The following is a 57,671-nucleotide window of genomic DNA, read 5'->3' on the forward strand; positions in this document are numbered from 1 at the left end:
CGGCCATTTTAACGATTTGATTGAGAGTGTCAAACACTTTCTACAATCTTTTTTCGTTACCCTTTTTGAGAAGGTTGTGACCTCTGACTCGTTGCGGCCGTTAGGCTGTGTGCTCCGTGTCAGTGAGGTCGCATTATAGAGATCAAGTTCACATTGGCAAGTACTTTTTCATAAAAAACTTAAAAACAAGTGTTAGGTGGCTAATTTGCATCCAAAGCTTCATTTATACCTATTTACACTCAACTTCCTCACAACTTATCCACAATAAAATTCAAAATAGATTAATTTCTCTCTATAAAAATAACTTTAAGCATTAGGGATTCGTTTCTTTAAGCTCTCAATTGCTCGATATACATTCTCTATTAGTGATTCTTCTTTGATTTTACTTATTCCGTCTTTTATAACTCGATGGCCATTAACCCAAACATGCTTAATGCTCACCGGCTCTCCGCACATAACCGGTGACATTAGCGTAGAGTGACTCCCAGAAAATCTAGCGGTATTCAAGTCATAACAAACTAAATCGGCCGCATACCCAACTTCAATTTTACCAACCAGGTCCAACCCGAGGAGTTTCGCGCCATCTTCGCTTCCCCATTTAAGTATCATTTCCAATTTGGTCGCATCAGCACCGTGCTGGCTACGATGCAGCAACCAAGTAAGATTTAATTCTTGTATCATAGAACCTGATTCGGATGATGCTGAGCCATCGACGCCAATACTTATCGGCATTCCTGCTTTATACATATCAATAACCGGTGCGATACCACTCCCCAACCGGCAATTTGATGTTGGACAATGCGCTATACCTGTTTTGGTACTGGCTAATTTTTTAATATCTTGTTGGTTTGCTTTAACAAGATGAGCAAACCACACGTCATCACCAAGCCAATGACAACTTTCTGCATACTCAACTGCGCTCATTGTATATTTCTGCTGTGCCTGTTGTTCATCAAATGAAACCTCTAATAAATGAGAGTGCATTTTTAATTGATGACTACGCGCATACTCAGCTAAAAGCTTAAGATCATTTTTAGTAGAGGAATGAATTAGTGATGTAGGTGCCACTACCAATTTTTGCATCGCGTTCCCCCCCGGTTGATGATACAGAGTCAAGGAGTTATCTAAACGATTAAAGGTTTGCTCTAATGTTTCCGTTTTTATTCCACTATTAAGCAAGCCTTTATGTGTCCCTTGAACGGTCGCCCCTCCTCGACACAATATCAACCGAATCCCCATATCTTTTGCCGCTTGCCAAACTGCTGCTTCTAATTCAGGTGACGTATTTGAATGATAAAGGTAATGGTGATCAGCGCATGTCGTGCAACCTGAACGTAATAATTCATAAAAGCCAAGACAAGCAGAGTGATACATGATTTCAGGAGTAATGTACGGCCAAAATCGATAAGGAACACTCGCAAGCCAATCTCCAAGTGATTGATTTAAACCTTCAGGGATACCTTTCAAGATAGATTGAGCGATATGATGGTGTGTATTCACCAGCCCCGGATAGATCACACAACCGGAAACATCAATCACCTCTTCAGATTCAGCAAGTAAGCCATAACCAATTTCTGTAATGATCCCGGCACTCACACGTATATCTTGTGGCGTAGCAGTTGAATCAACTTCCACACTTGATTGAAATATTGCCGCTGCATTTTTAATTAAATAATTCATTTCTACTCCTTATCGATGCAATGCATCACAACCGTTTACACCAAACGGTTTCCTGATAATGAGCAATGTTCTGGGATCTCCCTCACCGCTTCTACTCACCTTTTAACCATCAAGCAAATTACGCGCCAACACTAATTCCGTGCAATATTTCGCTTTCTAAGACCAATAAACGGCATTACCCCTTCATGGCGCACCATAAAAAGACACCACATAAAACCACGCACCATAACAATGCAACCTTACATGAATACAAAGAATACCGAGCTCAGGCCTAAACAATATTTATCAGACTTCCACCTATGTTAAGTAGATGTAAATTCTAATTAATTTAACTTTTTCACTTCAATGAAAAAATTTGGCACACCCTTTGCGTAGTATCTTACGAGTAAAAATCTCATACATGAGTAGAAGCGGTTAGATGTCAAAGCATCGGGACATTGCTCATCGATTGAATTTGAAGTGATTAAGTAATGGAGTACTAAATGAAACTTTCAATGAAACAATGGATGAAGCTAGCAATAACTGGTGCGCTATTCACCACTAGCACTCATAGTTTTGCCGCAGATAAAGTAACCTTTCAGCTCGACTGGTTACCTGGTGGTGATAAAGCCCCTATCTATGTTGGTATACAACAAGGCTATTTTAAAGATGCCGATATCGATGTCACTATAAGTTCTGGCCGTGGTTCAAATGATGCTCTAACCAAAATAGCGACGGGTAATGCGTATATTGGTGCGGCAGATATCGTGGCGTTACTCGCAGCAAAAGCCAATAGCGATGTTCCTATTAAAGCGGTCTATTCTGTTTTTAGCAAAGCGCCGTATGCCTTTTATGTACAAGAAGGCTCCGGCATTAATAGTGTGAAAGATATAACAGGAAAAACAGTCGTCACCTCCCCATTTACTTCCGAAAACATTTTCCTACCACTTCTGTTTAAGAAAAATAGCGTAGAAGAAAAAAGTGTCAAAGTATTAAAAGCCGATCCAGGCGCGTTAAATCCGATGCTAATTACAGGTAAAGCGGATGTCATGATCAGCTGGGTGACCGATCAAGCAGATAATGAAAGCCAAGCTGAATCGGTAGGTAAAAAATTGAAAGTCTTACCTTGGTATGATGCTGGGCTAGAGTTCTATTCTTCTTCTTTAGTAGCTAGTGACAAGTTTCTTGAGAATCGTCCAGATGTAGCAAAACGATTTGTTGCAGCTTATGCCAAATCAATTACTTACACATGGCAGCATCCAAAACAAAGTGCACAAGACATTCACAAAATGGTACCAGAAGTTGAAGTCAAAGATGCTGAAAACACAATAGAGGCGATTAAAGGATTGGTGTACAACGAAGTCAGCGACAAAAATGGCATCGGTACCTTTGAAGCGGCACGTTTAAAAACGACTTGGGTAGCGACGGCAGAAGCATTAAAAATTGACCCTAACAGCTTTGATCCTGAATCCGCCGTTAGCCATGACTTTATGCCAGGAGATAAATAATGCAGCCATTCGTTTCCTTTAAAAAAGTAGGCCACACTTATATAACCGACAAATCCTCCGTTAAGGTATTAGATAATGTTAGCTTTGATATAGATAAGCATGAATTTGTCTCAATTGTCGGCCCTTCAGGTTGTGGTAAATCAACATTGTTACGCCTGTTATCTGGTTTATTAAATTCCACCGAGGGTCAAGTAGAGATCTTTGGCCGCAAAGTACAAGAACCAAGAGAAGACATTGGGATCGTATTTCAAAAGCCCACATTATTGCCATGGAAAAATGTATTAGATAACGTTTTATTCCCGCTTAAACACAAATTTGGTCATATATCTGACAAGGAAAAAGGATTTGCCCAATCATTAATAGCCAAAGTTGGTCTATCTTATTTTGAACAAAGTCTTCCGGATGAATTATCAGGTGGAATGCAACAACGAGTTGGAATTGCCCGAGCGTTATTACTCGACCCAGATATTTTGATCATGGACGAACCATTTTCAGCACTCGATGCATTAACTCGTGAAGAAATGGGATTTGAGTTATTACGTTTATGGAACGATAGACCTAAAACCGTCCTCTTTATTACCCATTCCATTTCTGAAGCCGTCTTGTTGTCAGACAAAGTGCTCGTGATGGGTCCAAGACCAAGTACGGTTGTAGAAGAAATTAATATCGAATTACCACGACCTCGTACACTCGAAACCATTAAACATCCATTATTTGGTTTATATACGGGAAAAATTCGTGAGCACTTTTACAGCAAAGTTGATTCAACAGAAAATAAATCATCAAGTTCTAGCCCCGAAGACAAGGGTGACATTAGTACTAACAAATCGAATATCTCGCAGATCAGAACTGTTGCCTAGCTTAACTTTGTCAGATTAAGGATAAGGAAGTCCTATGAAAACCATGAAATCTTTTTTAAAAAGCAGCTTACCTATATTAACTATGCTGGCAATATTACCAATTTGGGAAATAGCTTGCCGTGTGTTTGCTATCCCATCATTTATTTTGCCATCTCCTTCGGCTATTTCGACTGCCTTTATGCATGTTTCGGCTGAGCGTTGGCTTGATAATTTATGGGCAACCTTACGTGTCGCATTATTTGGATTTGCCATTTCTTTAACGATCAGTATCCCACTAGCAATTATCATGGTGAGTTCTAAGTTTATGACCAAAGCTATTTTCCCTTTGCTGGTCATTATCCAATCAACACCCGTGGTTGCCATTGCACCATTATTAATTGTTATTTTGGGAACAGGAGATGCCCCAAGATTAGCGATTACTTGTTTGATCACCTTTTTCCCACTGGTGGTTTCTGCCACTACAGGAATGCTAACAACACCGCCTGAATTAATTGAACTATCAAAATCACTCAACGTATCCACTAGTCGAACCATTTGGCAAATTCGCCTACCGTATGCTATTCCACATATTTTCAGTGGTATTAAAGTGGCGATTACGTTATCGGTGATTGGGGCAGTGATTTCTGAATTTGTGGCGGCAGAAAAAGGTTTAGGTTATTTCGTTCAGTTTTCAACATCTTATTTTAAGATCCCACAAGCTTTTGCAGCTCTAGTTTTTTTATCCGCCGTTAGCATGTTGTTATTTAAGTCGGTTCAATGGATTCAAAAAGGCTTTTTTTCTTGGAGCCTGCCAAAAGACGAAGGATATTAATCATGAAAGATAACCTTATTAGTCAAGGATCAGATAAGCATTTTACTGAGTTACGTTACAGCTTTAAAATTGCAGAACATGCCAAGCTTCAAGGTATTCATCCATTTTCAGCTGTGCTTGTTAGCCCAGAAGGTGAAATCATAATGGAAGAAATTAACGGTTACTTACCTGATTTTGATATGACTGGTCATGCAGAGCGCTTGATCATGACCCGAGCCAGTAAAGCCTACCGCCCTAACTACTTAAACCAATGCACACTTTATGTCTCTGCAGAGCCTTGTGCAATGTGCTCAGGGGCAATTTACTGGGCAGGAGTGGGTACGGTAGTTTATGGACTCAGCGAGGCCAAGTTAAAAAAATTAACGGGTAATCATCCCGAAAATCCAACGCTCAATTTACCTTGCCGTAGCGTATTTCAAGCAGGGCAAAGAGAAACGATAGTCATTGGCCCTTTGCTTGAAGAAGAAGCTCAAGCAATTCACGAAGGTGTATGGCAATAAGCAATTGGACTAAAGATATCCCTATAAACAAGACATATTTTAGGAGTAGAAGCGGTCTGTATTAATTGGGTCATATCCCATTAATGCTGGGCATTGCTCCAATAACAAAACCTACGTTGATGACAGCAAGGTTTAACCATTGGAGAAACACAAATGACAAATACAGCTTATCAATTAGATGAATTAAAGTTTGAATCTACTCTTGGAGAGCGAGGAATTGAATCCGACTCGACCACCATTCCAATTATTGATTTTACTGATTTTGAACAACGCAGAGATGAAATCACCGAAGCACTGTGGCAAGCCGCAACGCAAGTGGGTTTCTTTCAAATTAAAAATCATTCGATCAGCTTACAACGAATTCAGCAAGCATTTGGGTTAAGTGAAAAGTTTTTTGCTTTGCCTGCATCGCAAAAAAGTGTATTGCCTTTAAAACAAGGTTTAAACGCAGGTTGGGAATTTAAAGCGCAAGTTCGCCCATCAACAGGAACCGCTGATCAAAAAGAATCTTATCAAGTTACCTTGCCGCACATGCAAGATTTATGGCCAAGCGAGAAGCAAGTTCCCCAGTTTAAGACTCATATATTGGAATTTGAGCATGAAGCCTGGAAATTAGGGATGGATATCCTGTCTTGCTTTGCTGATAAACTCGGCTTTGATCACGATTTTTTTGCTAAAGTACATCAACGCCAATCCGCGCACTACCAAAGCACTCTGCGTATGTTGCATTACTTACCAATGGATATCGTTCCGCAAGATCAGAATCATTGGCGGGCAGGTGCCCATACTGATTTTGATTGTTTAACAATGGTTTTTCAGCAACAAGGGCAAGGTGGTTTGCAAGTTGCGGCAGGCAAAGATTCTCAGCAACAACAAACTTGGAGTAATGTGATCCCACAAACGGAAATCATCACTTGCAACATTGGTGATATGCTAATGCGCTGGAGCGATGATCAGCTAAAATCAACACTACACCGAGTTCGTATGCCATATTCACATGAACCACAAGGTTCTCGTTATAGCATGGCTTTTTTCTGTCAAGCTAATAAAGATGTGATAATCCAAGGAGCACAGAAAAAATATCCACCGATCACCGCCGCGGATTACTTAAAAATGCGTATCAATGCTAACTTCGCTAAATAACGCTCATGCAATTACATAATGAATAAAAAAAAGAGCCTCCATTGATTGGGAGGCTCTTTGTTTTTGATTAAAACCTGATGAGTGAAACCTTATTGCTTGGCCACAATACGATCGTCTTCCACACTTAAGCTTACTGTTTTACCCGGGATTAACTCTCCAGATAAAATCGATTTTGCCAGTGGGTTCTCCACCATTTGTTGGATTGCTCGTTTCAGTGGCCGCGCACCATAAACCGGATCAAAGCCTACTTGTGCAATCAATGCTAAGGCATCTTCGCCCACTTCTAAATGATATTCTTTATCCGCCATACGTTGACTTAAACGTTGCAATTGAATCGATGCGATCGATTTAATCTGCGCTTGGCCTAACGGATGGAACACCACACTTTCATCAACGCGGTTCAAAAACTCAGGGCGGAAATGTTGCATTACCACTTCCATGACATCGGCTTTCATCGATTCATAATCCGATGTAGCAGCTTTCGCTTGAATTCGATCCGAGCCCAAGTTTGAAGTCATGATCACTACCGTATTTTTAAAATCGACTGTTCGCCCTTGGCCATCGGTTAAACGACCATCATCTAATACTTGTAATAAAATATTGAATACATCCGGATGCGCTTTTTCAACTTCATCCAGTAAAATCACAGAGTAAGGTTTGCGGCGTACCGCTTCAGTCAAATAACCACCTTCCTCGTAACCCACATATCCCGGAGGTGCGCCAACTAAACGTGATACGGAATGTTTTTCCATAAACTCAGACATATCAATCCGAACCATGGCATCTTCGGTATCAAACATAAAGTTCGCTAATGTTTTACAAAGCTCGGTTTTCCCAACACCTGTTGGCCCTAAAAATAAGAACGAACCAATCGGTTTATTCGGATCAGACAAGCCAGCACGGCTACGACGAATCGCATTAGAAACCACTTCTACCGCTTCTTTTTGTCCAATCACACGTTCATGTAACACCGTTTCCATCGACAACAATTTAGCTTTTTCCGCTTCCAGCATCTTCGACACAGGAATACCGGTTTGCTTAGAAAGCACTTCTGCAATTTCAGCATCAGTTACACGATTCTTCAGCAATGTCATTTCAATCATTTCGACTTGCGATGCAGCCTCTAATTGCTTTTCTAATTCTGGGATTTTGCCATATTGCAGTTCAGACATACGTTGCAGATCACCAGCACGACGCGCCACATCCATATCTAAACGTGCTTGTTCCAATTCTGTTTTAATATGCTGCGTACCAGAAAGTGCGGCCTTTTCAGTTTTCCACACTTCTTCTAATTCTGAATATTCACGCTCTTTTTCTTCCAACTCTTGATTTAGTATCTCTAAGCGTTTGGTACTAGCGTGGTCATCTTCATTCAGCAATGCTTGCTGTTCTATTTTCAGTTGGATAATACGACGATCTAAGCGATCCATAGATTCAGGCTTTGAATCTATTTGGATACGAATACTTGATGCTGCTTCATCAATTAAATCGATCGCCTTATCTGGCAATTGACGATCCGAAACATAACGATGCGATAGCGTTGCAGCTGCCACAATCGCCGGATCAGTAATTTCGACATGGTGATGTAATTCATAACGTTCTTTCAAACCACGTAAGATCGCAATGGTATCTTCCACACTTGGCTCATCCACCAGCACTTTTTGAAAGCGTCTTTCCAATGCAGGATCTTTTTCAACATATTGTCGATATTCATCCAAGGTTGTCGCGCCAACGCAATGCAACTCACCACGAGCCAAAGCAGGTTTGAGCATGTTGCCCGCATCCATTGAACCTTCGCCTTTCCCAGCGCCGACCATGGTATGTAGTTCATCGATAAACAAAATTACATTGCCATCTTCTTGCGACAATTCATTCAATACCGCTTTTAAGCGCTCTTCAAATTCACCACGATATTTTGCACCTGCAATTAATGCGCCCATATCCAATGATAAAACGCGGCGGCCACGTAAACCTTCTGGCACTTCATTGTTCACAATACGTAATGCAAGGCCTTCAACAATCGCAGTTTTACCCACGCCCGGCTGGCCAATCAAGACTGGATTATTTTTGGTTCGACGCTGTAATACTTGAATGGTGCGACGAATTTCATCATCACGACCAATAACAGGATCAAGCTTGCCTTGCTCTGCACGCTCGGTGAGATCAATCGTATATTTTTCTAATGCTTGACGTTTTTCTTCTGCATTTGGATCATCCACATTTTGACCACCACGAATTTCATCAATCGCTTTGGTGACATTCTCTTTATTTAGGCCAAATTCTTTAAATAATTGACCTAGCGGACCTTTATCTTCCACCGCAGCAAGTAGGAATAGCTCAGCAGAAATATACGTATCTTTGCGCTTTTGCGCATATTGATCACATAAATTCAATAAATTGGCTAATGGCTTAGATAGTTGAACATCACCCGCCGTACCCGTAACTTTAGGTAATTTATCTAACGCCTGACTTAATTTCGAACGCCATTGCGTTGCATCAACCCTCAGCATAGTAAACAGCGGGCGAATCGCGCTGCTGTCTTGATCAAGTAATGCCTGCATCAAATGCACAGGTTCAATCAATTGGTTATCACGACCCAGAGCAAGCGACTGAGCATCAGAAATGGCAAGTTGAAATTTACTGGTGAATTTATCAAAACGCATAATAAGCCTCCGACTCGATAAAAATATCCCAAAAGGAATACATCAAAAAGACGTGTAAAAGAGATACATTAGTTATGGTTTATAAATGGATGCAAAGAGGGGTTATTTCAAGTATTCGGAAAGATTATTGTCTCAAAAGTATTATTCAATCCAAATGAAGGTAGCTTGTCTTCCTGTCACTCCATCACGACGGTAGGAATAAAAAAGCTCAGATTCAGAGAAGGTACAATGATGATTGCTAAAGACCTGCGTAACACCTAAGTGATTTAAGCGTTGAGTTGCCAACAAATTCATATTAGCTAACCATTTATTTTCAACATCTGATTTTATTGAAAATGCTTGGATCGCTTGCGGATCAAATGCAATAAAAGCGTCAAGTACGTCTTGGCCGACTTCAAATGCCGAAGCACCAATCGCAGGACCAAGCCAGGCCATTACGTTTTCAGGCTGATCAAACTTTTGCAGTGCTTGTTCAATAATACCGTCGGCTAAGCCGCGCCAACCTGCATGCACAGCCGCTACTTGCGTGCCTTCAATATTAGTCAGTAATACCGGGAGGCAATCGGCAGTCATCACGCCACAAACAACATTGTTTACATCAGTGACACAACCATCGGCATCAATCACGGTTGAGCTTGCTTCAGTCAGTTTAACAACATGAGTCGAATGAGTCTGATTTAACCACACAGGATTACTTGGCATCTGGCAATTCTGTGTGATCAATTCGCGATTCAAAGTAACAATAGAAGCATCGTCCCCAACATGCGTACCAAGATTCAATCCTTGATATACACCTTTTGATTCACCACCTAAACGCGTAGAGCTAAACGCTTTAACATGTTTAGGAGCAGGCCATTCAGGAACAATTGATTTCATTCCTACAAAGGACCTTCTTCTTTATTGTCTTTTGCATCTTGACGCAATGCTTCTGCCATAATGATCATGTCATCTGGCACTGGGGCATGAAACTTCATCTCTTCACCACTGACAGGGTGAAGAAATTTCAGCATCACCGCATGAAGCGCTTGACGATCAAAGCTTCGGATCATATTCGTCAACTCAGCAGATGCACCACGTGGAATTCGCGCTCGACCACCATAGGCAATGTCACCTAATAATGGATGCTGAATATAAGACATGTGAACACGAATTTGGTGAGTACGACCGGTTTCAAGGCGTAAACGAATACGAGTATGCTCACGAAAATGCTCAGCTACGCGATAATGTGTCACCGCATCTTTGCCCATTTCATTGACAGCCATCAACGTACGTTTATTAGTATGACGACCAATCGGCTTTTCAATTCGACCACCAGCTGTCATCGTTCCAATAATAATCGCTTCATATTCACGAGTTATTTTTCGTTTTTGCAAAGCACGAACCAAACGAGTTTGCGCGGGGAGTGTTTTCGCCACTACCATCAAACCTGTGGTGTCTTTATCTAAACGGTGAACAATCCCCGCTCGAGGCACTTTTGCGATATCCGGATAATGATGCAATAACGCATTCAAGACGGTGCCATCTGGAGTACCTGCACCTGGATGAACAACAAAATCACGAGGTTTATTGATCACCAAAATATCGTCATCTTCATAAACAATATTTAAAGGAATATCTTGCGCCACCCAACGTTCTTCATCTTCAAGTTCAGCTTGAAGAGTCAGCTCCTCACCGCCCATCATTCGAACTCGAGGTTTGGTTACCACTTCCCCATTGACTTGAACTTTGCCGTCAAGCAACCATTCTTTCAATCTAGAGCGTGAGAAATCCGTAAACAATTCAGCCATCGCTTGATCTAAGCGTTGCCCTAGTTGCGAGTCTTTTACTGTATCTGTGCGTATTATCTGCTGGGTCATATCGAACTTTTTAAAAAACCATGGGACTAATACCCATCATTATGGATAAAATAGAGTTATTCATCATTGTATCTGTTAAGTTGTCAGAAGTAACGGACGCAACAATATTTAATTTCAAGATTTAATCTCAAGGAATTCACTTCTCACAATGAAACGCCAATATATTATAGGTCTAATGACCATTATTTTACTTGCAGGATGCGCCGATAATAAAGATGCAGTACCTGATATCCCACCTTCTGATTTGTATTCTCAAGCTCAAAAAGAATTACAATCTGGTAACTGGACTGAATCAATCAAAAAATTAGAGGCTTTAGACTCTCGCTACCCTTTCGGCCCTTATTCTGATCAAGTTCAACTGGATCTTATCTTTGCCTATTACAAGAATGGCGATTATCCACTGACTTCAGCCACCATTGCTAGATTTATCCGTCTGAATCCAGGACATGAACGTTCTGATTGGGTGCTGTATATGAGCGGTCTAACCAATATGGCGCAAGACTCTAATTTCATGCACACACTATTTAATATTGATCGCTCAGACCGAGATCCAGAACCTGTAAAAGCAGCGTTTGTTGATTTTAAGCGCCTACTTGAACGTTATCCTGATAGCCTTTACGCGGCTGATGCGCGTATGCGTTTACTATCGCTGAAAAATCGATTAGCAGAATATGACTTAGCGTCGGCTGATTTCTACTTGCGCAGAGAAGCCTATATTGCCGCGATTAACCGTTGCCAAGAAATTCAAAAAACCTATCCAGATACCGAAGCTGCCCATAAGTCGTTAGAAATCCAGTTGAAAGCGTATAAAGCAATCAACCTTGACGATGGGGTGAAAAAAACTGAAGAATTAATTGCTTTAAATAAAGAAAAATAATACAGATTAGAGCTTTGAATCTTTGAGACCAAAAAAGCAGCTTCGGCTGTTTTTTTCTTTTTGAAGAGTATTGATTCAGAAATAAGAGGGGAATAAATCAAAACATGATCACTGCAAAAAATGGCTATTAAATCAAAGACAAAACCACGCCCTAAAAATATAAATCTCTAGTAACCATTCAGTCAAATCTACCCCTTTATAGATAAAATACAAATCTTTTCATCCTCTTTTCTTAACAAGTTTTGTTCAGGATCACATTTAGCTATTTGCTATAAAAACACTCGAAAAAAGGCGATCGAAATCACATTATTATTTAATCCAAAAGGTAATCTGAACCTAACGAATTAAGTCACAAAAGGAAAAGCCTATGAAAGTAAGTATTATTGGTAAAAATATCGACATCACTTCTTCTATTCGTGAGCACATTGAGGCTAAATTTAAAAAACTAGAAAAATGGCAAGTCGATTTAATTAGCTGCCAAGCTAACATTAGCACCGAACCTGCTAATCAGAAAAAAATCGAAGCAACAGTAACAGTCCCTAAAGGTCAATTGGTCGCCTCAGCAATGGATGAGGATCTTTATAAAGCCATTAACGAAGTAGAACAAAAACTAGAGCGACAACTGAATAAACTCAGCCATAAACCAGAAGCAAAGCGCAATAAAGTGCTTAATGACGAATTAGAACTATTAGAAGAGACAGAAGCGTAATTTTAGCTTAATCGCAGCAAACTATATTTAGCGCCTAATTGGGCGCTATTTTTTTGCTTGACGATTTTGTATCGCTTGCCTTATGGTGTAAGTTCTATATATCAATAAGTACCTTAAATGCATTCACATAATCTGTTCTTTTTTGGCTTCTTTTTTACCTCTTAACTGATGGGCTGATGTCGTTTTGAAAAAAGAAACCAAAAACGGACAGAAAGCCTCCCAACTGGGGGGCTTTTTTATAGGAAAAAATTATGACACAAGCGAAATATTCTTTAGACCAAATTAGACTTCGACTAAATGAACTTGATGATCAACTCCTCAATATTCTTTCAGAACGTCGCTCATTAAGTATTGAAGTCGCCAAAAGTAAAGTAGAAACTTCCAAACCTGTTCGTGATGCTAAACGTGAACAAGAGCTACTTGTTAAGCTCATTAATAACGGCAAAAATAAATATCAGCTTGATGCCAACTACATCACTAAGTTATTCCACACCATCATTGAAGACTCGGTGCTACTGCAACAAACCTATTTGCAAAACCTTGCTAATCCAGAAAATAGTCGTCAACCATCGATTCGAGTCGCATTTCTAGGATCTAAAGGCTCTTACTCTCACCTTGCAAGCCTTGAATATTTTAGCCGAAAGAATAATAAACTCATCGAACACAACTGTAATAACTTCAAAGACGTCGCTACAACGGTTGAAAGTGGACACGCTAGCTTTGGCGTATTGCCAATTGAAAATACCAGTTCAGGTTCGATTAACGAAGTCTATGACTTATTGCAACACACCACATTATACATTGTGGGTGAATTAACCCTTCCGATTGAGCACTGCTTATTAGCTCAAGAGAATATCCGATTAGAGGATATCAAAACCTTATATTCTCATCCGCAACCACACCAACAATGCAGTGAATTTTTAAGCCACCTTGATGGCGTTACATTAGAATCTTGTGCTAGCACTGCCGATGCAATGAAAAAGGTGAAAGAACTCAATCGTAATGATGTTGCTGCAATCGGTAACGCAAGTAGTGGCAAGCTTTACGGCTTGCAAAACATCCAAGAAAATATCGCCAATCAGACAGAAAATCACACACGCTTTATTGTGGTTGCTCGAAAGCCGGTCGAAGTTTCAACACAAATCCCAGCCAAGACAACCATAATAATGTCAACGTCACATGAAGCGGGTGCTTTGGTTCAAACACTATTGGTTTTACAGCGTTATGGCATTAATATGACGAAGCTTGAATCCCGACCAATTATGGGTAATCCATGGGAAGAAATGTTCTACGTCGACCTAGAAGCACATTTAGACTCAGAGAAAATGCAGCAAGCTTTAGAAGAACTCACTAAAATAACTCGCCATTTAAAAGTACTCGGTTGTTATCCGATCGAGAATGTAAAACCAACGTCCGTAAAATTGAGTTAAATCCATGATAGAAAATGCCAATATGAAAGTGATTATAGCCTCACTTAACCCAGCAAAAATTAAAGCGGTAGAAAGTGCGTTTACAGATAGTTTTCCAAACCAAAGCTTTAGTTTTAAAGGCGTTTCGGTTGAGAGTGGCGTTCCCGATCAACCAATGAATGATAAAGAAACCAAACAAGGTGCATTAAATCGAGTTAAAAATGCCAAGCTTGCGATTGATGATGGTGATTTTTATGTCGGATTGGAGGCTGGAATTGAAGGCAATTTCACTTTTGCTTGGATGATAATTGAGGGTAATCTACCTGAAAATAAGCGTGGAGAATCACGCTCTGCATGCTTAATGTTACCGCCAGAAGTGCTTGCCAAAGTTGAGCAAGGAAAAGAGCTTGGGGATGTGATGGATGAAGTATTTGCTACTGAAAACATCAAACAAAAAGGAGGCGCAATAGGCCTTCTGACTCATCATCAATTAACTCGAAGCTCCGTTTACCATCAAGCATTAGTTTTGGCGCTGATCCCATTTGTAAACCCTAGTCACTTTTAAACTTATCCAGGCTAAGGCGGGGTTTAGCAATAAAACTTATCGCTTATCTTGCGCAGCAGTCTGCAACAATTGTTGTAGCTGCTGTTTTTTTTCAGGACTAGTGTGCTTTAACTCGGTAGAGCCACGTGTAATGGTCGCAATTCCAACCTTTAGCATTTGACTAATTTGACGCTGAGATCGTTCTCCTTTCATTAACTCATGCAAAATATTCATACGCGAAAGTAATGCCTCTCGCTCATCAAACGTCAATAATGCCGACAATAAAAAATCCAATTGATCTTTTTGAGTCGCTAACTCTAAAGCCGTTAATACATCTTGCCAACCTTCAAATTCAGGTTTGTTTTGGCTGTCATTATTTTCAGCATCATTCGATGATTGCATGATTAATATTTTTCCTTAATCTCATTTGACGTTAAAAAAGTGCCGTCTTGACCAAGTAAATTACGATAATAGGTTTCAAACATCAAAATATTCTGCACATAACCACGAGTTTCGTTAAAAGGAATCGCTTCAATAAAGGAATAAGCATCCACTTTTTCGGCCGTACGAGATCGCCACTGTTTCACTCGGCTTGGGCCTGCATTATAAGCTGCGAAAGCAAAAATCCTATTATTATCATAGTCTTTTAATAAATCACCCAGATAGGCACTTCCAATTTCAATATTCTTTTCAACTTTATATAAATCATCAGCATTCTCATAATCTAGCTTATGAACATCAGCCACATGTTGCGCTGTCGTTGGCATTATTTGCATCAAACCACGAGCACCAACGGGCGAATTGGCTTCAATATCAAGAGCGCTTTCTTGTCGTGCTAATGAGATTAACGTAATCATTGGTACTTCATTTTGTTTCGAGAAATGCTCAAACCACCCACGGTGTGTAATCGGAAAACGCAAGCTGGTATAACTCCACATTTGGGCTTCAATAGTCGCAACCACGGTAAAGTTGTACCAATGTTTTTGGGCTGAATATTCCACTAAAGCCAATTTTTGATTTTGAGTGCTATGCCATAATAACCATCGCCATTCTCGCTTAGCCGCATTGATTTTATCAACATCAATCATCTCTTCAATGCGGTCTAATGCGGCTTGTTTATCAGAAATATCAGCCTGTTTACCGGTTAGAATTTGGCTTTCATAACGAATAGGCTCACCTAATAAATTCGCGGCGGCTACACTATAAAAATCACGCTGACCTAGGATTTTCTTCAACCGCTGTTTCGCTTGTTTATCTTTACCTTGCGCAAACTCGACACGCCCTAACCAATACTGCCAACGAGTGCTATTTTGCATGGCTTTAGGTAATCGTTTAATCCACACATCCACGGCTTGCCAATCATTAAACTGTACCGCCAATCTTGCTCGACGCTCCATTAGCGCGACAGAGCCACCTTGTTTAATTTTTGTATCACGCCACTTCGCCAGCTGGTCAGAATCAGTATTGGTCAACCACGAGCTAGCGTAGTTAGCCAAATTAGTTTGTATTGCTTGAGGTACTTTCTGTGCCGACATCACTTGATTAAACACACTTACCGCTTGCTTGGTATCTTTACGAATAAGTTGCTTAAACGCCAATTCCGTTAACGTTTGATTGAATTGATTTACTGGATTTGATTGGCTAAACGCTACAACGCCTTCAGGTTTTTTATACAGACTTTGTAATGTTTCTGATTGAGATCGAGCCAAATCTGTCGCAAGCATATTATCCAAATAACCAAATAATCGGGTATTATTGGCTTTAAACATCAATAGCATACGCTGCAAAATCATATCATCGCTGCGATAACCAGCTTTTGTCCACTCCTGAAATAAATCATCGCAGGTTGAAGATACACTTCCTCCCGTTAACCATAAATTTTCAGCGCCTTTGTAGGCACTGGCTTTATCACCCGTTTCTAATTTAGCCGTATAATAATAACAACGGTATTTTTGATCGTGAGGTTCTTCTGTTTGATACTTTAATAATACCGACCAGTTCTCATTTTTCGCCAAACCATCAAGATAAGCGGCCTTAATGCTGCTAGAGAACGGAAAATCTTTATATTTCAATGTAAAATCATCAACCTGCTTTGGTGTTTGTAAGCCTATATCCACTAAATAAGCACGATAATCTACATAAGGCGTTAAAGGGTAACTGGCAATTTTAGGACGTAGTTTAAGGTAGGACTCAACATCTTTTTGATCTAGAAGATCTTGAGCTTGTTCATAAAGCACTCGCTGTTGCTCTAAAGGGCTTAATACCGTCCCTTTCTTATCGTTAGCTTGATCATTGAGTAAAGGCATCGTTTTTGAAATATTACTCGCCATCCCGGGCATAGCGAATAAAAGTGAGCTAAAAAGTACGCTACTGAACGTACAGAGTAAATTCAAGGTTATCTTGTTTGAATGCGACATGAATGCAGAAATTCCCTTATAAATGTTATTGAATAATCAAAACCAAGCTTAATGATAATCATACCTATGTTTATCATCCTTAGTGTGAATCTTATGTGAGAAAGAGTAAACTAACGCTTTCAAATTATTCTCAATAATAGGATATGCAAGGCTATGGCTGAATACGTCTATACCATGTCTCGTGTGAGCAAAGTTGTGCCGCCGAAACGTCAAATACTAAAAGACATCTCTCTGAGCTTCTTCCCAGGTGCTAAAATCGGTGTACTTGGCCTAAATGGTTCAGGTAAATCAACTTTACTGCGCATTATGGCGGGTATTGATCAAGATATTGATGGTGAAGCACGCGCACAAGTTGGCCTAAAAGTTGGTTACCTACCTCAAGAACCGGTTCTTGATGAATCAAAAACGGTACGTGAAATTGTTGAAGAAGCCGTTTCTGATGTTGCAGACGCTTTAAAACGCATTGACGCTGTTTACGCGGCCTACGCAGAACCCGATGCTGATTTCGATGCGCTAGCGAAAGAGCAAGGCGAATTAGAAGCCTTAATTCAAGCCAAAGATGGTCATAACCTAGAGAATTCTTTGGAACGCGCAGCCGATGCATTGCGTCTGCCAGAATGGGATGCCAAGATTGAATTCTTATCCGGTGGTGAACGCCGTCGTGTCGCAATTTGTCGTCTGTTACTCGAAAAACCTGACATGTTATTACTTGATGAACCAACTAACCACTTAGATGCAGAATCAGTGGCATGGCTTGAGCATTTCCTCGTTGATTACAGCGGTACTGTTGTGGCAATTACCCATGACCGTTATTTCCTAGACAACGCTGCAGGTTGGATCTTAGAGCTTGACCGTGGTGAAGGTATCCCATGGGAAGGTAACTACACTTCGTGGCTAGAGCAAAAAGATGAGCGCCTCGCACAAGAGTCATCAACTGAAAACGCTCGCAAGAAAACCATCGCGAAAGAATTGGAGTGGGTACGTCAAAATCCAAAGGGTCGTCAAGCTAAATCAAAAGCGCGTATGGCTCGATTTGAAGAATTAAATACCTCTGATCATCAAAAACGTAATGAAACCAACGAGCTGTTTATTCCGCCGGGTGAGCGTTTAGGTGACAAAGTACTGGAAGTGAAGAACTTAACCAAATCATTTGGTGATCGTGTTCTTATTGATGATTTATCTTTCAGTATGCCAAAAGGTGCCATCGTCGGTATCGTCGGTGCCAATGGCGCTGGTAAATCAACGCTATTTAAAATGCTAAGCGGCGCAGAGCAACCAGATTCAGGTACCGTCGAATTAGGTACAACCGTCAAACTGGCCTCCGTTGATCAGTTCCGCGACAGCATGAATGATAACAACAGCGTATTCCAAGAGATCTCTGAAGGCGCCGACATCATCAAAATCAATAACTTTGAAATTCCAGCCCGTGCGTATTGCTCTCGCTTTAATTTTAGAGGAAACGATCAACAAAAACGCATTGGCGATTTATCGGGCGGCGAACGTAACCGTGTGCACTTAGCTAAATTGCTTAAAGCTGGCGGTAACGTATTACTACTCGATGAACCAACCAATGACCTAGACGTCGAAACACTGCGTGCACTTGAAGAGGCCCTGCTTGAATTCCCTGGGTGCGCCATGGTTATCTCGCATGACCGCTGGTTCCTCGATCGTATCGCGACTCACATCTTAGATTACCGAGATGAGGGTCAAGTGAACTTCTTTGAAGGAAACTACAGTGAATATACCGATTGGTTAAAACAAACTCTTGGCGCAGCGGCGGCAGAACCGCACCGTATTAAGTACAAACGTATGACCAAATAATCACTGAGCAGTGAACAAAAATACCAAGGCCACATTTTAATTAGATGTGGCTTTTTTAATACCTGAAAATGAATAATGCGAGCAGCGCTGTAAAAACAAATTACCATTATCTCTAACCCTTTAGCTTTTGAATTCGTTAAGGTAAACCTAATAGTATTCATTTGCTTATTTCATCAATGTGAATCACTAATATGCTGTTTTTCTCTTTTAAGCTCCCCATCTCACTCGCTAAAAACAGCGATATTATCACCGTTCCTACTTTTGCTACTGCTGGGTTCATCCTCCTCTCTTTTACTTGCATATTATTTAGTGCGTATCATTTGGCGCATCAAACCCCAAAGCGCACAAACTCTGCGCCTACCATGATCACAATGAATAATTTTAATCATAAGTCTGAGGAGAATAATAAGAATAAAACAGTAAATGAACATATATCAGCCCCTAAGCTGAAGACAGAAATGAATACCTTGCCTTCTACTTTTCTCGTATCCAATATCAATAAGGACACGTCTAATTTAAGCCCTGCAGTTAAAGCGACCTTATTTCGAATGATCCCAAATGATCTTCCCATGGCATATCAAAGAATATCATCACCTTATGGTGTACGAATCCACCCTATAACCGGTCAATCAAAGCGACATTTAGGTATGGATTTAACCTGCCCCAATGGTGGCACTGTCTATGCGACAGCCGATGGCGTAGTCGAACTCACTCGTCCGAGTAATCAAGGCTATGGCAACCTAATTAAAATACGTCATGGATTTGGTTTTATGTCGATGTATGCGCACTTACAACGCTTCTTGGTTAAAACAGGCCAGTTCATTGAAAAAGGCGATCCTATTGCTTTATGTGGAAATACGGGATCATCCACAGGTCCACATTTGCATTACGAGATTCGTTTTTTAGCTCAAACACTTGACCCAAAAGACTTCTTAAATTGGCACCCCGATAATTTTAATCAACTATTTAAGCAACAAAATCATATTCATTGGTCTTCACTGGTTAATAATATTAATGGCTTGATTCAGCTACAAGGGTTACTAGAAAGAACGACTAAACCGTCATCAATAAAAGAAAGTGGTGAAGTACATAGGGATAATTATCATGATGAATTGCAAAGCTTTGGACTTGATGAAGATGGCTGGGAGAATGTAAAAACCAGCGCTGTAGCGAGCAAATGAACATTTAATCACAGGACAATAAAAAGCCAACTTTTGACTACGAATAAATAGTCAGAAAAGTTGGCTGATTTTACTATAAGAGAAAGGCCTTAAATCTATTTAATTACCTGACTTGGCTTATATTTACTTACCACGATGCATCGCATCATTGGCTTGTTTTAATAGGTTTTGGCTTTCATTCATAAAGCGTTGCGAGTAATCACCATACCAATCAGATACCGTTTCAAATTGCTGTACGAATTCAGCTTTATCATGGTTATCTAAAATTTTAATTGCTTCACCAAAACGTTGATGGAACCGTTTAATCATGTCGATGTTGTGTTGTGATGACATAATTATATCGCCATAAAGGTTAGGGTCTTGAGCAAATAGACGCCCAACCATCGCCAGTTCTAAGCGATAAATTGGTGAACTTAACTGCACTAAGGTGTCCAGATTTGGGTTCTCTTGCGATAAATGCAGGCCATAAGCAAACGAAGTAAAGTGACGCAATGCTTGGATTAAGGTCATGCCACTATCATGTTCTTTGGCATCAATAGCGCAAATACTCGCTCCCCAAATTTCAAATTGCTTGAGCAACCATTGGTAGGTTTCAGGTAAGCGGCCATCACTGCAAATAATCACTTGCTTGGCCATGCTTGGAATATCCGGACCAAACATAGGATGCAAACCAACTACGGGTCCAGAATGCACTTCAAGCATTGCCGCTAACGGATCCGCTTTGATTGACGTTAAATCACATAAAATACAATCATCAGGTAATTTAGGCAGTTTCCTAATCACAGAATCCGTTAAGTGGATTGGCACGCTCACCACCACCATACCAGCGTCTTTCAACAGCGTTTCCGCATTATCCCAATCTTGGCTGCCTAATATTTTCACTTGATAACCAGACAGCTCAAACATACGCTTAAACACACCACCTAGTTGGCCGTTACCACCCACTATAACGATCGGACGTAATTGTGGATTTAAACATTTGAAGCCAGAATCTTTTTCGCTAGCGTAAGACTCACGCATAGTGCGACGTAAAATATCTTCGATCAACTGAGGTGGAACGCCACGTTTTTCGGCTTCAGCACGACGAGAAGCTAACATAGCCGCTTCACGATCTGGCGCATAAATAGGCAGACCATGAATACTTTTTACTTCGCCTACTTTTTCAACTAGTGACAAACGCTGAGCCAAAAGCTCCACAATTTGTTTGTCTACCGCATCAATTTGATCTCGTAATTCATTTAATTCAACAGCCATTCACGTCTTCCTAATTCCTTTAGATGGTATTTATTCTACCCTTTTAGGCGATTCTCTAAAAATGGTACCAATTCTTGATACGCATGACGTAATAATGTTTCGGTCGAATCCCAATTAATGCACGCATCTGTGATCGAAACACCATACTGCATTTCAGAAAGTGGAATATCGGATCCTTGATTACCTTCATTTAAGTGGCTTTCAATCATTAAACCAATAATAGACTGGTTGCCCTCACGGATTTGATGAATAACATCTTCCGCCACTAAGGGTTGACGACGATAATCTTTACGAGAGTTCGCATGACTACAATCCACCATTAATGCAGCTTCTAGATTATACTTTGCCAGTTCTTGCTCACATTCATTCACCGATACTGAATCGTAGTTTGTTTGCGCGCCACCACGTAAAATAACATGACCATTGGTATTACCTTGTGTGGTAAGAAGCGCCACTTGACCATCACTATCAATGCCCATAAAACGGTGGCTAGATGAAGCGGCTTGCATCGCATTAATAGCGGTACCTAAACTGCCATCAGTACCATTTTTAAAACCAACCGGGACCGATAAACCACTGGCCATTTCACGGTGAGTTTGAGATTCCGTAGTTCGTGCGCCAATCGCAGCCCAACTGAAAGTATCACCTATGTATTGAGGGCTAATTGGGTCCAGCGCTTCGGTAGCTAAAGGAATCTCCATTTCAGCTAAATCAACCAATAATTGACGCGCAATATGTAAACCACTTTCAATATCAAAAGAGTTATCTAGATGTGGATCATTAATCAAACCTTTCCAACCAACAGTGGTACGAGGTTTTTCAAAATAAACACGCATTACAAGATAAATTTGATCATCCAACTGTGCCGATAATGCTTTAAGTCGCTTGGCATACTCTTTTGCAGCATCAATATCATGAATTGAGCAAGGGCCACAAACAATTAATAAACGATGATCTTTTTTATGAATGATATTTGAGATAGTTTGGCGAGACTCTTGGATAAATTGACGAGCCTTATCACTCAAAGGAATTTTCTGCTTTAATTCATTTGGAGTAATGATAACCTGCTCATCAATAATGTTAATATTGCTTAATTCACTCTTATGCATAACCGTACCTGTAAACTTTTTAATACATCAATATGAAAGCGACACTGCGCCGTATAAAGTTAAGTTATCACGGTATTTTTTATATTCAAACAAATCAAAACAACAAAACAACTGTAAAAATAAAATTACACTTGTAAATATTAATTTACGATTAATTGTCATTTTTCATTTTACTAACTTAAGTATTGGATTTATGGATCTTATTCTCTCGCTGTTACAGCAAATGTGTGTGTATTTAATGCTGGCTTATATGCTTAGTAAAACGCCTATATTCCTGCCTTTATTGAACATCTCATCTCGGCTCTCTCACAAGTTCAGTTGTTATGTTTTATTCTCACTATTTTGTATCATGGGCACCTATTTTGGTCTGCATATTAACGATGCGATCGCTAACACTCGTGCCATTGGCGCAGTAATGGGAGGGTTATTTGGTGGCCCTATCGTTGGTTTTGCCGTTGGACTAACTGGAGGGTTACATCGTTATAGCTTGGGTGGTTTTACCGATGTTGCCTGCGCAATATCAACCACAGCAGAAGGATTGATTGGTGGTCTCTTACACCTTTACCTCGTTAAAAAAGATAAAACCGAGCTATTGTTTAATCCCATTATTGTTCTTGCTGTGACCTTTGTGGCAGAAGCAAGCCAAATGTTGATCATCATTGCCGTCGCCCAACCTTTTGAGCAAGCTTTTGCATTAGTTTCTAATATTGCCGCACCAATGATCATTGCTAACTGCGTTGGCGCTGCGTTGTTTGTCAGTATCCTGCAAGACAGAAAGACCATCTTTGAAAAATACTCAGCAACGTTTTCTCGTAGAGCCTTAACTATTGCAGAATGAACGGTGGGAATATGGAATTCGGGGTTTAATTCCACCAACGCCGAACATGTTGTACGTATTATTTATGAAGAAACCAACGTAGGTGCGGTAGCTATCACCGATAAAGAAAAAATTCTCGCCTTTATTGGCAGCGGAGATAATCACCATAAACCGAATACTCCTATCTCATCCGCTTGCACTCACCAAGCAATGCAAGAAAACCGAGTTATGTTTTTAGATGGTAAAGAAAGCCCTTTTCAATGTTCCATTTCCACGGATTGTAAACTTGGATCAGTCTTGGTGATCCCACTACGGGCAGGCAAAGAAGTGGTTGGTACTATTAAATTATACGAGCCCAAACGTAAACTGCTCTCCAACATCAACCGCTCAATGGGTGAAGGTATTGCGCAGCTCTTGTCTAGCCAAATTTTATACAGTGATTTTCAGCAGCAACAAACCTTATTAGCTCAAGCTGAAATCAAGTTGCTGCATGCTCAGGTCAACCCCCACTTTTTATTTAATGCCTTAAATACGATTAGTGCCGTGATCCGCCGCGATCCCAATAAAGCACGAGAATTAATTCAGCACCTTTCTCATTTTTTTAGAAGTAACCTAAAACAAAATATTGAAACGGTCACGTTTAAAGATGAACTTGCTCACGTCAATGCTTACCTGACGATAGAAAAAGCACGCTTCACCGACAGACTAGAGGTTGATATTGATATCGCAGAAGAGCTGCTTGATAAATCACTACCAAGTTTTACCCTACAACCTTTAGTGGAAAATGCGATTAAACATGGCGTTGGTAATTTATTAGAAGGCGGTCGAGTCCGAATTTATAGTCAACGAAATTCTCTAGGTTATCGTATCGCAGTAGAAGATAATGCTGGCAGTTTTATTACACCAAAAGCTGAGCACCAAGGGCTGGGTATAGAAATTGTGAATAAACGACTTACTAATTATTTTGGTGATGTCGCAGAGTTAAAAACACATTACCAAAAAGGCACATTGACTCGAATGAGCTTTCTTATTCCTAATAATAAAATTGGAAAATGACAAAGGGATAGATAAACCATGTTAACCGCAATCGTAATTGATGATGAGCTGTTTGCTCGTGAAGAAATGACCGAATTACTGCAAGAAACAGGTGTCGTTGAAGTTATAGCGCAAGCCAATAATGCCATTGAAGGATTAAAGCAAATTAACGCATTAAAACCTGAAGTTGTTTTTGTTGATATTCAAATGCCTCAAGTGAATGGCATTGAATTATTGGCAATGATGGATCCAGATACCATGCCGCAGGTTATTTTTGTCACCGCTTTTGATCAATATGCAATTCAAGCCTTTGAAGACAATGCTTTTGATTATTTACTCAAACCTGTCGATCCTAAGCGTTTAAGCAAAACGATTCAACGCTTACTCAAAGCTAGGCAAAATCAAGAAGCGATTCATACCCAAACACAAATTGAAGCACTAACGCCAAAACGATTACAACAAGTCCCCTGCATTGGTCATAACCGTATTATGATCATCCCACTGCAAGATATTGAAACCGCCTTCAGTGACCTTTCTGGTGTGCATATTCAAACCGCGCAGCAAACTGCCAGTAGCCAATTAACACTCAAAACACTAGAAGAAAAAACAGAACTATTACGCTGTCATCGCCAATATTTAATCAATACCAAAGCGATTCGAGAAATCCGGTTACTTGATAATGGACTGGCTGAAGTGATCACTCATAGTGGACATATCACCCCAGTCAGTCGTCGTTATTTAAAACCATTAAAAGAAGTACTTGGCATTTTATGAGTTCTTATCTGTATCCCCATAAGGATATTTAGTATGACCATATCGTATCGCTAAAATAGCTATGGTGATTATCAGTATCGCTCCAGATAAGCCTAACATTCTGTATGTATCTAAGTTTTTCATATCTAAAATCATATAACGAGCCAACGCTACTATAACAATATAAAGCGGCATCCTGACTGGCAAGCGTCCAGATTTTAAATACAGACCAACCATAGCTAATACTTCTAGATATATAAAAAGCAAAAGCAGATCGGACAAACTTACATGCATATTAATGATCACGGACCAAATTTCTATCCCCATCGCAACCACAGTTAATACCGCAATGGTGAATAATCCAAAATCTTCGACTAAAAAAAGCGCCTTGTAACCAGCTCCTCTAACTCGATTCATGTTTACACTCCATTTAAAACCCACGCAACTGAATACGACGTAAGAATTCCGTCATGATTCGATCATAAAGTAAATCCCCTAGCCAGAGATCTTCTACTTTGTTATCAATACTTGGGTTGTCATTGACTTCAATCACATAGACTTGACCATCAATTTCTTTTAGATCTACGCCATACAAGCCTGAACCAATTAAGTTAGAGGCTTTAATTGCAGTATCAACGACATTCTTTGGTACTTGTTTTAAATCTAAAGTATCAAAACCGCCAGATGTTGTACGGCCGCTATTATGGTGTTGATAAATCTGCCAGTGTCCACGACTCATATGATAACGACATGCATAAATAGCCTGACGGTTCATCACGCCAATTCGCCAGTCAAAATCGGTTGGCATAAAGGCTTGTGCTAAAATCAAAGCACTCTTATCAAATAATTCGGCCGCTTTTTGCTCTAATGTTGCTTCATCAGTCACTTTCACGACTCCAACAGAAAAAGCGCCATCTGGAATTTTAAGTACTAATGGTAATTGCATGTGCTCTAGCAAATTTTGTTTCCAATCAGGATCAAAACTTCTCAAGATCATCGATTTAGGTGCAGGCACTTTATGTCGTTCTAACAATTCGGTTAAAAACACTTTGTTAGTACATTTCATGATCGATTCAGGGTCATCGATCACAACTAAACCTAACTTTTCAGCGCGCTTTGCAAAACGATAAGTAAAATTACTGATATTAGTCGTCGCACGAATAAATAAGCCATCAAACTCACTTAAACGAGAAAAATCATCCACCGTAATGGTTTGTAAGCTCATGCCTAAACGATTAGCCGCTTTTTTAAATCGATTTAATGCCACAGGATCCGACGGCGGCATTTTTTCATCCGGATCCACCAGCATCGCAACATCATAACGAAATGATTTGCTAGGCTTCGGTGAACGCCAAACTTTAGTTGAAAATAATTCGAGTGATTGAACAAAAATATCTTGCTCTTCATTGTTAAGATCTTGGAATGGGAATGGTTCAACTTTAACTAACTGCCAATGCTTACCATGTTTTTTCAACTCAATATCAAGCACCGGGATCATAAAGTGTTCAAATAAGCGACGAGCGACTTTCTCTAGCCCTTTGATGTGGCTGCGGCCAAAATAAATCTTACTGGCTACTTTCTCTGAATCAGAAAAATGCTTATTAAGATCTTGCTCAGGAAGTGAGATAACAAATGGTTGATTGACATCATTAATCGCCATCACTCGAGGAATAACACGATGACCACGAGCTTCAGCCAATAGCGAACAATAGTAACCATTGCTCATATAAGAATAATCGCGACACAAGTTGATTACTTGTACACTTTTATGCTTTTCAGTGCGATCTGATAGGAAATTAGGTTGTAAATAACTATCAACCGTCACGACTTGATCAGATGGAAAGTATTGACCCCAATCGCTGTCTTTATCGGTAACAATAACAAAATTTGCCATGAATACATTTACCTCTAGCAAAGAAACTATTTCTCGTATTTAATCATTATACCCATCGAATTGAGATCAATCTCGTTGGGTGGATTGCGTTAGAACAACGCTGAACAACCATTATTTATGGTGGATATTAAAGTGGATAGCACAATGGAATTTCGCCTCGCAACCCGACAAGATTTACCTGCGTTAATTGCATTAGAAGCGCAAATATTCAATAGTGACGTCATTGCGCCAAGACAAATGAAACGCTTTCTTCAGTCTCAACATAGCATGATATTTGTTGCTGTTATTGAACAACATATTACCGGCTATGCACTTCTTCTTTTCCATCAAGGCACTCAGCTATCTCGCCTTTATTCTATTGCCGTTAATTCAGATTTTCGTGGCAGACAAATCGCCCAAAAACTGGTTGAAAAGTGCGAAGAATCTGCATTAGAACAAGGCTCTACCACATTACGCTTAGAAGTAAGAAATGACAATCTAGCAGCTAAAAATTTATATCAAAAACTTGGCTATAAACCGCTTAAAACATTAATCCATTATTACGATGATTTAGCCGACGGCATTCGTATGCAAAAACGTTTAACCGCAAGCCTACCAAAAACATTATTACCAATGCCTTTGTACATTCAAACCACGCCATTTACTTGTGGGGCAGCGTGTTTACTGATGGCATTTTCAACCTTAAATAAAGACTTCGAACCTAATCGGAAGGAAGAGTTACAACTTTGGCGAGAAGCAACTACGATTTTCATGGCAGCCGGACATGGTGGGTGCAGTGGACATGGATTAGCACTAGCCGCCAAAAAGCGAGGATTTGATGTCGAGCTTTGGACTCGTTCGGATTCCACTCCATTTATAGACAGTGTACGAGATCTGAATAAAAAAGAAGTGATTGACATTGTGCATCAAGATTTTTGCCAACAGGTCGATGCTTTAGATATTCATCACATCATTGCTCCACCCAATAACCAGAAAATAGAAGCTTGGATTGAACAAGGAAAATGTGTATTGCTACTGATAAGCACCTATCGTTTTAATGGTAATAAAGAGCCACATTGGATTATTTTATCAGGCATGAATGAACAGTTTTTCTTTATCCATGATCCACATACTGAGGCAAAACATGATGTTTCATCATCTGCCTCTATTCCTATCAGTAAAGCAGGATTAGCTCAAATTTTAGGGTTTGGAAAACAAAAGCATACGGCGTGTGTGGTGGTGGGAGAATAAGAGCAAACGTTGATAAAACTTTGGGGCTACCAATCTACTGTAGCCCCATATTTCTATTCTTTTATTAAACTCACGACTGTCCAACCTTCCGCCGTTTTATGAGAACTATCATTTGATAAAACATGGATATTACCTTTAGGATCAACAGTAAATAGCGACAATCGATGTCCATCAGAATACTTCATCACATAATCTTCCCACTTAAACTCTGCTGTCAACTTGGTGTGCTTTACCTCTGCACCTTGGTTAATTAGACTAGCCAATTTTTTATAACTGACATCTTCACCAAATAAGGTTCTACCGTGTTTATCTTCTACAACTTGGTGCTTCTCGTGTTGATTGTCTTTGGCTTTTCCATTTAAGAAAAACACGCGTCGATCACCAAAATCACTCATAAAGTGTTTAGCTGCGACGATATTAAAATGCTTATCTGGCGAAACGGCAATCAGATTACCAATGCCAATTAAATCTAAGTATTCCTCTGCATGACTTGAAGTTGGATTACCATAGTAGGTTTCTAAACCTTGCATTCGAGCTTTCCGGATATACTCCCAGTTCGAATCAGTTATGATCACTCGATCCCCATATTTCTTTAGCGCCATTGCAAGACTGCGTCCAATATCATTCGCGCCAACAACTAAATATCCTCTTGGTGACGGTTCCGATAGCTTCAATGCATTTGCTAATGGTCGAGCGGTCATACTTTGCAATACAACGGTGCCGACGATGACCATAAAGGTGAGTGGCACTAATAAACTGGCTTCTTCCACGCCAGACTCAACTAATTTAATAGCAAATAACGATGAAATAGACGCCGCGACGATCCCACGAGGAGCGACCCAGGCAATAAAAGCTTTCTCTTTAAAATTAAGACTACTGCCAATGGTCGAAATAAAAATCGCAATAGGACGAGAAACTAATTGAATTGCGACGAACAAAATTGCGGATCCAACACCTAGAGCCATAAAGTCATTCAATTCCATCCGGGCGGAGAGCATCAGAAACAGACCTGAAATTAATAAAATCGTCAGGTTTTCTTTGAAATGTAGAATGTTTTGAATATTGACACCTTTGGCATTCGCAAGCCACATTCCCATAACGGTTACGGCTAACAAACCAGATTCAGATTCCAAGTGATTAGAGATGGCGAATACACCAAGCACTAATGTCAAAACAGCAAAAGGTTGCAAATATTCAGGTAGTAACCGACGGCGTAAAATTTGAGCCAATAATGCGCCAGTAACAACACCAAGAACAATTCCAATCAATAAGATCAATCCAAATACAGCAAGACTATGCACCTTGCTACTGGAAACAATGAATTCGTATACGATCACAATAAACAATGCGCCGATAGGATCAATCAAGATACCTTCCCAACGCAAAATGTTAGCCAATTTAGCTTTAGGCCGAACAGTACGTAGTAACGGAACCACTACTGTCGGGCCAGTGACTACGGTTAAGCTGCCAAATAACAAGGCTAACGGCCAACTAAAATCGAGAATATAAAAGGTAAATACGCTGGTTAACCCCCAAGAAATTAATGCGCCAACCGTGACAATATTCATCACGGTGCGGTTGACTCCTCGAATCTCTTTTAAGTTAAGCGTTAAGCTACCTTCAAATAAAATCACTGCCACCGCTAAAGAAATCAAAGGAAACAGTAAATCACCAAACATATCATTCGGTGCAAAAACATGGGTAATTGGTCCAATAATAAAACCTGCAATCAATAAGAACAAAATTGCAGGTAACTTCATCCGCCACGCTAACCATTGGCAGCCTAAACCAACTAAACCAACTGCCGCTAGCATCAAACCTATTTGTTCATTGTGCATAATTATCCCTTAACAGCCTTTACATGCTCAAAGTACATTAATTGGATCCATCCAACTTGCTATCATTCCAACCACGCTGCCATTCCATTCTGAATTTTTGTGAATCAGGAGTTCCTTCGCACACACCTTCATAATAGTTACCAGACACGCCAATTTGATAAGCATGTTTAGGGTTACAATATTCTTTATTGCCTTTTAAGTAACCTTCCGCATATTCATTAACATTTACACCACCAAGTTTCGATAACTGACTTGAAGTACGATTCTGCTTTCCTTTAATTCCATCAGAATAACCAAGAGATCCCCAATCCCCTGATTTCATATAATCTTCAGCAGTATCCGCACACGCCGTTAACAGCAAAGCTGAACAGCTCAATAAGATCATAGTTGTAAACTGAGAAACATTTTTTAGCTTCATGACATCCCTTATATCTAAATGATTTTGTTATATAGATTTCTTAACTTAGATCATAACTATTACACAGGTCACATTCAAAGCAAACGAAAACCAAGTGGTTTAATGTCAACATAAACCACTTAACTTCGCCAATCACCACTCAATTTAATATTCGACCACTCAAACAAATGTTATATGAATGTTATTAGGTGCAGATTTATTATATAGCCTGAATTTTCAAACAACCTGAGCAGGACAATAATTATGATGATGTTCCTTTTTTGTGTAGCAGCATTAATTGCAGGCTACTTTATTTACGGAGCTTTCGTTGAGAAAGTATTTGGTATCAATGAAAAACGCACTACTCCCGCTTTTTCTAAGCAAGATGGTGTGGATTATGTACCAATGTCGAACAAAAAAGTGTATTTAGTTCAATTACTGAACATTGCAGGCGTCGGTCCAATTTTTGGCCCAATAATGGGTGCCCTTTACGGCCCTGCAGCCATGTTATGGATTGTCCTAGGTTGTATTTTCGCAGGCGCAGTACATGATTATTTTTCAGGTATGCTTTCTATTCGTAACGGCGGAGCCTCGGTTCCAAGCCTTACGGGCCGCTATTTAGGAAACAATGCCAAGCACTTTATGAATATCTTTGCTTTAGTGTTATTACTACTGGTTGGTGTTGTATTTGTCTCAGCTCCTGCAGGAATGATCACAAACCTAGTAAATGAGCAAACCGATACTACTGTTTCTATGGGCTTAATGGTTGCGATTATCTTTGCCTACTACATTCTTGCCACAATTGTACCTATTGATAAAATCATCGGTCGTTTCTATCCACTATTTGGCGCTCTGCTTATCTTTATGTCCGTTGGCCTGATTGCAGCTGTCGCATTCTCTAGCGACCATGCAATTTTAGCTGGCTATAAATTTAGCGATATGTTCACCAACATGAATCCAAATGACCTGCCACTTTGGCCTGCTCTATTCATAACAATTGCGTGTGGTGCAATTTCTGGCTTCCATGCAACTCAATCACCGTTAATGGCTCGTTGTTTAGAAAATGAAAAAAATGGTCGCTTTGTATTCTTTGGTGCAATGATTGGTGAAGGTGTTATCGCATTAATTTGGTGTGCGGTTGCCTTATCTTTCTTTGGTTCAATGGATGCGCTACAAGAAGCAGTTGCAAATGGTGGTCCTGGTAATGTGGTTTACGGTGCATCATTTGGTTTACTCGGTGTATTTGGTGGTATTTTAGCGTTCTTAGGTGTGGTTATTCTACCTATCACTTCTGGCGATACAGCATTCCGCTCAAGCCGTTTGATCTTAGCTGAATACTTCAACATGGAACAAAAAACACTGAGAAGTCGTTTATTTATGGCGATGCCTTTGTTTGTGATTGGCGGAATCTTAACTCAAGTCGATTTTGCGATTATCTGGCGCTACTTCGGTTTTGCTAATCAAACGACTGCGGTAATGATGTTATGGACTGCATCGGCATACCTATTGCGCTTTAATAAATTCCATTGGATCAGTACTATTCCTGCAATGTTTATGACGGCAGTGTGTATCACTTTCATCTTAAATAATCATACTTTAGGTTTTGGTATGGGAATGCAGATTTCAACCATCATCGGTATTGTGGCGAGCTTATTAATTACTGGTTATGTGATTAAAATATCGAAAGGTAAAGGTGACCCAGAATTTGATCAAGCGGAAGAAGATAAGTTAGTCAATTACACTGAGTCTCGTGATTAAGGTTTGATTCACTAAAAACACAAAGGCCGATAGGTAATCAAACCCATCGGCCTTTTTCAGTTTTGTATTTTCAAGAAATGAGTAACCTCGTACCTGAGACTTGTATTAATCTACATTTTTTAGTTATTCTATATTTTTGATTTGTAACTCTTTTGGCACTTCAAAGAACATATTCTCTTCACGACCTAACACTTCTTCTACATCGGTAGCACCAAGTTCTTTAATTCGATCAATTATTTGATTCACTAATTCTTCTGGCGCAGAGGCTCCAGCTGTCACGCCTATTTTCTGTTTACCATCAAACCAACTAGCATCAATATCTTCAGGGCAATCGATCAAATAACCCTGAGTGCCTAGTTTCTCCGCCAGTTCTTTTAAACGATTCGAATTGGAGGAATTCTTCGAGCCCACGACCACCATAATATCTACGCTTCCTGCTAAGATACGAACGGCATCTTGACGATTTTGAGTAGCATAGCAAATATCATCTTTACGAGGACCTTGGATTTCAGGGAAGGCTTGGCGCAAAGCATCAATCACATCCGAGGTTTCATCAACCGATAACGTTGTTTGACTCACGTAGTGCAAGTTAGTTGGATCACGGACGACTAAATGCGCGACATCTTCAGGGCCCTCAACCAGGTACATTCCGCCCGTTTCGCTTGCATATTGCCCCATCGTTCCTTCAACTTCAGGGTGACCAGCATGACCAATTAGCACTACTTCCATATTTTTACGGCTAGCACGAGCCACTTCCATATGTACTTTAGTTACTAGTGGGCATGTTGCATCAAATACGGTTAACTGACGCTCTTTGGCTTCGTTACGTACCACTTGTGATACACCATGAGCCGAAAATATAACGATATTATCGTCTGGAACTTCTGAAAGCTCTTCAACAAAAACTGCACCGCGCTGCTTTAACCCTTCTACCACAAAGCGGTTATGCACCACTTCATGACGAACATAAATCGGCGGCTGATACATTTCTAATGCACGTTCAACGATACTGATCGCTCGATCAACACCAGCACAAAAACCACGAGGATTTGCTAATAAAATTTTCATGTTTTGAGTCATGTCCTGAGCCATCTCTATGTATCAATAATGGCGTTATTCTACCGATAACAAGTTTGCTGGCAACCATTCAAAAGCGAAACGTTGAATTATTCAACCTCGAGAATATCCACTTCAAAGTGAACATCTTGCCCAGAGAGCGGATGATTAAAATCAACCGTTATAGACTCACCAGAAATTTCACTAATAATACCTGGAATTTCAACGCCATCAGGGCCGTTGAATCCCATAATAGTGCCCACTTCTAACTCTTGACCACTAAAGCGAGTGCGATCCATATGGTGAATATTATCAGGGTTAGGTAGGCCAAAGGCGTCTTTAGCCGCTAATTCAATTACCTTACTTTCACCCGCAGCTAAACCTAATAAACACTGTTCGAAGTTTTCACTTAAGCTACCATCCCCCATCACAAATTTAGCAGGCTTGCCCATATTGTGAGTGCTATCAGCCACTGAACCATCTTTAAGTTTTATAGTGAAGTGCAGAGTTACCGCGCTAGTATTGGTAATTGTAGACACAAAAAATCCTTATTTTATTTAATGACAGGTTAAATACCGTGCTTAACTTTAAATCATGCCATTGAGAAATGATGTTAGGTAGATTAAAAAAATGCACTACTTTATAAAGAAACAAAGCAATGCAATATTTTATCTATGAGCGGTAATTCTGGTTATTCCTCTGATTGTTGACCGTTATTTTCGATCTCGATCCGAGTAACGCGCTGCAAGCCTCGTGGTAATTTGGCTCCACGACGGCCACGCTCTCCACGGAAGTTATCCAAATCAATCGGTTTTAATCCAAGCTTACGTTTACCTGCGTATAAGGTAACCGTTACGCCATAAGGAATAGAAATTAATTGAGTGACAAATTCTTCGCGCGCTTTCGCTTTAGCCGATGGAATATTGATAATCTTATTACCTTTCCCTTTACCTAATTGCGGTAAATCTTTAATTGGGAACAATAACATTCTGCCTTCATTGGTGATCACCAAGATCTCATCTTGCTCAATATCGGAAATCTGACTTGGCGGCAGAACTTCGGATGCTTGAGGAAGATTGATCAATCCTTTACCACTGCGGTTTTTCGACAATAGATCAGTGCCTTTACACACAAAACCATAACCAGCATCGGAGGCAACTAACCATAACTGGTCTTCTTCTCCCATGATCACTTGGCTAACACTGGTGCCAGCATTGATATTCAAACGGCCAGTAATTGGTTCACCTTGACTACGCGCTGAAGGTAATGAGTGTGATTCAAGTGAATAGCTACGACCATCGGTGCCAAGGAACACGGCCTGTTGGTTACTCTTACCATGCGCTTGAGCTAAATAAGCATCACCAGATTTGTAACTTAACGTCGATGCATCCACATCATGCCCTTTAGCATGACGGATCCAACCTTTTTCAGATAGCACAACCGTGATCGGCTCACTTGGGATCAAATCACGTTCCGTTAAGGCTTTCGCTTCTGCACGTTCAATTAATGGAGAACGACGATCATCGCCATACTTTTCAGCATCCGCTTCAATTTCTTTTTTGATCAACGTATTTAAACGACGATCAGAACCCAATAATAACTCTAACTTTTGGCGCTCTTTCTCTAATTCATCTTGCTCGCCACGCAATTTCATTTCTTCTAATTTAGCAAGATTACGTAAGCGAGTATCTAAAATAGCATTGGCTTGAATTTCAGTGATCCCGAAACGTGCCATCAACACATCTTTCGGCTCATCTTCGGTTCGGATGATCTCAATCACTTCATCAAGGTTGAGGTAAGCCACCAACAAACCTTCTAAGATATGTAAGCGATCTAAGATTTTATCTAAACGATACTGTAAACGACGACGAACCGTCATGCGGCGAAAATCAATCCACTCTTGCAAGATCTTAATTAATCCTTTTACTTCAGGACGATTATCCGTGCCTATCATATTCAGGTTAACGCGGAAATTTTTCTCAAGATCGGTTGAAGCAAATAAGTGATTCATTAACTGATCGCAATCAATGCGATTAGAGCGCGGCACAATCAATATACGTGTTGGGTTTTCATGATCGGATTCATCACGTAAATCATCCACCATTGGCAGCTTTTTGGCGCGCATTTGGCTCGCGATTTGTTCTAACAATTTTGCGCCAGAAACTTGATGCGGAAGCGCAGTAATGACGATATCCGAACCTTCTTTATGCCACACTGCGCGCATTTTAATACTGCCACGACCGGTGCGATACATTTTTTCAATATCGCTTGGTGGTGAAATAATTTCCGCTTCAGTTGGATAATCAGGCCCTTTCACAAAGTCCATTACTTCGGAGAGTTCTGCTTTTGGGTTTTCCAGTAAATGTACTGTTGCACCTGCAATTTCACGCACGTTATGAGGCGGAATATCAGTCGCCATTCCCACCGCAATACCGGTAATGCCATTTAATAAAATGTGAGGTAAACGAGCGGGTAACATCTTCGGCTCTTTCATGGTGCCATCAAAGTTAGGTGCCCATTCCACAGTCCCTTGACCAAGTTCTCCTAATAATACCTCTGCAAATTTAGATAATTTCGCTTCGGTATAACGCATCGCAGCAAACGATTTAGGATCATCGGGTGCGCCCCAGTTTCCTTGGCCATCCACCAGTGGATAACGATAAGAGAAAGGTTGCGCCATTAATACCATTGCTTCATAACAGGCTGAATCACCGTGTGGATGATATTTACCTAATACGTCACCAACCGTACGAGCCGATTTTTTGTATTTTGATGCTGCTGACAAACCAAGCTCCGACATCGCATAAATAATACGACGTTGAACCGGTTTTAAACCATCCCCTACATAAGGCAAGGCACGATCCATGATCACGTACATTGAATAATTGAGATACGCATCTTCTGTAAATTTGCGTAGCGTTAACTGTTCAACACCGTCAAAGGTAATTTCAGAACTCATTAATAGACCTTGTTTATTCTGTTTTCCACACTCAAAAATTGTTGCTAATCAGCTTCAACTAAGCAGGATTTATAGTTCTACGTCAGCTTTATCGCCATACGCTTGTAACCAAGCACGACGATCTTCGGCACGTTTTTTACCGAGTAACATATCCATCATTTCCATGGTTTTTTCATCGTCATCTATCGTCAGTTGCACTAAGCGACGAGTATTGGGATCCATGGTAGTTTCGCGTAATTGAAGTGGGTTCATCTCACCCAGACCTTTGAATCGTTGCACGTTAATCTTCGCTTTTTTACTACTCAAACGATCTAAAATCCCTTCTTTTTCACTCTCATCTAATGCATAGAACACTTCTTTACCGCAATCGATACGAAACAGTGGAGGCATCGCAACATATACATGACCAGCCCGTACTAAAGATTCAAAATGACGCATGAATAAAGCGCACAATAAAGTGGCGATATGTAGTCCATCTGAATCCGCATCCGCAAGAATACAGATCTTACCGTAACGTAATCCATCAAGATCTTCTGTATCAGGGTCTATCCCTAATGCGATAGAAATATTATGTACTTCATCAGAAGCAAGCACTTGGTCAGAAGAAACTTCCCACGTATTTAATATTTTCCCACGCAGCGGCATGATCGCTTGGAATTCACGATCTCGAGCTTGTTTAGCAGAGCCACCCGCAGAGTCCCCTTCCACCAAGAACAGTTCAGTACGACTGAGATCTTGTACTGTACAATCAGTCAGCTTCCCAGGTAGAGCGGGGCCGGATGCAATTTTCTTACGTACCACTTTTTTACTAGCTCGCATACGGCGATGAGCACTAGCAATACAAGTTTCGGCAAGCAATTCTGCAATTTGTGGTTTTTCATTCAACCATAAACTGAAAGCATCTTTAACGACGCCAGAAACAAAAGCGGCACATTGACGAGAAGATAAACGCTCTTTGGTTTGGCCAGCAAACTGTGGATCTTGCATTTTGACCGATAGCACATAAGCACAGCGGTCAAACACATCATCGCCCGTGAGCTTTACGCCGCGCGGTAACAGATTACGAAATTCACAGAACTCACGCATCGCATCAAGTAAACCTTGGCGTAAACCATTGACGTGTGTACCACCTTGCGCGGTTGGAATTAAGTTAACGTAGCTTTCGGTGATAAGTTCACCACCTTCTGGCAACCAGATTAATGCCCAATCTGCAGCTTCAGTTTGAGCAGAAAACACACCTGTAAATGGTTCTTCCGGCAGTAAGGTATAACCCTTAACACCTTCCATAAGATAATCTTTTAAGCCATCTTCATAATGCCATTGATAGGTTTTATCATTCACTTTATCAATGAATTCAACATCAAGCCCTGGACATAAAACCGCTTTTGCACGTAAATTATTAATTAAACGACTGGCTGAAAATTTACCTGAATCAAAATAAGAAGCATCTGGCCAAAAATGAACACTAGTTCCAGTATTACGACGACCACAAGTCCCCGTCACCTCTAATTCAGATACTTTATTGCCATGTTCAAAGGCAATTTCGTACACTTGACCATCTCGCTTAATACTGACTTCTACTCGCTTAGATAAGGCATTAACTACCGAGATCCCAACACCATGCAGACCACCAGAGAATTGGTAGTTTTTATTGGAAAACTTACCACCTGCATGGAGCTTACAAAAAATAAGTTCGACACCAGAAATTTTTTCTTCTGGATGAATATCTACCGGCATACCACGTCCATCATCCATCACTTCGATAGATTGATCCGCATGTAAAATCACTTGAACTTTAGAGGCGTGACCCGCTAAGGCTTCATCGACACTGTTATCGATAACCTCTTGAGCTAAATGGTTTGGACGGGCAGTATCCGTATACATTCCCGGTCGGCGGCGAACCGGCTCAAGCCCATTAAGAACTTCTATTGCACCAGCATTATATTGTTCAGTCATAATAAAAAAGCATTACTCTAGAGAAATAGTGGCAATTCAAAAATTGCGGGGTGATTAATATGAAATGATGAATGAATTACCACTCATCAAGATTAACCAGAAGACTACAAGCCACAGTTTTAAAAGGGATATAGTCTGGAACCTACGCCATATTGTCAAGTTAAGTCAAATGAAAACAAAAAGGTTAACAAGATAAATCACATTACAACTGCAAAAACTCAATGATTCGTTGAGGATAACGTTCAAAATCAATAAAACTATGATCGCCACCTTGCTCAACAGTCAGCTTACTTTTTGCATATTTACTGACAGCTTGATTGTAATCTAGCACTTCATCGTCAGTTTGCAGCAAAACCCAAAAATCTTGTGGTGATAGTAAGCTATCGACCTCCAATAATTTTAGTTCATGAATATGTTTCGATTCCAACACATAGTTTTCATGAGTATAAGGATTATATTGAGGGCCAAGAAAATCACTCAACAGCTCATAAGGACGAACTGCAGGATTCACAACTACCGCACGCAAACCATATTTAAGGTTCAGCCATGTCGATAAATATCCACCTAACGAGCTTCCCACTAAACCAATATTATAGTCTGAGGAATATTGTTGTACTAACAAGCTTAAATATTTTGCAGCGTCAGCAGGAAAACATGGCAACTGTGGGATCATGAGCTTAATATCTGGCCTACATTGCTGACAATAAGCTTGCATGATATTGGCTTTTAAAGAGAGAGGTGAGCTATTGAAACCATGGAGATATAAAAGCATGGAAGGTTTAGACACGGCAAGTTCCTCGAACACATTAACGGCCAGTTGCGACCTTCGGCTATTCTAGCCGATAAATTCGAGATCAATACCCTTCTGCGTCAAAATCTGGCAAAAAATCTTCTCCGTCCAAGCGGTAAATTTGAGTTTCAATCTCCCCACTTGGCAATAAAGCAAGCGAACGCCAACCTGGAGCGACACGATCTAAAGCAAACTCATTAGAATTAGGTTTAAATTGAATACAAGTCGAAGGACTAGTGATCACCCGAACACCATTGTATAGCTGATTAAAATCTTGATGAACATGGCCACATAAAACGGCTTTAGCTTTAGAATATGGTGCAATAACTTGCCAAAATTCATCGCTATTATGTAGACAATGTTTATCTAACCATTCACTTCCCACCAATCTAGGATGATGATGCAATAAAATAAGAGTATAACGATCGGGGTAATCACTAAGAGCTTGATCTAAATAATTTAGTTGTTCTTTGGATAGCTCACCATGTGGACAGCCTTCGACTTGGCTATCAAGTAAAACCACTTGCCAAAATTTGCCAGCAAGAACGTGGGTAGACGATTTGATTTGAGCTGAAGGATAAATACTATTCATGCTCGGTTTGTAGTCGTGATTCCCTGGTAACCAATAACAATTTTTGCCAAGCGTTTGAATGCCTTGATTAAACCGCTGATAAGACTCATCCGTATGGTCTTGTGATACATCTCCAGTCATAATCAAAGCCTGATATTCAAACTGCTTTGATTCAACATGCTTCGTTATATCTTGAACGACAGCGGCAAAACTATCTAAAGTGTTCACACCAAGCAAACTGCCTTTTTCATCTGAAAAAAGGTGAGTATCTGTGACCTGAACAAATGTCACAATATCTTGATTAGATTCGATAGTATCAATGGTATTCAATGCATTAAACTCAAATTAAAGGTTGTACATCCGTGACAATAAACTCAAATATTACACGAGAAATAATTACTAAATTAATACAGTCACTATTAATAAATAGGAGTACGACTAATGCCATGTCGTAAACAAAAGGTTAACCATTCACCTAAAAACTGATTTAGCTGAAATTTTTCATCTCTTTGCATCATATTTTTATTAGGGTAATCATATATTGCCTGCACCCGAGAAATCTGCTCGCTAGCACACACTTCCGCAACTCTAGCATCATGATAAAGACGAACTTGCATACGAGGAAGTGGAAACACCGGACGCACATCACATTGACATACATCAACCAGAGTGGTGTATCTTGTCACTTCTTTAATTTCGAGTTGATATGCCATTTTCGAAACTTGGTACGAACGAGTTTCTCCCACATCTGGATCATGTGGAATTAAAGCATTCATTTTGGCGTAATTGGTTTCATAGACTCGCATTAAACCAGCCAAATCAACATGATAAGCTTTACGCATCTAACCTCTTTCTTTATATCAACATAATTTAACGTTTTTATTTCAATTACCTCAATACTAATTTGGTAACCAGCGTTGTTGTAACTCTTTATAGTGTAACTCAAGCCATAATAAAGCGATGATAGAAGCACCATTCTCAATCGAACCATTACTCATCATTTGATAGGCTTTTTCTCTCGACATCACATGCACCAAAATATCTTCATTTTCATCAACCAATCCATGTATACCAGATGCCGTCGTAGCATCAACTTGCCCAATAAAAACATTTAATATTTCAGAGCAACCTCCAGAAGATGGGTAGTAATGGCAAATAGATTCAATATTGGTAACATCAACCCCCGCTTCTTCTTTAGCTTCACGTCTAACGACTTCAATAGGCTCTTCACCATCACCATTCATTCCAGCAATAATTTCAAATTGCCAAGGTGAAGTATGTTCGAGTGCGCCAACTCGAATTTGTTCAATAATAATCACTTCATCGGTTACAGGATCGTAAGGCAGTAAAGCACTCGCATGACCCCGTTCAAACATTTCTCTTTCTACCGGTTTACTCCAACCGCCAGCAAATAAACGATGAGAAAAAGTATACTTCACCATCTTAAAGAAACCGTGAAAAACCGTTTCTTTATTCTCAATTTTAACATCACTAATATGAAACTTTGTCGGCGAAATTTTACATTTATTCATATGCTTTAAATCTCACAGTAAAAATGTATGGGTGAATTAATCATTAAATATTGAGATCAAAAATAGCTAATAATCAAAGCACGACAAATAACAATCGACAAGCTTTGATGTCATTTTTTTTTGAAAAACAGTGAGTTTTGTTTAGCTTTTTTGTTTTTATTGTCCAAGCGGACAGTAAGTGGTAAATTAATGTAAAAGATTGCATAACATTTTAGCGACTTAGGTTACAATCATATGCATATTGTTTATTAATTATATAAGCGGGAAAGAATAATGAAAAAGCTGCTTCCACTTATCGTCAGTCTCGCACTAAGTGGCGTAACCACTGCTCACGCTGATGATTTGGCACAGATTTACAATCAAGCAAAAGAAAATGATCCTCAATTATTGCGTTCGAAAGCAGATCGAGATGCCTCTTTTGAAGCCATAGAATCAAGCCGTGGCACTCTTTTACCTCAAATTAATTTAACTGCTGGCTACAATATTAACCGTAATATTGATACGCATGATAGTCACCAGCAGAATATGCCGGAAAATAACAATTTTACAGCTGGTGTGGATTTCTCTCAAGAGCTTTACCGCCGCGATAGCTGGGTAAACTTAGATATCGCTGAACAGAATGCTCGTCAACAAGATTCAGCATACGCAGCAGAACAACAGAATATGATCTTGCGTGTTTCTCAAGCCTATTTTGGCGTATTGCAAGCTCAAGATAATCTTACGTTTATTCGTGCAGAAAAAAAGGCCGTTGGTCGTCAACTAGAACAAACTAAACAACGTTTTGATGTTGGCTTATCGGCAATTACTGATGTTCATGATGCTCAAGCACAATACGATAGCGTATTGGCTGATGAAATCATTGGTGAGAATAACGTTACCAATAGCTATGAAGAATTACGTGAAATCACAGGTCAAATGAACAAAGATCTGGCTCAACTAGATACTAAACGTTTTTCAGCTAACACGCCTCAAACCAATTCAAATGCTCTGGTTGATGAAGCACAACAGAAAAACTTGTCATTATTGACCGCTCGTATTGCTCAAGACATTGCAAAAAGTAATATCTCTCTAGCAAACTCTGGTTATACACCATCATTAACATTGGATGCTGGCTACCAATACTCGGATGTTGATGCTCATGATGACCATACAGCTCAAGGTAACTACAAAAGTAATGACTACAATGTTGGTGTTAATTTAATTGTACCTCTGTATCAAGGTGGTACTACTAGCGCTGATGTTAAAACGGCTGAATACCAATATGTCTCGGCTAGTCAGCAACTTGAGTCGACTTATCGCGGTGTTGTGAAAAATGTACGCGCTTACTACAACAATATTAATGCTTCTATTGGTACTATCCGTGCTTATGAGCAATCTGTTATTTCCGCGAAATCAGCATTAGAAGCAACAGAAGCGGGTTATGAAGTAGGTACTCGTACTATTGTTGATGTGTTAGATGCTACTCGTCGTTTATACGATGCTAACAGCCAATTATCTGATGCTCGTTATAACTACATTCTAAGCGTTTTACAGCTAAAATTAGCGGTAGGAACATTGAGTGAACAAGATGTATTAGACATTAATGCAGGTCTTAAAACTGCATCAACATCTAAATAAACAATAAACATCGATAAATGAAAAACGCCACTTTGAAAGTGGCGTTTTTTTTTGCAAACTTATCCGCACTCTTTTTATAAAGTATGGAGGACTAAGGATTTAACCTTTGCCACCTCGGATCGCATTAATGATTTCAGATGTCGAACAACCATCTTCAAAATTTAATACTTTAACTTCACCACCAGCAGCAATCACTTCTTCACCACCAGCAATCTCTTCCGGCTTATAATCCCCACCTTTAACAAGAATACTAGGAAGGACTTCTGCAATTAAACGCTGTGGTGTGTCTTCAGAAAATGGTACAACCCAATCTACTGCGCCTAGCCCTGCTAGTACCGCCATACGACGATCGGTTGGGTTTACTGGGCGACCAGGACCTTTTAAACGTTTTACTGAAGCATCTGTATTAACCGCAACAATTAGACGATCGCCTAACTCGGCAGCATGATTTAAATACGATACATGACCGGCATGCAAAATATCAAAGCAGCCGTTCGTCATAACTACCTTCTCGCCACGAGCTCGAGCACGCTTGACCGCTTCAATTAATGTTGACTCACTGATCACGCCATAATCAGTATCTTTGCTGCCATGGATCGCTTCGGCTAATTCAATAGTAGAAAGTGTTGAAGTGCCTAATTTACCGACAACAACTCCTGCAGCAGCATTGGCCAGTGCGCATGATTCTTTTAAATCTTTCCCCGCAGCAACCGATGCTGCTAAGACCGAAATAACCGTATCGCCAGCACCCGTCACATCAAAAACCTCTTGAGCTTGTGTTGGTAGATGGAAAGGATCTTTTCCTCGTTGCAGCAATGTCATTCCATGCTCGCTACGAGTCACAAGCAAAGCTTCAAAATCAAACTTATCAATCAGAGCCAAGCCTTTTTCAACTAGGTCTTGCTCATCTTTCGTTTTCCCTACCACCAATTCAAACTCAGAGAGATTTGGAGTTAGTAATGTCGCACCACGATATCGTTCAAAATCCGCACCTTTAGGATCAACAAAAACAGGAACCTTGGCGGAGCGAGCCTTTTGGATCATAGCTTGTACGTCGTCTAAAGCGCCTTTACCGTAATCCGATAAAATTAGTGACTGCACGTGCGGTAGATATTGATCCATTCGTTGCATCACAAGAGCAGAATCGACGCCAGCAAAACTTTCTTCAAAATCAAGACGAATAAGTTGCTGGCCACGGCTCATTACACGTAACTTAGTGATGGTTGGTAATTCAGGGATTGCCACAAAATCACACTGTACATTTAATGATGATAGTTTATCAGAAAGCACTTTAGCGGGTTCATCATCCCCGGTTAAGCCAATCAATTTCGCATTACCACCTAATGCCGCAATATTCATTGCCACGTTTGCGGCACCACCTGGGCGCTCTTCGTTGTTTTCAATTTTAACCACAGGGACTGGCGCTTCAGGAGAAATTCGAGCCGTTGGGCCATACCAATACCGATCAAGCATGACATCACCAACAATCAACACTCCAGATTTAGCATAATTGGGCAAAATAGGTTTCATAACATTCTCCAATGACTCAGTTTATAGATCGCTTTATCAAGTCTATAACTAAGCCATAATTTTATAACAACGTAATATAGTTAATTGGTGCGGATCATATCACATACACCGATAACGAAAAGCCAGTAATCAGTTAAGACTCAACAGTTAACGGTAACCATGATTGCCATTGCTTTTGAATACACTGCCTTTGATCCACAAAACGAGATTCATCCACATCCGCATCTTGTTTTAGTAAATTTCGATGATGAATTTCATCTCTGAGGGTTGTGTAAGCTTCTATTAACTGTTCAGCTTGCATCACTGTAATTAAATCTTGTTGAGCCATCACACCAAGAATTCGAACATTATCCGACCATTGTGTTAGCTCTGGGTATTGATGGCTATATTGTAATACCCAATACTGCACCAAAAACTCAACATCGGTTATACCACCTTTATCTTGTTTTAGCATAAATCGACCAGCCTTTTTAGCCCCAAGATGACCCCGCATTTTTACGCGCATGTCCGCGACTTCTTGTTTAAGCTTAACTTGCTCCCTTTCAAGGCTAAGTATCGTAAAGCGAGTCTGACTAAACGCTTGTTCTAGCAATGCATCACCATAAATCATCCGGGCTCTAACTAAAGACTGGTGTTCCCACGTCCACGCTTCTTTATGTTGATATTCATCAAACGTTTCCGCAGTACAAGCCAATAAACCAGAAGCACCCGATGGCCTTAAACGAGTGTCTACATCATATAAAATACCCGATGGAGTACGCACTGAAAATATATGAATGATGCGTTGAGCAAGCCGTAAATAAAACTGCCTACCATCAATTTCTTTTGCGCCATCTGTGGTTATATTTTCAGGGCAATCATGCAAGAAAACCACATCAAGATCAGAATCATACCCTAACTCCCAACCACCGACTTTGCCGTACCCAATAACCGCAAAACCTTTGCCATCTCTCCCAACCAAGTGACGAGGCTCGCCAAACTTCTGGCTGACTTGCAACCAAGCTTGCTGCACAACTGCATCCATAATAGCTTCAGATAAATACGTTAAGTGATCGCTCACCTTCATAACAGGAAGAACACCAGCAATATCTGCCGCTGCAACTTTTAAAATACAAATCTGTTTGAATTGGCGCAGAGCTTCCATCTGCTGTTCCATATCATCTTCAGGAATACGAGCTAAGAAATCTCGTAATTCTGAACGATAATCAGCCAAAGCAATAGGGTTATAAAGCTGCTGGGGATCAATCAATTCATCCAATAAAATAGGATAACGCCCCAACATTTCCGAAATCATAGGGCTGGCGGTACACAGACGGATCAGCTGTTTCAAAGCACCGGCATGAGCTTCTAATAATTCTAGGTAAGTGGTACGCGTGACAATTTTAGTCAGAAGATGCAAAACACGCGATAAACCAAATTGTGCATCAGGATGCGATAAAACGGTTTCAAATATTTTAGGCATGAGCTGGACTAAAACTTCGCGCCCACGCTGCCCTAACGTTTTCTTCGCTAAATCTTTTTTAAACTGGCTAATGACCGTAGCCAACTCTTCAGCTGACTCAATACCAAGATCCGTGGTTAAAATATTTTCTACAACATCCTGCTGTAAAGCCATATCCCATATTTCGACAAAATGTGGCGCTACTGTTTGCTCTTGGGTTTCATCTTCTCCAATAAGATCCACGAAAATAGCATGAACCTGCTGCATGTTATGATTAATTGTATCCATCAATTCAGCCCAACTTTGGGCTCCCATCGCACACACTAAACGGTCTTGATCAAGAGAATTATCTGGCAAGGTTTGCGTTTGTTTATCATGAATAGCTTGAATGAGGTTTTCCAAACGGCGTAAAAATAGGTAGCTTTGACGTAGTGATTCAACCTCTCCAGGTTCAAGAAGATGAAGATCATCAATCGCCACTAAAGTTTCTAATAAACCACGACCACGTAAACTTGGTTCTCGACCACCTCGGATCAACTGGAACACCTGAGCGATAAACTCCACCTCTCGGATCCCACCAGCGCCTAATTTAATATTATTAACCAAACCACGGCGACGGACCTCAGATCGAATCATCGACTTCATACGGCGCAAGGATTGAATCGCACTGAAATCAATATAACGACGAAATACAAATGGTCGTAGCATTTGACGAAGTTCTTGGTATTGAGGGTACATTTCACTTCCCATCACCCTCGCCTTCACCATCGCATAGCGCTCCCAATCTCGACCTTGTTCTTGGTAATAATCTTCTAACGCCGCATAGCTCATCACTAATGGGCCACTCTCACCGAAAGGCCTCAAACGCATGTCCACACGGTAACAAAAACCATCTAATGTTGGCTGATCCAATGATTTTATAATTCTTTGACCTAATCGGGTAAAAAATTGTGAGTTATCAATACTACGGCGTTGGCCTTGAGTTTGACCATTTTCAGGGTAGGTAAAAATCAAATCGATATCAGAAGAAAAGTTAAGTTCGCCACCACCTAGTTTTCCCATACCAATAATAAGCATGGGTTGAGGTTGCCCTTCATCATTACAAGGCGTTCCCCACTCGAGGCAGCACGCTTGATATTGCCATTGATAAGCTTCAAAAATCATGGCTTCTGCAAGCTGCGATAAATGCGATAAACTGATTTCTAGATCCCAGTTAACGGTCGCATCATGAGAAAGCAAACAATCTCGCCAAGCAATAATTACCATTTCTTGACGGCGAAAAAGACGTAACTGGTGCATAAGTTCAAGCTCATTAGTACAAGAACTTAATCTCAATGCTAATGATTGTCGATATTGAGCCTCTCGGTCATTATCCGTTAATAACTCAGGCAGCGCCGCCATCAAGACTTTATCGGCTTGTAATGAATCAAAAACAAAATCACTCAGAGGCAAAACTTGCTCTAATTGTTGCAATATATCTTTGGGCCAATTAATTAATATTTCTTGGTAACTTTGCTGCAAAGCGCTCATGGACTTTTGGCATTGTTGCTGTAATTGAATAGAGAGAGCCATGATTTTTCCTTGTATGTATTATACCAATCATCGTAATTGCTTTAAGATTTAACTGGCTAAGTAGAGGTAATGATATTGTATGGTAAACATCACACTCTATCGCGTTTATAAGCACCGAGTTAAATCCAGATCCGATACTGTTAACAATATCGAGTAAAGTAAGTTATATCTATTTGTAAAAGGAACATCCATGCTTAAATATTACAGTGATGTGGATTTTAAACCATTGAGTTTAATGTCATTATTGCTTTCTATTGTTTCTTTGATTCTGGTTTCATATCTATTATTTATACCTGTATCCGAAGATACTCGCCATACTTTATTAGGTATTGATACTGCTATCTGTTGTCTATTTTTATTTCAATTGAGCTTAGATTGTTATCGTTCCGACAACCGCCTTAAATATTTAAAATTACACTGGTTAGACTTTCTTGCAAGCTTACCTGCAATTGAAGTTTTTCGTTATGCGCGCTTATTGCACATATTCAGAATAATTATGATCTTACGCTTTAACAAAAAAATCATTCAGCAAATACTAGAAAATCGTAAAGAGGCTACTCTTGCGACTATTTTTACGCTTTTGATTATCTTACTCTGCTTAGGTTCAAGCTTTATGTTGTTATTTGAAGAGAATGCACCAAGCAGCAACATTAAAACAGCTGCTGATGCATTATGGTGGAGCATAGTAACGATTTCTACAGTGGGTTATGGTGATCACTATCCTGTGACATTTGCTGGAAAAGTTCTCGCATCAATACTGATCGTTTGTGGGGTTGGAATTTTTGGTATGATCTCAGGTCTTCTTGCCTCTATTATCGCCTCACCAAATAGCAAGCAACATACCCAAGACAAGAAAAACATTGAGATAATCTTACAGCAGCAACAGAAGTTAATAACCCAGATCGAACGGCTCGAATTACAGCTGCAAGAAAGGCATAAAAAAGAGATCTGATGATCCTTGTTTGTGCCTTAATCATGTTCAATAAATTTTAATCATGCCAATAAGGGGTGAGCTCTAAACAGTGAGACCTTGTTTTTTCCATTGCATGTAAAATAGAGTTTTCCTGTCGTTTAAGCCAACGTTCTAGTTGCTCTTGCTGCTCTACCTCAAGTTCCTCATAAAGCTGCTTTAATGGCATTAAATTCAATAAATCATCAATGCCTTGCAACAAATCAACCCAAGGCAAACGAAATTGAGTTCTCAAATTAAGATCAAATAATGAGGCGAAAGCCAGTCCAGTATAAAGAGTACGACTTAACCGTAATTGTTGATCAATATAATCCTGGCATGAAAAAGAACGTTCTACAGGAAAAGCTTCAACTAATTCAGCCCAACTGCGATCAAGCTGCTTTTTCGCAAATAAAGTCACGCTCTGACTCATTTTTTTCTTCGCTTTATCATCAAGGAAAGGATGCCAGCCTCGTGATAATATCCAACGACTTAAATCGAGTAATAAGGCGGTATAACGAGCAGACTGAAAAAGTGCCAGAATCTCATCTCGATTAGGTAAAGCCTCTTTCTGAAGAGTAAGTTCATTGACTAAATGCTTTTGAGTATCCAATTTTCGTAAAATGTAACCTTTATCCTCTGTCAATTCATTAAGGTATTGGTCAGTTTTAAGCCATGCAAGTTCATCATCCAACCACTTAAATTCTTGGCGTAAAATAGCACTGGCACGGCGAGGAATAATTCCACCATAAACATGGAAAAGCTGACGTATAAACTCAATGGCTTCATTGATTTGCTCTAGTGCGGGAATAGAATCATGTTCAGCATAAATCTGCTCATGATAAAGCCAATGAGATAAAGCATGTTCAAGTGAATCAACAAAACAAGCTTCTACTGTATCACTTGCTTGTGTTTCAACTAGAGCAAAGCTCATTACAGGATCGCATTGGTAATCTTGTTGAGCTAAACGATAACCACGAGCAGCTTTACTCAGATTTCCTAGACGCATACCACCTTTGTCTGATAATAGACGTGCCAAAGTAAATAATGACTCTGTTTGACCAGACTTAAGCTCTAACTCAACTTCACAAATCGGCGTATGCTGATCGCCAACAATGACTGCACCTTGATCGAAAGCAAGTTCGATCTGGCTACCATCAGGCATACTCACTAACCATTGTTCACGTTCAAAGTTCGTTTCAAATAATGGTAATAATTCGTTTTGTAAATCGTGCCAGTCTCGGTTTTCAGGCCAAATATCGTTGGGGTGAAGAGAAAGATCCGGTTCATTACTAGTGTGCTCAGCGTTGAATTCTGGTCTTTGGTGTAAACCTGCAACAACTCGACCAGATGTTTTCACCGTTTGAACATAGACATCATCGCTACGACGAATGCGCAAACCTATATCGTGCTGTCTTAGCCATTGATCTGAAGTATCAAAATAGAGATTAGACAGTGTTCGACAGCTATGTTGAAGCACCTTCATTTCTTCTATTTTTAATTTTAAAATATCGGAAAAATTAGGTGAAACAAAAAATTTCAGTTCTATCTCAGTTTCCATGTTCAAATCCGTAGTTGATAACTCCGAAAGGATATGGCGGAATGCATAAAGGAGCAAGTAAGAAATAATCCCAGTTGTTTCTAAACATGCTCTAAAATAGTATGAATGCCTGTGATATTGAGTTAACATGCGCGACTTTATAGCGCTGCCAAGCATTTAACCATTGCGATGTTAAGGTTAAATGTCCTATGAGTTATATTTTTTTGTAGGTTGAATAACCATGCCAGTAAATACAATTATGGGGTTATTTGCAAAGTCCCCTATTAAGCCTTTGCAAGAACACGTTGTCCGTGTAAATGAATGTTGTTCACACTTGATTCCTTTTTTTGAAGCTTGTGCACAAGAAGATTGGGATGAAGCAAACAGCCAACGCGAAACCATATCTCGCCTTGAACGAGAAGCCGATTCACTAAAGCGTGAAATTCGCCTTAAGTTGCCTCGCGGACTATTCATGCCAGTCGACCGTACTGACATGCTTGAGTTACTTACTCAGCAAGACAAATTAGCCAATCTTGCCAAAGATATTGCAGGTCGCGTAATTGGACGCCGCTTACAAATCCCTTCTACACTCAATGAATCCTTTATTGCTTATGTCATTCGTTGCCTCGATGCTGCGAGTCAAGCACAAAAGGTAATCCATGAGCTTGATGAACTTCTTGAAACCGGCTTTAAAGGTCGTGAAGTGACTCTTGTTGCAGAAATGATCAATCAACTAGATGAAATTGAAGATGATACTGATGTCATGCAAATTGCATTACGCCAGCAACTCATGGAAATTGAATCTAAATACAATCCTATCGATGTTATGTTCCTATACAAAATATTGGAATGGGTTGGTGGTATTGCCGATCAAGCCCAACGTGTTGGTGCTCGTTTGGAAGTCATGTTGTCTCGTTCATAAGTTCGACTCAACCAAAATAATCAAAACAGTACAAAGTAACTTATGCAGTAGGTTCAGGGTGTGATTCCCTGAGTTCAGCCAACTCGAATTGTTACCTCAAAAAACTAGGTATTACGATGGATATCCTCGCAAACTACGGCACTATTATTATTTTAGTTGCAGCGTTATTTGGTTTCCTAATGGCTATTGGTATTGGTGCAAATGATGTTGCTAATGCTATGGGCACATCTGTTGGTTCAAAAGCACTAACCGTTAAACAAGCAATCTTTATTGCCATGATTTTTGAATTCGCTGGCGCGTATTTAGCTGGCGGTGAAGTAACCGACACCATTCGAAATGGTGTCATCGAAACTTCTTTTTATACCTCACATCCTGAAGTTTTAATTTATGGAATGATGTCAGCGTTATTGGCTGCTGGTACTTGGTTGTTACTTGCCTCTTACATGGGTTGGCCAGTATCAACTACACATTCCATTATAGGTGCCATCATCGGTTTTGCTTGTGTATCTGCTGGTACACAAGCAGTAGATTGGCAGTCGGTTCAAGGCATTGTTGGTAGTTGGATTATAACTCCATTTATCGCAGGCCTTTTTGCTTACGGTATTTTCGTTAGTGCTCAACGGTTAATCTTTGATACTGAAAACCCAGTAGCGAATGCCAAACGTTTTGTACCGGTTTATATGTTTTTGACCACAATGGTAATAGCACTGGTTACGATCAAAAAAGGACTAAAACACGTAGGCTTACACCTTACTCATGGTGAAGCTTGGATGTATTCCATTTTGCTCTCAACCTTGGTTATGATTGGCGGTTATCTTTATATTAAACGTAAATTTGCCGATCAAGTTGAAGATCATAGCTTTAATGGCGTAGAAAGTATTTTTAGTATATTAATGGTCATTACCGCTTGTGCGATGGCATTTGCACATGGCTCAAACGATGTAGCCAATGCCATTGGCCCATTGTCAGCAGTGGTTGCAACCGTGCATAATATGGGCGAATTAACGACAAAAAGTGAGATCGTTTGGTGGATTTTACCACTCGGTGGTTTAGGTATTGTAGTTGGTTTAGCCACTATGGGTCATAAAGTAATGGCAACCATAGGTACAGGCATAACCGAACTAACACCAAGCCGTGGTTTTGCTGCGCAATTAGCAACAGCAACAACGGTTGTGCTGGCTTCAGGAACTGGTCTTCCTATTTCAACAACGCAAACATTGGTAGGTGCGGTATTAGGTGTTGGCTTTGCTCGCGGTATTGCAGCACTGAACATGGGTGTGGTACGAAATATTGTTGCATCATGGATTATCACCCTACCTGCAGGTGCCGTATTAGCAATTGTATTCTTCTACGCGATCCAAGCAGCATTTGGAGGCTAAGCCTTAGAAGGTTAGCATTCTGTCAAAGCAGTGTCATAATTATGCTTTAGACAAGAAAAGAGGGAGCTTTCGCTCCCTCTTTTCTTGCACGCTAAGCCGAAACTTCTTACTATTTCGTTAGCTTATTATTAACTGACTTATTTGGCGTACTTGAGATCATCTATCCTTAGTTGGCATGATGAAATAACGAGGCGTCTATCAATTAAAAGGAACAAAATGTGAAAAAGCTTTTTTGCTTAATCCTATTAACCTGTTTTTTTGCTCCATCGACATACGCTCGTGATTTCTACATCTCTGATAACCTATTTACCTACATGCATTCTGGACCGGGTAACCAATACCGAATTATTGGTAGTGTCGATGCTGGTGAAGTGATCAAAATATTAAGTTCAAACAAATCGGCAGGTTTCTCTCAGATTATCGATAGTCAAGGCCGTAAGGGCTGGGTTGAAAGCAAATATGTGACTGCCGATGTTAGTATGTCAATACGTCTACCGCAGGTAGAGAAAGAGCTGACAACAGTAAAAGATGCTTTGGCTAATGCTCGAAAAACCTCAGATACTGAAAAATCAGGCTTAGTCAGTTCTCTTAAGGTGAGCAATAAGCAAATCTCGGATCTAGAAACCAACTATCGTAACCTAAATCAGCAACTCTCAGATTCTCAAGCAGAAGCTCGAGAACTACGCGCTAAACTTGATACGCAAAAAGATGACTTACTCATTCGTTACTTTATGTACGGCGGTGGTGTTGCAGGCTTAGGACTATTATTTGGTCTAATTCTTCCTCATATCATTCCACGTCGTAAGAAAAAGAATGGCGGTTGGGCGTAATCGCCTTGCACTAAACAAGCTGTAAAGTAATCATATAAAAAGCCAGACTAGGAAATAAACCTAAGTCTGGCTTTTTTATCTGCACAGTAAAGCATATCTTTTCACATTAATAATGTTACTTAGCTCGATTCACCTGCATCAATCGTTCTACAATCGGCTCATTCGCTTCTGGAAATTGGTAATCACCAATATCTTCAATTTTCACCCACTGTCCTTCTTGCCCTTCTTTACCATAAGCCTCACCTGAAAAACCCGTCACACTGAAGAAATCAAAAGTCAGTTTTTTTTCAGGGTAGTCGTAGTCTAAATGTTCAAAATGGGTTAATTGGGTAACGTTAATATCAACTTCTTCATAAAGCTCTCTAATCAAACCTTGTTCCGCGCTTTCATTTAACTCAACCTTACCGCCGGGAAATTCCCAATAGCCACCTTTATGAAGTTTCTGAGGCCTTTTAGTTATGAATATCTTATCTTTATTCGAATTAAAGATAATACCTGCGACAATATGTAATCTAGTCATCATTACTCCTATAAAAAAGGCCGCCGAAGCGACCTTTACTTAAACTCATGAGTTAGCCACAAGATGACTATCAACCACGAATCATATTAATTATGCAATCTTACCATGGCATTGTTTGTATTTTTTGCCTGAACCACATGGACAAGCTTCATTCCGACCAACCTTGCGTTCTTCACGAACGACTGGTTGAGAGGCTTCATCTTGTGCTTCACCATCATCTATGCCTTCTGCACTTGCATGCTGGTACTGTTGACGACGAGCAGCGTCTTCGGCTTGAATTCGACGTTGTTCTTCCATACGATCGACTTCTTCACGCTCTTGAACGCGAACACGACTTAAGGTTGAGATAACATCGAATTTCAAACTATCTAATAACTCACTAAACAACTCAAACGACTCACGTTTAAATTCTTGTTTAGGATCTTTTTGAGCATAACCACGTAAATGAATACCTTGACGCAAGTGATCCATAGCAGCAAGATGCTCTTTCCAAAGTGTATCAAGTGTTTGTAGCATAACTTGACGCTCAAAGTTACGCAGTACTTCTGCACCAACAACCTCTTCTTTATTTTTATAAATAACCGACGCTTCATCAACAATACGATCACGCAAAACTTCTTCATAAAGTTTATCGTCTTCATCTAACCAAGTTTGGATAGGGAATTCGAGATCAAAATCTGCTTGTAAGCGAGCTTCTAACCCTGCTACATCCCACATGTCATCCAATGATTGTGGTGGAATATATTGCTCAAATACAGATGTCAGTACATCAATACGGTTTTGACCCAACATCTCGCTAATGTCGCCAGCACTCATTAATTCATCGCGTAATTCATACACCACTTTTCGCTGGTCATTCGCAACATCGTCATAATCAAGTAATTGCTTACGAACATCAAAGTTACGGCCTTCTACTTTACGCTGTGCTTTTTCAATTGAGCGAGACAGCATACGACTTTCAATCGCTTCGCCTTCTTCCATACCACTTTGGATTAAACCTGCCATGCGGTCAGAGGTAAAAATACGAAGTAGTGAATCTTCCATTGAGAGATAAAAACGAGAAGAACCAGCATCCCCTTGACGACCAGAACGCCCACGAAGCTGGTTATCTATGCGTCGAGATTCATGGCGCTCAGTACCAATAATATGAAGGCCACCTGCCTCTAGCACCGCATCATGAACCAACTGCCATTTAGCTTTGATCTCTGAAATCTGAGATTCTGTTGCTCCAGAACCTTGTTTATCAGTGAGTTTTTCAACTTCTGCTTCCCAACTACCGCCTAGCTTAATATCAGTACCACGACCAGCCATATTGGTTGCGATAGTTACTGCTCCAGGAGTACCTGCTAATTCAACGATCTCAGCTTCCTTTTCATGGAACTTAGCATTCAGGACGCTGTGTTTAATTTTCGCATCTTTCAATGCATTCGATAGCAATTCTGATTTTTCAATCGAAACGGTACCAACTAAGATTGGCTGACCTTTTTCAACTCGTTCTCTTATGTCTTCGATAATAGCGGCAAATTTATCCGCTTCAGTGCGATAAACTACATCAGGCATATCATTACGGATCATTGGGCGGTTAGTTGGAATAACAACAGTATCCAAGCCATAAATAGATTGGAACTCAAATGCTTCTGTGTCGGCAGTACCAGTCATACCAGAAAGCTTATCGTATAAACGGAAGTAATTTTGGAAGGTAATAGAAGCTAAGGTTTGGTTCTCATTTTGAATTTTAACGCCTTCTTTCGCTTCAACCGCTTGATGTAAGCCTTCAGACCAACGACGACCAGGCATTGTTCGACCTGTATGCTCATCAACAATGATAACCTCATCGTCTTTCACAATATAATCGACATCTTTTTCAAACAACACATGAGCTCGTAATGCAGCTGTAATATGGTGAAGAAGGCTGATATTAGCAGGAGAATAAAGGGTATCACCTTCCTCCATCATGCCATTACGAATCAAAAGCTCTTCAACAAACTCTTGACCAGTTTCAGTCATGTGAACCTGTTTCGCTTTTTCATCAATAGTGTAGTGTTTATCTCCACGATACTCTTCAGTATCTTCTTCATCTTGACGTTCTAAATTAGGGATCAATAAATTGATTCTAGTATACAAATCAGAACTATCTTCTGCTGGTCCTGAAATAATAAGAGGAGTTCGAGCTTCATCAATTAAGATAGAGTCCACTTCATCGACAACGGCAAAGAAACGCTCACGTTGTACGCGATCTTCAGGGCGAAATGCCATGTTGTCACGTAAGTAATCAAAACCAAATTCGTTGTTAGTGCCATACAAAATATCGCATTTATACGCAACTTGCTTTTGTTGAGGGATCATGTTCGGAACATTGATCCCAACAGTCATGCCTAGATACTCAAATAATGCTCGATTAGTTTCAGCATCACGAGCAGCCAAGTAATCATTCACAGTTACAATGTGAACACCTTTACCGGCTAATGCATTGAGGTATGCTGATAATGTAGCGGTTAGCGTTTTACCTTCACCAGTACGCATCTCTGCAATTTTCCCACCATTAAGAACCATGCCACCAACAAGCTGTACATCAAAATGGCGCATGCCATAAATTCTTTTTGATGCTTCACGTACCGTTGCAAACGCTTCTGGTAATAGCTGATCAAGTGTTTCACCATTTTGATAGCGCTCACGAAACTCAACCGTTTTACTTTTCAGTTGATCATCAGTTAAGGCATTAAAGTCAGGTTCAAAACTATTTATTTTATTTACGATTTTATTTAGTTGTCGTAGAGTTCTGTCATTACGACTACCAATGACACTGGTCAGTAACTTAGTTAACATTATTTATGAATCTCTCTTTCTGATCCTTGGGATCTCTGCTTTCAGTTTCTCATCGCTTAATACTTCAAAACTAAGAATACTGATATAAATGTTGCCTATCTATTAGCATATGGTGCTGAAGCACTGTATTTTCAAGGATAAATTTTTAGTGGGTATATAGTATGGGATTCTTGAGCTATCTTCTATCTAGAAACGACTTTGTTTACAGGGTTTATCGCTTTTTTTGATCACACATCGTTTTTTTTTAATATCTGACTTAAATTAAACGCTAATAAGTTAAAATGAATCTTAATTGATAATAATTCCACTCATGACCTCCTAAATTTAAAAGAGTATTTATGCGCGATCATCGTCCTACGTTAACTAAAGATCTGTTGATAGATTACCGTATGGGGCAGCTAAGTCAGCACGTTAGTGACATACTGAAGATCAATAAGGCCCTGCAATCTATTTTAACGCCAGCATTTCGTCCACATTGCCGAGCGGCAAATATAAAAAACAGCCAGCTATTGATAGAAGTTGCCAGCGCATCATTACAAATGAAACTGAACTATGACCGTATTCATATTTTGTCTCAATTACGGGCAAATGGTTTCTCTAAATTAAGTGGCATTGAATTCAAAATAAACCCAGAGCTTTACCGCACTGATTCCATAAAAGAAAAACCAGCTACACCTTATCAATCATCAGGTTTAAGTGAAAACTCAGCTCAATCAATACTTATGATCGCAGGATTAGCACCGCCAAAACTAAAGCTTCGAATTGAAAGTTTAGCTAAATTAGCAAAAAATAGTACTCATCTTAAATAGATAACGTGATTAAAAAAGAAATCAACAGACGAAAAAAAACCAGACTAATATAAAGTCTGGTCTTTTAAAGTTCTAACTGGATTTATTAAGCTAGTACAGTATTCGTCATCTCACCAAAAGCCACTGGTGAACCGGCTGACTCTTCGAAGGTTGCCCATTCCCAAGCTTCTTGGTTCGCTAGCAATGCACGCAATAGTTGATTATTCAGTGCATGTCCTGTTTTATAAGCTCGAAGCTCACCAACAATACTATGCCCAGACATATATAAATCACCAATCGCATCTAAGACTTTATGAGTCACAAATTCATTACTGAAACGTAGACCATCTTCATTCAAGATACGGTATTCATCCAAAACGATAGCACAATCAAAACTACCGCCTAAGCATAAATTCTGAGATTGAAGATATTCAATATCACGCATAAAACCAAAAGTACGAGCGCGTGAAATATCTTTAATAAATGCTTGAGAAGAAAAATCAAACAACATGTGCTGTTCATCTGCTTCAATAGCTGGATGGTTGAACTCGATTTCAAAGTCCATGCGAAAACCATCATAAGGGACCAACTCAGCCCACTTATCACCATCTTCAACGCGCACAGGTTTTTTAATCCGGATAAAGCGCTTCGCTGCATTTAATGTTTCAATACCGGCTGATTGCAACAAGTATACAAATGGGCTAGCACTACCGTCCATAATAGGAATTTCAGGTGCATCGACTTCAATAATAATATTATCAATACCCATGCCTGATAATGCAGCATTTAAATGCTCTACTGTCGAAATACGGATGCCTTCATCATTAACTAAAGCAGTACATAACATAGT

General features: G+C 40.0%; 46 protein-coding genes, 1 pseudogene and 1 other annotated feature (1 of these 48 running past the window's edge). Of the genes and pseudogenes, 21 read left to right on the forward strand and 26 right to left on the reverse strand.

Annotated features, from left to right (window positions below):
- Positions 1 to 306: 306 nt before the first annotated feature.
- Positions 307 to 1,680: an amidohydrolase family protein gene (locus tag HC725_RS12965; RefSeq protein ID WP_190332246.1), complete on the reverse strand. Its 1,374-nt coding sequence runs from the start codon at positions 1,678 to 1,680 to the stop codon at positions 307 to 309.
- A gap of 482 nt (positions 1,681 to 2,162) precedes the next feature.
- Between HC725_RS12965 and HC725_RS12970 the strand changes: the two genes are divergently transcribed.
- The 5 genes from HC725_RS12970 to HC725_RS12990 all read left to right on the forward strand — a co-directional run bounded on the left by HC725_RS12970 (position 2,163) and on the right by HC725_RS12990 (position 6,481).
- On the forward strand, positions 2,163 to 3,167 hold the full coding sequence (locus HC725_RS12970) for an ABC transporter substrate-binding protein (protein WP_190332247.1): 1,005 nt from the start codon (positions 2,163 to 2,165) through the stop codon (positions 3,165 to 3,167).
- Positions 3,167 to 4,027, forward strand: coding sequence for an ABC transporter ATP-binding protein (locus tag HC725_RS12975; RefSeq protein WP_190332248.1), 861 nt, complete (start codon positions 3,167 to 3,169; stop codon positions 4,025 to 4,027). Before HC725_RS12970 ends, HC725_RS12975 begins: the two co-directional genes overlap by 1 nt.
- A gap of 34 nt (positions 4,028 to 4,061) precedes the next feature.
- The gene (locus HC725_RS12980) at positions 4,062 to 4,838 is read left to right on the forward strand and encodes an ABC transporter permease (protein WP_238928503.1); all 777 of its coding nucleotides are present in this window, start codon (positions 4,062 to 4,064) and stop codon (positions 4,836 to 4,838) included.
- A gap of 2 nt (positions 4,839 to 4,840) precedes the next feature.
- Positions 4,841 to 5,338: a nucleoside deaminase gene (locus HC725_RS12985; protein ID WP_190332249.1), complete on the forward strand. Its 498-nt coding sequence runs from the start codon at positions 4,841 to 4,843 to the stop codon at positions 5,336 to 5,338.
- 153 nt (positions 5,339 to 5,491) lie between these two features.
- A complete protein-coding gene (locus tag HC725_RS12990; RefSeq protein ID WP_190332250.1) occupies positions 5,492 to 6,481 on the forward strand; it encodes an isopenicillin N synthase family dioxygenase in 990 nt (329 codons plus the stop codon).
- An 89-nt stretch (positions 6,482 to 6,570) separates the two neighbouring features.
- Here the strand turns inward: HC725_RS12990 and clpB are convergent, their stop codons facing one another.
- The 3 genes from clpB to rluD form a co-directional block, all read right to left on the reverse strand.
- Positions 6,571 to 9,144 carry an ATP-dependent chaperone ClpB gene (gene clpB / locus HC725_RS12995; RefSeq protein WP_190332251.1) on the reverse strand — a complete coding sequence of 858 codons (2,574 nt, stop codon included), beginning with the start codon at positions 9,142 to 9,144 and terminating at the stop codon, positions 6,571 to 6,573.
- 141 nt (positions 9,145 to 9,285) lie between these two features.
- Positions 9,286 to 10,020, reverse strand: a complete 735-nt coding sequence (pgeF, locus tag HC725_RS13000) for a peptidoglycan editing factor PgeF (RefSeq protein ID WP_190332252.1) — start codon at positions 10,018 to 10,020, stop codon at positions 9,286 to 9,288.
- A gap of 2 nt (positions 10,021 to 10,022) precedes the next feature.
- A complete protein-coding gene (gene rluD / locus HC725_RS13005) occupies positions 10,023 to 11,000 on the reverse strand; it encodes a 23S rRNA pseudouridine(1911/1915/1917) synthase RluD (protein WP_190332253.1) in 978 nt (325 codons plus the stop codon).
- A gap of 148 nt (positions 11,001 to 11,148) precedes the next feature.
- Between rluD and bamD the strand changes: the two genes are divergently transcribed.
- The 4 genes from bamD (at position 11,149) to yjjX (ending at position 14,560) form a co-directional block, all read left to right on the forward strand.
- Positions 11,149 to 11,877, forward strand: a complete 729-nt coding sequence (gene bamD / locus HC725_RS13010) for an outer membrane protein assembly factor BamD (RefSeq protein WP_190332254.1) — start codon at positions 11,149 to 11,151, stop codon at positions 11,875 to 11,877.
- A gap of 367 nt (positions 11,878 to 12,244) precedes the next feature.
- Positions 12,245 to 12,586: a ribosome hibernation-promoting factor, HPF/YfiA family gene (gene hpf, locus HC725_RS13015; RefSeq protein WP_190332255.1), complete on the forward strand. Its 342-nt coding sequence runs from the start codon at positions 12,245 to 12,247 to the stop codon at positions 12,584 to 12,586.
- 119 nt (positions 12,587 to 12,705) lie between these two features.
- Positions 12,706 to 12,827 (forward strand) — a sequence feature (Phe leader region).
- Positions 12,828 to 12,837: 10 nt separating this feature from the next.
- Positions 12,838 to 14,016, forward strand: a complete 1,179-nt coding sequence (pheA, locus tag HC725_RS13020; protein ID WP_190332256.1) for a prephenate dehydratase — start codon at positions 12,838 to 12,840, stop codon at positions 14,014 to 14,016.
- Between the two features lie 22 nt (positions 14,017 to 14,038).
- Positions 14,039 to 14,560 (forward strand): inosine/xanthosine triphosphatase, encoded by a 522-nt coding sequence (gene yjjX / locus HC725_RS13025; RefSeq protein WP_190332257.1) that lies wholly within the window; start codon positions 14,039 to 14,041, stop codon positions 14,558 to 14,560.
- A 36-nt stretch (positions 14,561 to 14,596) separates the two neighbouring features.
- On the opposite strand, the gene trpR is transcribed toward yjjX, so the two are convergent.
- Positions 14,597 to 14,941 (reverse strand): trp operon repressor, encoded by a 345-nt coding sequence (gene trpR, locus HC725_RS13030; RefSeq protein WP_190332258.1) that lies wholly within the window; start codon positions 14,939 to 14,941, stop codon positions 14,597 to 14,599.
- A gap of 2 nt (positions 14,942 to 14,943) precedes the next feature.
- Positions 14,944 to 16,956, reverse strand: a complete 2,013-nt coding sequence (locus HC725_RS13035; RefSeq protein ID WP_190332259.1) for a transglycosylase SLT domain-containing protein — start codon at positions 16,954 to 16,956, stop codon at positions 14,944 to 14,946.
- 153 nt (positions 16,957 to 17,109) lie between these two features.
- Between HC725_RS13035 and ettA the strand changes: the two genes are divergently transcribed.
- Together ettA and HC725_RS13045 are read left to right on the forward strand one after the other, a co-directional pair.
- Complete coding sequence (ettA, locus tag HC725_RS13040) at positions 17,110 to 18,777, forward strand: energy-dependent translational throttle protein EttA (RefSeq protein WP_190332260.1); 1,668 nt, start codon at positions 17,110 to 17,112, stop codon at positions 18,775 to 18,777.
- A gap of 191 nt (positions 18,778 to 18,968) precedes the next feature.
- Positions 18,969 to 19,958: a M23 family metallopeptidase gene (locus HC725_RS13045; protein WP_190332261.1), complete on the forward strand. Its 990-nt coding sequence runs from the start codon at positions 18,969 to 18,971 to the stop codon at positions 19,956 to 19,958.
- Positions 19,959 to 20,081: 123 nt separating this feature from the next.
- Here HC725_RS13045 and tyrA read toward each other — a convergent pair whose 3' ends face one another.
- Both tyrA and HC725_RS13055 read right to left on the reverse strand, forming a co-directional pair.
- The gene (gene tyrA, locus HC725_RS13050; protein WP_190332262.1) at positions 20,082 to 21,212 is read right to left on the reverse strand and encodes a bifunctional chorismate mutase/prephenate dehydrogenase; all 1,131 of its coding nucleotides are present in this window, start codon (positions 21,210 to 21,212) and stop codon (positions 20,082 to 20,084) included.
- Between the two features lie 35 nt (positions 21,213 to 21,247).
- Positions 21,248 to 22,321, reverse strand: a complete 1,074-nt coding sequence (locus HC725_RS13055; protein ID WP_190332263.1) for a 3-deoxy-7-phosphoheptulonate synthase — start codon at positions 22,319 to 22,321, stop codon at positions 21,248 to 21,250.
- A gap of 193 nt (positions 22,322 to 22,514) precedes the next feature.
- On the opposite strand from HC725_RS13055, the pseudogene HC725_RS13060 reads away from it, so the two are divergent.
- A pseudogene (locus HC725_RS13060) lies at positions 22,515 to 24,194 on the forward strand (LytS/YhcK type 5TM receptor domain-containing protein).
- Positions 24,195 to 24,212: 18 nt separating this feature from the next.
- Complete coding sequence (gene btsR, locus HC725_RS13065; protein ID WP_190332264.1) at positions 24,213 to 24,947, forward strand: two-component system response regulator BtsR; 735 nt, start codon at positions 24,213 to 24,215, stop codon at positions 24,945 to 24,947.
- Here btsR and HC725_RS13070 read toward each other — a convergent pair.
- Both HC725_RS13070 and HC725_RS13075 read right to left on the reverse strand, forming a co-directional pair.
- Positions 24,942 to 25,343, reverse strand: coding sequence for a phosphate-starvation-inducible protein PsiE (locus HC725_RS13070; RefSeq protein WP_190332265.1), 402 nt, complete (start codon positions 25,341 to 25,343; stop codon positions 24,942 to 24,944). The two genes, btsR and HC725_RS13070, sit on opposite strands and share 6 nt — an antisense overlap.
- Positions 25,344 to 25,356: 13 nt before the next feature.
- The gene (locus HC725_RS13075) at positions 25,357 to 26,820 is read right to left on the reverse strand and encodes a RimK family protein (RefSeq protein WP_190332266.1); all 1,464 of its coding nucleotides are present in this window, start codon (positions 26,818 to 26,820) and stop codon (positions 25,357 to 25,359) included.
- A 144-nt stretch (positions 26,821 to 26,964) separates the two neighbouring features.
- Between HC725_RS13075 and HC725_RS13080 the strand changes: the two genes are divergently transcribed.
- Positions 26,965 to 28,050 (forward strand): GNAT family N-acetyltransferase/peptidase C39 family protein, encoded by a 1,086-nt coding sequence (locus HC725_RS13080; protein ID WP_190332267.1) that lies wholly within the window; start codon positions 26,965 to 26,967, stop codon positions 28,048 to 28,050.
- A gap of 53 nt (positions 28,051 to 28,103) precedes the next feature.
- Here HC725_RS13080 and HC725_RS13085 read toward each other — a convergent pair whose 3' ends face one another.
- Positions 28,104 to 29,888: a cation:proton antiporter gene (locus HC725_RS13085; protein ID WP_190332268.1), complete on the reverse strand. Its 1,785-nt coding sequence runs from the start codon at positions 29,886 to 29,888 to the stop codon at positions 28,104 to 28,106.
- A gap of 37 nt (positions 29,889 to 29,925) precedes the next feature.
- A complete protein-coding gene (locus HC725_RS13090) occupies positions 29,926 to 30,306 on the reverse strand; it encodes a DUF2799 domain-containing protein (RefSeq protein ID WP_190332269.1) in 381 nt (126 codons plus the stop codon).
- Positions 30,307 to 30,549: 243 nt separating this feature from the next.
- Here HC725_RS13090 and HC725_RS13095 point away from each other — a divergent pair, with 243 nt between their 5' ends.
- Positions 30,550 to 32,043, forward strand: coding sequence for a carbon starvation CstA family protein (locus tag HC725_RS13095; RefSeq protein ID WP_190332270.1), 1,494 nt, complete (start codon positions 30,550 to 30,552; stop codon positions 32,041 to 32,043).
- Between the two features lie 123 nt (positions 32,044 to 32,166).
- On the opposite strand, the gene ispH is transcribed toward HC725_RS13095, so the two are convergent.
- The 8 genes from ispH to nudF all read right to left on the reverse strand — a co-directional run bounded on the left by ispH (position 32,167) and on the right by nudF (position 40,907).
- On the reverse strand, positions 32,167 to 33,123 hold the full coding sequence (gene ispH / locus HC725_RS13100; protein ID WP_190332271.1) for a 4-hydroxy-3-methylbut-2-enyl diphosphate reductase: 957 nt from the start codon (positions 33,121 to 33,123) through the stop codon (positions 32,167 to 32,169).
- A gap of 86 nt (positions 33,124 to 33,209) precedes the next feature.
- The gene (fkpB, locus tag HC725_RS13105; RefSeq protein ID WP_190332272.1) at positions 33,210 to 33,638 is read right to left on the reverse strand and encodes an FKBP-type peptidyl-prolyl cis-trans isomerase; all 429 of its coding nucleotides are present in this window, start codon (positions 33,636 to 33,638) and stop codon (positions 33,210 to 33,212) included.
- Positions 33,639 to 33,790: 152 nt separating this feature from the next.
- Positions 33,791 to 36,058: a DNA topoisomerase IV subunit A gene (gene parC / locus HC725_RS13110; protein WP_190332273.1), complete on the reverse strand. Its 2,268-nt coding sequence runs from the start codon at positions 36,056 to 36,058 to the stop codon at positions 33,791 to 33,793.
- A 69-nt stretch (positions 36,059 to 36,127) separates the two neighbouring features.
- Positions 36,128 to 38,014, reverse strand: a complete 1,887-nt coding sequence (parE, locus tag HC725_RS13115) for a DNA topoisomerase IV subunit B (protein WP_190332274.1) — start codon at positions 38,012 to 38,014, stop codon at positions 36,128 to 36,130.
- A 202-nt stretch (positions 38,015 to 38,216) separates the two neighbouring features.
- Complete coding sequence (yqiA, locus tag HC725_RS13120) at positions 38,217 to 38,801, reverse strand: esterase YqiA (protein ID WP_190332275.1); 585 nt, start codon at positions 38,799 to 38,801, stop codon at positions 38,217 to 38,219.
- A gap of 67 nt (positions 38,802 to 38,868) precedes the next feature.
- Positions 38,869 to 39,705, reverse strand: coding sequence for a 3',5'-cyclic-AMP phosphodiesterase (gene cpdA, locus HC725_RS13125; protein ID WP_190332276.1), 837 nt, complete (start codon positions 39,703 to 39,705; stop codon positions 38,869 to 38,871).
- An 89-nt stretch (positions 39,706 to 39,794) separates the two neighbouring features.
- Positions 39,795 to 40,217: a DUF1249 family protein gene (locus tag HC725_RS13130; RefSeq protein ID WP_190332277.1), complete on the reverse strand. Its 423-nt coding sequence runs from the start codon at positions 40,215 to 40,217 to the stop codon at positions 39,795 to 39,797.
- Positions 40,218 to 40,274: 57 nt separating this feature from the next.
- The gene (gene nudF / locus HC725_RS13135; protein ID WP_190332278.1) at positions 40,275 to 40,907 is read right to left on the reverse strand and encodes an ADP-ribose diphosphatase; all 633 of its coding nucleotides are present in this window, start codon (positions 40,905 to 40,907) and stop codon (positions 40,275 to 40,277) included.
- A gap of 273 nt (positions 40,908 to 41,180) precedes the next feature.
- Between nudF and tolC the strand changes: the two genes are divergently transcribed.
- Entirely contained in the window at positions 41,181 to 42,524 is a 1,344-nt protein-coding gene (tolC, locus tag HC725_RS13140; protein ID WP_190332279.1) for an outer membrane channel protein TolC, read from the forward strand.
- 99 nt (positions 42,525 to 42,623) lie between these two features.
- Here tolC and hldE read toward each other — a convergent pair whose 3' ends face one another.
- Positions 42,624 to 44,054, reverse strand: coding sequence for a bifunctional D-glycero-beta-D-manno-heptose-7-phosphate kinase/D-glycero-beta-D-manno-heptose 1-phosphate adenylyltransferase HldE (hldE, locus tag HC725_RS13145; protein WP_190332280.1), 1,431 nt, complete (start codon positions 44,052 to 44,054; stop codon positions 42,624 to 42,626).
- A 133-nt stretch (positions 44,055 to 44,187) separates the two neighbouring features.
- Positions 44,188 to 47,067 carry a bifunctional [glutamate--ammonia ligase]-adenylyl-L-tyrosine phosphorylase/[glutamate--ammonia-ligase] adenylyltransferase gene (gene glnE / locus HC725_RS13150; RefSeq protein ID WP_190332281.1) on the reverse strand — a complete coding sequence of 960 codons (2,880 nt, stop codon included), beginning with the start codon at positions 47,065 to 47,067 and terminating at the stop codon, positions 44,188 to 44,190.
- A 190-nt stretch (positions 47,068 to 47,257) separates the two neighbouring features.
- Here glnE and HC725_RS13155 point away from each other — a divergent pair, with 190 nt between their 5' ends.
- Entirely contained in the window at positions 47,258 to 48,019 is a 762-nt protein-coding gene (locus HC725_RS13155; protein WP_190332282.1) for a potassium channel family protein, read from the forward strand.
- A 37-nt stretch (positions 48,020 to 48,056) separates the two neighbouring features.
- Here HC725_RS13155 and HC725_RS13160 read toward each other — a convergent pair whose 3' ends face one another.
- The gene (locus HC725_RS13160) at positions 48,057 to 49,577 is read right to left on the reverse strand and encodes a CYTH and CHAD domain-containing protein (protein ID WP_190332283.1); all 1,521 of its coding nucleotides are present in this window, start codon (positions 49,575 to 49,577) and stop codon (positions 48,057 to 48,059) included.
- A 220-nt stretch (positions 49,578 to 49,797) separates the two neighbouring features.
- Here HC725_RS13160 and HC725_RS13165 point away from each other — a divergent pair, with 220 nt between their 5' ends.
- The 3 genes from HC725_RS13165 (at position 49,798) to HC725_RS13175 (ending at position 52,687) form a co-directional block, all read left to right on the forward strand.
- Positions 49,798 to 50,478: a TIGR00153 family protein gene (locus HC725_RS13165; protein ID WP_190332284.1), complete on the forward strand. Its 681-nt coding sequence runs from the start codon at positions 49,798 to 49,800 to the stop codon at positions 50,476 to 50,478.
- A 116-nt stretch (positions 50,479 to 50,594) separates the two neighbouring features.
- Positions 50,595 to 51,857 carry an inorganic phosphate transporter gene (locus tag HC725_RS13170; protein WP_190332285.1) on the forward strand — a complete coding sequence of 421 codons (1,263 nt, stop codon included), beginning with the start codon at positions 50,595 to 50,597 and terminating at the stop codon, positions 51,855 to 51,857.
- Positions 51,858 to 52,075: 218 nt separating this feature from the next.
- A complete protein-coding gene (locus tag HC725_RS13175) occupies positions 52,076 to 52,687 on the forward strand; it encodes a TIGR04211 family SH3 domain-containing protein (protein WP_190332286.1) in 612 nt (203 codons plus the stop codon).
- Between the two features lie 115 nt (positions 52,688 to 52,802).
- Here HC725_RS13175 and mutT read toward each other — a convergent pair whose 3' ends face one another.
- Positions 52,803 to 53,207 carry an 8-oxo-dGTP diphosphatase MutT gene (mutT, locus tag HC725_RS13180; RefSeq protein WP_190332287.1) on the reverse strand — a complete coding sequence of 135 codons (405 nt, stop codon included), beginning with the start codon at positions 53,205 to 53,207 and terminating at the stop codon, positions 52,803 to 52,805.
- A 90-nt stretch (positions 53,208 to 53,297) separates the two neighbouring features.
- A complete protein-coding gene (gene secA / locus HC725_RS13185) occupies positions 53,298 to 56,033 on the reverse strand; it encodes a preprotein translocase subunit SecA (protein ID WP_190332288.1) in 2,736 nt (911 codons plus the stop codon).
- A 338-nt stretch (positions 56,034 to 56,371) separates the two neighbouring features.
- On the opposite strand from secA, the gene HC725_RS13190 reads away from it, so the two are divergent.
- Entirely contained in the window at positions 56,372 to 56,842 is a 471-nt protein-coding gene (locus HC725_RS13190; protein WP_190332289.1) for a DUF721 domain-containing protein, read from the forward strand.
- Between the two features lie 85 nt (positions 56,843 to 56,927).
- Here the strand turns inward: HC725_RS13190 and lpxC are convergent, their stop codons facing one another.
- Positions 56,928 to 57,671: the 3' portion of a UDP-3-O-acyl-N-acetylglucosamine deacetylase gene (lpxC, locus tag HC725_RS13195; protein ID WP_190332290.1), read on the reverse strand. The gene runs 177 nt beyond the window's last position; the window shows 744 of its 921 coding nt (coding positions 178–921); the start codon falls outside the window, past its right edge; its stop codon occupies positions 56,928 to 56,930.

The organism is Vibrio sp. S17_S38 (assembly GCF_014694375.1).
Lineage (GTDB): Bacteria > Pseudomonadota > Gammaproteobacteria > Enterobacterales > Vibrionaceae > Vibrio.

What these genes read in the sequence shown, in the direction of transcription:
- HC725_RS12965 (WP_190332246.1), bottom strand. Translation starts at nt 1,680, where the DNA reads ATGAATTATTTAATTAAAAATGCAGCGGCAATATTTCAATCAAGTGTG.
- HC725_RS12970 (WP_190332247.1), top strand. Translation starts at nt 2,163, where the DNA reads ATGAAACTTTCAATGAAACAATGGATGAAGCTAGCAATAACTGGTGCG.
- HC725_RS12975 (WP_190332248.1), top strand. Translation starts at nt 3,167, where the DNA reads ATGCAGCCATTCGTTTCCTTTAAAAAAGTAGGCCACACTTATATAACC.
- HC725_RS12980 (WP_238928503.1), top strand. Translation starts at nt 4,062, where the DNA reads ATGAAAACCATGAAATCTTTTTTAAAAAGCAGCTTACCTATATTAACT.
- HC725_RS12985 (WP_190332249.1), top strand. Translation starts at nt 4,841, where the DNA reads ATGAAAGATAACCTTATTAGTCAAGGATCAGATAAGCATTTTACTGAG.
- HC725_RS12990 (WP_190332250.1), top strand. Translation starts at nt 5,492, where the DNA reads ATGACAAATACAGCTTATCAATTAGATGAATTAAAGTTTGAATCTACT.
- clpB (WP_190332251.1), bottom strand. Translation starts at nt 9,144, where the DNA reads ATGCGTTTTGATAAATTCACCAGTAAATTTCAACTTGCCATTTCTGAT.
- pgeF (WP_190332252.1), bottom strand. Translation starts at nt 10,020, where the DNA reads ATGAAATCAATTGTTCCTGAATGGCCTGCTCCTAAACATGTTAAAGCG.
- rluD (WP_190332253.1), bottom strand. Translation starts at nt 11,000, where the DNA reads ATGACCCAGCAGATAATACGCACAGATACAGTAAAAGACTCGCAACTA.
- bamD (WP_190332254.1), top strand. Translation starts at nt 11,149, where the DNA reads ATGAAACGCCAATATATTATAGGTCTAATGACCATTATTTTACTTGCA.
- hpf (WP_190332255.1), top strand. Translation starts at nt 12,245, where the DNA reads ATGAAAGTAAGTATTATTGGTAAAAATATCGACATCACTTCTTCTATT.
- pheA (WP_190332256.1), top strand. Translation starts at nt 12,838, where the DNA reads ATGACACAAGCGAAATATTCTTTAGACCAAATTAGACTTCGACTAAAT.
- yjjX (WP_190332257.1), top strand. Translation starts at nt 14,039, where the DNA reads ATGAAAGTGATTATAGCCTCACTTAACCCAGCAAAAATTAAAGCGGTA.
- trpR (WP_190332258.1), bottom strand. Translation starts at nt 14,941, where the DNA reads ATGCAATCATCGAATGATGCTGAAAATAATGACAGCCAAAACAAACCT.
- HC725_RS13035 (WP_190332259.1), bottom strand. Translation starts at nt 16,956, where the DNA reads ATGTCGCATTCAAACAAGATAACCTTGAATTTACTCTGTACGTTCAGT.
- ettA (WP_190332260.1), top strand. Translation starts at nt 17,110, where the DNA reads ATGGCTGAATACGTCTATACCATGTCTCGTGTGAGCAAAGTTGTGCCG.
- HC725_RS13045 (WP_190332261.1), top strand. Translation starts at nt 18,969, where the DNA reads ATGCTGTTTTTCTCTTTTAAGCTCCCCATCTCACTCGCTAAAAACAGC.
- tyrA (WP_190332262.1), bottom strand. Translation starts at nt 21,212, where the DNA reads ATGGCTGTTGAATTAAATGAATTACGAGATCAAATTGATGCGGTAGAC.
- HC725_RS13055 (WP_190332263.1), bottom strand. Translation starts at nt 22,321, where the DNA reads ATGCATAAGAGTGAATTAAGCAATATTAACATTATTGATGAGCAGGTT.
- btsR (WP_190332264.1), top strand. Translation starts at nt 24,213, where the DNA reads ATGTTAACCGCAATCGTAATTGATGATGAGCTGTTTGCTCGTGAAGAA.
- HC725_RS13070 (WP_190332265.1), bottom strand. Translation starts at nt 25,343, where the DNA reads ATGAATCGAGTTAGAGGAGCTGGTTACAAGGCGCTTTTTTTAGTCGAA.
- HC725_RS13075 (WP_190332266.1), bottom strand. Translation starts at nt 26,820, where the DNA reads ATGGCAAATTTTGTTATTGTTACCGATAAAGACAGCGATTGGGGTCAA.
- HC725_RS13080 (WP_190332267.1), top strand. Translation starts at nt 26,965, where the DNA reads ATGGAATTTCGCCTCGCAACCCGACAAGATTTACCTGCGTTAATTGCA.
- HC725_RS13085 (WP_190332268.1), bottom strand. Translation starts at nt 29,888, where the DNA reads ATGCACAATGAACAAATAGGTTTGATGCTAGCGGCAGTTGGTTTAGTT.
- HC725_RS13090 (WP_190332269.1), bottom strand. Translation starts at nt 30,306, where the DNA reads ATGAAGCTAAAAAATGTTTCTCAGTTTACAACTATGATCTTATTGAGC.
- HC725_RS13095 (WP_190332270.1), top strand. Translation starts at nt 30,550, where the DNA reads ATGATGATGTTCCTTTTTTGTGTAGCAGCATTAATTGCAGGCTACTTT.
- ispH (WP_190332271.1), bottom strand. Translation starts at nt 33,123, where the DNA reads ATGACTCAAAACATGAAAATTTTATTAGCAAATCCTCGTGGTTTTTGT.
- parC (WP_190332273.1), bottom strand. Translation starts at nt 36,058, where the DNA reads ATGAGTTCTGAAATTACCTTTGACGGTGTTGAACAGTTAACGCTACGC.
- parE (WP_190332274.1), bottom strand. Translation starts at nt 38,014, where the DNA reads ATGACTGAACAATATAATGCTGGTGCAATAGAAGTTCTTAATGGGCTT.
- HC725_RS13130 (WP_190332277.1), bottom strand. Translation starts at nt 40,217, where the DNA reads ATGCGTAAAGCTTATCATGTTGATTTGGCTGGTTTAATGCGAGTCTAT.
- nudF (WP_190332278.1), bottom strand. Translation starts at nt 40,907, where the DNA reads ATGAATAAATGTAAAATTTCGCCGACAAAGTTTCATATTAGTGATGTT.
- tolC (WP_190332279.1), top strand. Translation starts at nt 41,181, where the DNA reads ATGAAAAAGCTGCTTCCACTTATCGTCAGTCTCGCACTAAGTGGCGTA.
- hldE (WP_190332280.1), bottom strand. Translation starts at nt 44,054, where the DNA reads ATGAAACCTATTTTGCCCAATTATGCTAAATCTGGAGTGTTGATTGTT.
- glnE (WP_190332281.1), bottom strand. Translation starts at nt 47,067, where the DNA reads ATGGCTCTCTCTATTCAATTACAGCAACAATGCCAAAAGTCCATGAGC.
- HC725_RS13155 (WP_190332282.1), top strand. Translation starts at nt 47,258, where the DNA reads ATGCTTAAATATTACAGTGATGTGGATTTTAAACCATTGAGTTTAATG.
- HC725_RS13160 (WP_190332283.1), bottom strand. Translation starts at nt 49,577, where the DNA reads ATGGAAACTGAGATAGAACTGAAATTTTTTGTTTCACCTAATTTTTCC.
- HC725_RS13165 (WP_190332284.1), top strand. Translation starts at nt 49,798, where the DNA reads ATGCCAGTAAATACAATTATGGGGTTATTTGCAAAGTCCCCTATTAAG.
- HC725_RS13170 (WP_190332285.1), top strand. Translation starts at nt 50,595, where the DNA reads ATGGATATCCTCGCAAACTACGGCACTATTATTATTTTAGTTGCAGCG.
- mutT (WP_190332287.1), bottom strand. Translation starts at nt 53,207, where the DNA reads ATGACTAGATTACATATTGTCGCAGGTATTATCTTTAATTCGAATAAA.
- secA (WP_190332288.1), bottom strand. Translation starts at nt 56,033, where the DNA reads ATGTTAACTAAGTTACTGACCAGTGTCATTGGTAGTCGTAATGACAGA.
- HC725_RS13190 (WP_190332289.1), top strand. Translation starts at nt 56,372, where the DNA reads ATGCGCGATCATCGTCCTACGTTAACTAAAGATCTGTTGATAGATTAC.